This window comes from Shewanella sp. TC10 (genome assembly GCF_009663145.1).
In the GTDB taxonomy this organism is placed as follows: domain Bacteria; phylum Pseudomonadota; class Gammaproteobacteria; order Enterobacterales; family Shewanellaceae; genus Shewanella.
In genome coordinates, this window is sequence record NZ_VKHR01000045.1 from 1 (window position 1) to 45090 (window position 45090).

Here is a 45090-nt window from a genome sequence, read left to right on the forward strand (position 1 = left end):
CAACCTTGCCTCTTGGCTTTCAAATCAAAAACAACGAAATTATCGCATCATTACCCATTACTCTTGTTTGCCTGAGTTTATTAATTTCAGTCGTTTTATTCGCGGTAGGYAGGGTGTGTAAGCGTTGTGAGGCGTTGAGCTAACCTGTACTAATGACTCGTGAGGCTTAACCATACAACCCAAATGGGTTTTGATGGCAACATCATGTGTGGTAACTAGATTTATTGCTTACTGTTTAAGTAAGACTTAGTGAAGAAAATAAAGCGCTTAATAAAGTATCGTCATAAAATGCTCCTGCATTGATGACATCAAGTACATCCATGTACTCGAAACTCAAAGAACAGCTTTCCGAATTTAGTTAATTGCGACAGCGATTAACACCCGAATTTGCTTGGTGACAATAGCATTGTGGTCCCACCTGATCCCATCCCGAACTCAGTAGTGAAACGCAATAGCGCCGATGATAGTGTGGGGTCTCCCCATGTGAAAGTAGGTCATTGCCAAGCGCCTAATACTGATAAAGCCCTAACACAATGTGTTAGGGCTTTTTCTTTGCCTAAAAAAAGTTCAACCGCAGGTTTAGACACATCAACAGTTGATAGTGTGAGCGATATGCCCATGTAAAAATAGGTCATTGCCAGCGCCAAATTTCTCTTAATCGAGAATGACGAAGCCCGCTACGATATAGCGGGCTTTTTTGTGTTTGTAATTTGAGGAAGCTATCTGATCTAGCAGCTTGTTGAAACAGATAGAATAGACGATATGCCCATGTGCCTTTATGAAAATTAATAACTAGGTCTTGTCCAAGCTGCTAATTTCTCTTTTAAGAGAGCAGATAGCCCGTTATTGATATAGCGAGAATTTTTGTGTCTTGAATTTAGCTACAACCTGAGCTGTTGACGTTTTTAAAAGATTGTTAGGTAATAAATTCATATCTAATTAACTAGTATTAATCTAATCCTTTCAATGTTTTAAGAATTCGGTCGCTTTATTTATAATAATTAATGGCTTGCAAATTATATTGGCCTCAGTTTCATTTAAAAGCACAGTAAGCTTCAAATTTATTTCGTTTTCTTTCAAGAATTTTGTGTTGTAAGTTTTTTGTTGGGCTTGTTATTTTTGTGACGGTTTCTGTGTCGTCAATGTGGTATGGTTTTTAACGGTAAACTGATCTAGTAGGCATATACGGTATTTGATTATTCTTTTTATCAATTTTGATTATATAATCTGACACTTGTTAACTGCCAGCTTGGTGGAGATAAGATTTATAATGCAAAAACTGACTCAAACGATAATACAACGTTGGCAATACAACATTGATTTAACAGCTGAGGCGTTAAAATCAAATGTATATATCTATTCTATGGGGGATAGCAATCTCCTTGAATTGTCAGTAAGTAGTGAAAGCTTGAGTAAGCCATCAGGTGAAATTCTACATGATAAAATATATCGTTTAGTCAGTAAGTTACCTTTACCACAAATTGATTCAGATAAAATTAGCTTACAATTTCAAGATCAAAATTATTTCTTATATTTAAAAGTCATCTCAGATGATGATAACACTCCAATAGCTATTTTAGCGCTACTGACTAATTCACTAGTTAACAATTCTTTATCAGCTCTTTTATCTTTAACAGTAGAAAACTTATCGCTAAGTTATAATCAGCTGTTAAGTCAAACTTCAGCTTTGCCTGAATTAACGATCCCTGCCGCAATGAATCTTCAAAATTTCATCAATTCTTTCGAAGAACACATTTGGATAAAAAATCTTCATGGCCAATATGTTGTATGTAATGAGAGTGTCGGCCTTGCTTGGAACAAAACTCATTCAGAAATTATTGGTAAGTACGATGAAGAATTATTTGATGCTACGACTGCAGAGTTATTTAAAAGTGGTGATTATCAAGCTATTAATGCAAATGAACCCATTGTCGTTGGTGAGTGTGAACGAATTGATCAGCAACAGAAAAGACATTGGTTAGAAACAACAAAAGCGCCGTTATTAGATACCAATAATGAATTAGTTGGCGTGATAGGAATTACCCGTAATATTGGTCGGCATAAAGAAGCGCAAACTCAACTTATGTTAGCGGAAAGTGTTTTTGAAAATACTGTTGAAGGAGTGTTGGTTACTGATAGAGATGGCGAGATCAAAGAAGTAAATGCGGCATTCAGCAAAATAACTGGGTTCAGTCGTGAAGAAGCTGTTGGTCAAAACCCGCGTATTTTAAACTCTGGAAAACATGACGATTTATTTTTTGCGCAAATGTGGAATACCTTATTAGTTAAAGGTAAATGGCATGGGGAGATCTGGAATAAACGTAAAACAGGAGAAGTGTTTCCTCAATCAGTCACAATTAATGCTGTATACGGTCAACAGGATCAAATAAATTTCTTTGTCGCAGTATTTGCGGATATTTCCGCCCAGAAGAGAAATGAAGAAAAGTTAGCTAATCTTTCGTATTACGACACACTAACCAAGTTACCCAATCGAGTCTTATTTCGCTCTAAGCTACAAGAACAAGTCGATCGGGCTTTTAAACAACAAACTCAACTCGCTGTAGTATTTTTCGATATCGATTTCTTCAAACATATCAATGATAGCTTAGGTCATGAAGTGGGTGATTTGCTGCTTATTGAAGTGGGGCAAAGGTTATCTGAGCTAAGTAATGAGCACTGTGTTGTTGGTCGATTAAGCAGTGATGAGTTCGTTATTTTACTCTCAGATATTACGCAAAATGAAATGGCAATCAGCCATATCAACAAGTTAAAAAGTCTAATCGAACAGCCTTTCAAATTGGCAGATAACCCATTGATTAGAGTGACATTGAGCATGGGGGTTTCAATATTCCCTAATGACTCTTTAAACAGTGAACATTTATTACAAAACACTGATACAGCACTGCATATTGCTAAACAAAATGGCCGTAACAACATTACGTTCTATGATTCAACAATGACGATGAATTCAGTAGAGCACGTTAAAATTCAAAGTGCACTGCACGAGGCTATACAAGAACAGCAATTTCACTTAGTTTATCAGCCTAAACTCTCCTTAGTGACGGGTAAATTAGTTGGACTTGAATCACTAATACGTTGGGAACATCCTCAATATGGATTAATTTCTCCTGCTGAGTTTATTCCAATCGCAGAGAAAACTGGCCTTATTCATGAAATTGGTTTGCAAGTATTAACAATGGCATGTAAGCAAGGTAGAGAGTGGCTTGATGCTGGTTATCGTTTTGGACATTTAGCTGTGAATGTTGCGAGCATACAATTTCAGCGTACTAGCTTCATTGACAATGTTGAGCGCATTCTGCTTGAAACTAACTTTCCTGCAGAATTGCTCGAATTAGAGATGACAGAAAGTTGCATGATGTACGAACCTGAACGAGTAATATTGGATTTAAAAAGGTTAGGGAACCTGGGTATTCAATTATCAGTTGACGATTTTGGTACAGGCTATTCTTCACTGAGTTATCTGAAGAAATTACCCATCAATGTGCTTAAAATTGATCAGTCATTTGTGTGTGATATTCCGTTTGACAGTAACAATACAGCTATAGCGAAAGCCATTATTGTTTTGGGTCATGCATTAAAGTTAACTGTTATTGCGGAAGGTGTTGAAACCAAGGAACAGGCTGCTTTTTTATTAGAAAACGGCTGCGATCAAGCGCAAGGATATTATTTTAGTAAACCACAAGTGGCGACTCTATTAACCGAACAATTACCTTCAATTTAATATGCAGCGTATTGTCATAATTTGAATAGGTAACTTCTTAGTCATAGGTTCATATAAACCTCATTAAAAAAGCGATAATGAAAATTATCGCTTTTTTAATGAGGTTTATATGAACCTATGACTAAGAWGTTACCTATTCAAATTATGACAATACGCTGCATATTAAATTGAAGGTAATTGTTCGGTTAATAGAGACGCCACTTATGGTTTACTAAAATAATATCCTTGCGCTTGATCGCAGCCGTTTTCTAATAAAAAAGCAGCCTGTTCCTTGGTTTCAACACCTTCCGCAATAACAGTTAACTTTAATGCATGACCCAAAACAATAATGGCTTTCGCTATAGCTGTATTGTTACTGTCAAACGGAATATCACACACAAATGACTGTATCGTGGCTCCTTTTGGTGACGAGAAGGTCATCATTCAACAGGTTGTTCAGTCAGCTAGAGCAAATGAAGATGCATACGCTGCTCAACTAGCGTATCGCTTTGCACCGAGTTCTGCACTCAAAGGAGTAAGCGCATACTTAAATTATGCTAGCTACGAAGTCGATGGTGATGCAAGCAAAGACATCGACGAAACTGACATATCTGTACGTTACGATATGAACGAATATGTGGAAGGTTTGAGCCTGCGTGCTCGTCACGCCATTGTTAATTATGCGACTGGCGATGACCTCACGGACACACGTTTTTACGTCTACTACAAGTTCGAAATCTAAACCCCAATTTCATCATCATATATCCCCATAGCAAAGGGCCGTCTCCCTGCGGCCCTTTTTTTAATCTAATAATAGGAGTTTCTTATGAAGAAGAAACTAAGCACTATTGCGCTTTCAATTGCGGTGTCACTTTCTATCAGCGGTTGTAATAGTAGTGATAACGATACGACAAGTTTACCCATACTTGGAGAGGCGCAACCAGCTGAATTGCTAGATTGCAGCGAACTCGTTGAACAGTTTTCTTTTACAGATACAGTCATAACTTCCGCCGAGCTTGTCGAAGCCGGAGAAATTGATTATGACGGTCGCGGTGAAATGTTTAAGTCGCCTGCTCACTGTATCTTGACAGGAAAAATGGAAGAACGTTTAGGTAAAGGCCTTCAAGGAATTGAGACACAAGAATATGCAATTAATTTTGAAGTACGTTTGCCAGCCGACTGGAATGGTCGCTTTTTGTATCAAGCTAATGGTGGCCTAGACGGTCGTGTGAACAAAGCTGTTGGCCGCTTTATGAATACAGTTTCTTACGACGCAAGTGCCTTAAATAAAGGATTTGCAGTTATCAGTTCTGATGCTGGTCATGAAGGTTATGGTGAACAATATTTTGGCTTAGACCATCAAGCGCGCATTAACTATGGCTATGGTGCAGTAGAAAAGCTGACCCCAATGGCTAAGTCATTAATTTTAAATGCCTACGGCAAAGAGCCCGATCGCTCATACTTCGCAGGTTGCTCAAATGGAGGGCGCCACTCTATGGTAGCAGCAACCCGCTTTCCAGAAATGTATGATGGTTTTTTAGTCGGTGATCCTGGAAATGACCTACCACAAGCTGCGGTGGCGCAACTATATGGAGTTCAGCAATTTGAGACTTTAATTCCAACGAATACACCTTTAACAACTGCAGATGAAATCACTGCTGCAATTGAAGAAACCGTATCAGCAGAAGAATATGATTTATTAGCTGCCAGCATTACGCAACAATGCGATGCCTTAGACGGTTTGGAAGATGGCATCATCAGTGACTTAGTCGGCTGCCAACTTGCTTTTGATATGGAACGCGATGTAGCTCTTTGCTCAGATAAACGCGATGGCAGTTGCTTAACGTCTGTGCAAAAAATGGCTTTAAGCAATATTATGGCAGGACCTCAAACCTCAGCAGGAACGGCACTTTACACCAACTTTCCATACGACTCAGGTATTGGTGGAAGTGGATGGGCAAGCTGGGAAATGTCAGCCGCTTTTAGTAGAGATTCAGGAACCGTTGCAACTGTATTTTCTACGCCACCAACTGAGTTTGATGATTACAACACACGCGGGGATGCAGGCTTGATAGAAGCTTACAATTACGCTGTAGGACTTGATATGGATGAGGCTGAAAAGTTAATTAATGCAACAACCAGTGACTTCCCTGAATCTTCAATGTCTTTTATGGCTCTAGGTGGCGAAACTCACTACACCGTCCTGCGTGAACGTGGCGCAAAAATGATTTTGCTTCATGGCTCTGCCGATCCCGTATTTTCAGTTCAAAATTCCATTGATTGGTATAAAGCGGTTGATGATGCCAATGGTGGCAAGGCTGATGAATTCGCTAAATTGTATTTGATCCCTGGTATGAATCATTGTGGGAGTGGCCCTTCTACAGACCAAGTAAATACAATTCTTGATGATATTGTTGCTTGGGTTGAAACTGGAACTGCGCCAGAATCTATAATAGCTAATGCCCGTGAAGCCAATAGTGAATTACCTGAAAATTGGGCTAAAGATCGCTCACGCCCTCTTTGTCCTTTTCCACAAGTTTCTACCTACGATGGCAGCGGTGATATCGACAGTGCCGAAAGCTTCAGCTGTAAATAACCCTAAAGCTAGTTTTTAAACCATCATCAATATTTAACTTTTAAACGTTTATAAAGCTCTGTTTATCCAATAGAGCTTTCTAAAGCAATCTCATTCACTTAACCAAAATAATGTATTAAGACGCTGAGATAAATTTTGCTAATGGCTACTGTTCTTAAAATACTTATTATTAAAAATTAATCATCACTATCAAACACTATTAAGAGTTACCAAACGTTAATATAAACTCACAGTTAGCTCATTATCCCCTTCTTAATTGAGTATCAATGAACGTTAATTAAGATATTCATCGCTTGTTATCCGTGCTTATACGATTAAGCCTCCTTGCACTCTAGGATCAGATGCCATTGAACTGATATACTGCCCGCTTGATTTTTGGGAGGACCAATGGACGTATCATCATTATTAGATGGCTTAAACGAAATGCAACGCGAAGCAGTAGGTGCGCCTCTGTCGAGCATGCTGGTTTTGGCTGGCGCAGGCAGTGGTAAAACTCGGGTATTAACCCATCGTATTGCTTGGCTAATGCAGGTTGAACAACAAAGTCCATACTCCATTCTAGCGGTAACCTTTACCAATAAAGCGGCGGCAGAAATGCGCGAACGTGTGGAAAAGGTTGTTGGCACAAACATGGGCCGTATGTGGATTGGTACCTTCCATGGCTTAGCTCACCGCTTATTACGTACCCATTATCAAGATGCGAATTTACCGCAAAGTTTTCAGATCATTGATTCAGACGATCAATTGCGTTTACTGAAACGTATTCTTAAAAGCCTCAATTTAGATGAAAAGCAATATCCGCCGCGTCAGTGCCAAGGTTACATTAACGGCAAAAAAGACCAAGGATTACGCCCTAAGCATATTGATGCGGGCAACTTTCCTATTGAGCAAAACTTATTAAACATCTACAAAATTTACCAAGAATCGTGTGATCGTGCAGGTCTTGTTGATTTTGCGGAAATATTATTGCGTGCACACGAGTTGTGGCTCAATAAGCCCCATGTGTTAGCCCACTACCAAGAGCGCTTTAAGCACATTTTGGTGGACGAATTCCAAGATACCAACGCCATTCAATATGCGTGGATCCGAGTGTTAGCGGGTAAGTCAGCCAATGTGATGATTGTGGGTGATGACGATCAGTCGATTTATGGCTGGCGCGGCGCTCAAGTTGAAAACTTACATCGTTTTTTAACTGATTTCCCAGGCTCAAATACCGTCAGACTTGAGCAAAACTATCGCTCTACGGCGAATATTTTGAATGCCTCAAATGAATTGATTGCCAATAACCCTGAACGTTTAGGCAAAAAGCTGTGGACTGAAGATAAGGCGGGTGAGCCTATTTCTGTGTACTGCGCCTTTAACGAAATGGATGAAGCGCGTTTTATTGTCGGTAAGATGGCTGAGTGGCATGCCAAAGGCGGCAACTTAGCGGATTGCGCCATTTTATATCGCTCCAACGCCCAGTCTCGTGTACTGGAAGAAGCGCTTTTACATAAAGGCTTAGCATATCGAATTTATGGCGGCTTACGCTTCTTCGAGCGCCAAGAAATTAAAGATGCCATGGGATATATGCGTCTTATCAATAACAAAGATGACGATGCGGCCTTTGAGCGTGTAGTTAACACGCCAACCCGTGGCATTGGTAACCGTACATTAGAGATCATTCGCTCCACAGCGCGTCAGCAAGAAATGACTATGTGGCAAGCCAGTGTCAGATTGATAGAAGAAAAAGTATTAACGGGTCGTGCGGCGAATGCTGTAAATGGCTTTATGGATTTAGTGATTGGTATGCGAACCGACACCGATGACATGAGCTTATATAGTATGACCGATACCGTGATCCAGCGTTCTGGTTTGCGCGCCATGTACGAGGCAGAAAAGGGCGAAAAAGCCCAATCTCGCGTAGAGAACTTAAACGAATTAGTCACCGCTGCACGCAGTTTTGAGATGCCAGAAGAGCTGGAAGATATGGGCGAGCTAAATGCGTTTTTGTCCCATGCAGCTCTTGAGGCGGGTGAAGGCCAAGCGGATAAATTTACCGATGCGGTGCAGTTAATGACATTGCACTCAGCCAAAGGGCTTGAGTTCCCAGTGGTATTTATGGCGGGCGTTGAAGAAGGGATCTTCCCAAGTAAAATGGCATTGGATGAAGGCGATCGCTTAGATGAAGAGCGCCGCTTATGTTATGTGGGCATGACCCGAGCAATGCAAAAGCTGTATATCAGTTACGCTGAGTCACGCCGCATTTATGGCCGTGAAGATTACGCCAGTCCTTCACGCTTTATTGGTGAAATCCCATCGGAATACGTCGAAGAAATACGCATGAAAGCCTCGGTGTCAGCTCCAGCAATGAGCAGCCGCTTTAATGTACCGCGTCAATCAATTGCTAATGACAGTGGTTTTAAAGTAGGCCAAAAAGTGAAGCACTTTAAATTTGGTCAAGGCATAGTGACTGACTTTGAAGGCACTGCAGATAAAGCCCGAGTTCAGGTTAACTTTACTGATTTCGGCAGTAAGTGGTTACTGGTGTCACTGGCAAAATTAGAAGCCTGTTAATGGTGTTTGTTATCGCCGCAGCTAACAAAAGTTTGAAATCGATTAAATGATCGTCAATAGCGATTTTTAGAGATAAACAAGTGTTTTAAAATTGCGATAGCGTGTTAAATTATTCATTTGGCCAACACACATAAATAACGCCAATTAACGCGGCGAATAAGAAGTAATAGAGCTTCAAAGAGTGGGAGTGAGTTAGCCATGGCAGTATCCTCATGGACGCTAAAACAAAAGATTTCGGTCTATCAACGCCTCACGCGATTAGACAGACCCATTGGAACTTTGCTGTTAATGTGGCCTTGCCTAATGGCATTGGTACTAGCAGCGGGTGGCATGCCTGATGTAAAGGTACTGGTTATCTTTGTATTTGGTGTGTTTATCATGCGTGCTTGTGGCTGTGTGATTAACGACTTTGCCGACCGAAAGCTCGATGCCCATGTTGAGCGAACTAAAAACCGTCCATTAGCTTCAGGTGAAGTGAGCAGTAAAGAAGCCCTGATGCTGTTCGTGGTGATGGCTTTAATCGCTTTTAGCTTGGTGCTATTTTTGAATCCGCTGGTGGTCAAGCTCTCTGTAGTGGGGATCATTCTCACCATCATGTACCCGTTTATGAAACGGGTCACCAATATGCCACAGATGTTTTTAGGCATTGTTTGGAGCTGGTCAATCCCCATGGCCTATGCGGCTCAGCTTGGTTATGTGCCCATTGAAGCGTGGTGGCTATTTGCAGCCAACTGGTGCTGGACAGTGGCATACGACACTATGTACGCCATGGTTGATAGAGACGATGATTTAAAGGTCGGTATTAAATCGACAGCAATTTTATTCGGTCGCTACGATAGACAATGGATTGGTTTGTTTCAATTAGCGGCTTTGGGCTGCTTTATCATGGCAGGCTGGTCGGCGGATCGAGGCTTGTTATTCGGTCTTGGTATCGCGACTTTTATTGGGTTTAGCAGTTATCAGCAATATCTGATTTATGGCCGCGAACGTGCACCTTGTTTCAAAGCATTTTTAAATAATAACTGGGCAGGATTTGCCTTGTTCGCGGCACTCGCTGCTGATTATTTACTGCTCTACTAATTTAGTGTGAAAACGGTACAATAGCCTGAATAATAGCTGGGTCAATCAGAGCTCAGCTTTAATCAATAGCGCTAAAACAACATCAACAAGGATAGCTGATGCACACTTTTTTATTGCTGGTTGTGGCGGTAATGGGGTTATGTTTATCAACCTTACCAACACCAGCAAAGGCAAATGATGCCTTTTCCATTCCTAATACAAGCTCCATTACGCTAGAAGACTCAGACCGAAGCTATAAGGTGTTTATTAAGCTGCCTAATAGCTATCAAGAAAACGATCCCGCTCAGTATTACCCTGTGGTCTATATGACTGATGCCATGTACAACTTTCAAGTGGTTTCAGGAGTGACTCGGCTGCCGATGAATATGCGCAATATGCAGCAAGCGATTTTAGTGGGGGTCGATTGGCAAGAGGGCATGAGCCCAGCTGCAAGTCGTATTCGTGATTACACCCCAAGTTCAGATGAAAGCTGGAAACGTAAAACCGGTGAAGCCGAGCGTCATTTACACTTTATTGCGAATAAGTTGATGCCTCACATCAACAAAACCTACCGCACTATTCCTAGCCAAAATACCTTAGTGGGTCATTCATTAGGCGGGTTATTTGGCGCCTATAGCTTACTGACTCAGCCGGAGTTATTTAGTCATTACCTACTGAGTAGCCCTTCATTATGGTTTAACGATAAACAACTGATGAAGCAATTTCGCAGCAGTGACTTTATGCTTAAAAGTATCAATGCCAAGGTGTTTATTGCTATTGGCGAGTATGAAACGGCTGAGTTGACAGATTTCGGTCATGATATGGTTAATGATGCGAAGGAATTTAAAGCCATTTTAGAGCAAAAAAATAGGTTGTCGGCGACCCAGGGGATTAATATCAAATTACAGGTCATTGCTGAGGCGGATCACAGCATGGCATTTCCAACCGCTGCAATTCAGGGCTTAAGTTGGTTTTTGCCTCAACAAAATAGTTTGGCTTTGCACTAAGCTGCTAGCTCAAGGTTTATCCATGCAAGGAGTGTATTTTGAAACGTTCGCTTAAGTTTCGTTTAGGTTTTTTAGCGCTAGCCATTATCAGTTATGTCATCGGTTTTCAGGTGATGCCTGAGCAGCTTAATAGCACTTATGAAATGACGGTTGTGACAGGCATTTCCGTGCTTTATTTTCTGGTTTTACCGATACTTTATTGGATTGCAATTATCAATATAGGTAAGCAAAAACCATGGAAAATATTGATGATACTCAGCTTAAGTGCCTTGATGGCCCGTTTGAGCTTTCCTTCTGAAATCGCAAGTTATTTTGAGTTTATGATGTGGATAAAATACCCCGTATTAGTGGTCATTATCTTACTGGAAATGTATTTACTCATCAGTGTGGTTAAAGGCTTGTGGCAAGCACGAAAGCTAAAAGGCGACCCACGAATAAAAGCGCTGAATATTAGTGACGATGAGAAAAGCCAAATGGTGGGCATGATCATGGCGGGGGAAGCGGCCAATTGGTTTTACAGTATTCCTAAGTTTAGTGCTAATCACCCCAAAGCAATAACCAATATTAAACTATTGAGTGCCAAAGCTTGGTTCATGTGGCTAATGATTGGCTTATGCTTTATTGGATCGACTATCGCGTATTTATTGTTAGTGGACTGGAGTGAAATTGCGGCAATTCTGGTGTCGGCTATTGTCGGTTATGGTTTTCTCACCTTTATCGCGAACTACAGAATATCTCGGCATTATTCATTGTATGTTCATGATGACAAACTGGTGATTAACAATAGTATTTGGGGCTTGTTGATGGTGAATATCGCTGACATTAAAGCGGTGACCATCACTGAAACAACCAAAACCAAGGATGAAGATATTTTGTTTGTTGGCCGTGGTGATGTCGCCAATGTGACGGTCGATTTTAACCAAACTCAGCGTTATTTTGGCGCCATGGGGCAATTACCAGAGCCAATTGAGCAGCTATTGTTAGTGGTGGATGAACCGCAAAAGCTACAACAATCCATTGAGTTTGCTCAATCCAACACGGCAGACTCTATGTCGTAAAGGTGATAAAAGCTCGCCGATAAGACAGCTTATTATTTACCTTACTCATTATCCTATTCATTACCTTACTCATTATCCTAGTCACTATGCCACTCATAGAGTGGCATTTTTTTGTTTCAGGCATGAGTTAGTCCAAAGGGGTATATCAATCAGGCGGGTTTCAATAGACATCAATATGATGATTCACCACAATTACCGAAATTTTAAAACGGTTAAAAGCTATTTAAATCAACAGCTTTGTAATCAAATTGTTTCATGAATACTGGTAAATGTTATAGCTATGAATAACAAGCAAGCTCTGTTTGGCCTCATCGTACTTATTGTGACTCTCGCTGCAGGGAGCACTTTACTTAGTTCTGATGGGTTGTTTCTTCGGTTACTACTAGGGTTAAGTTTAGGTTTTGCCCTTGCGAAAGGCTCTATTGGTTTTGCTGGAAGTATTAATCGTGCCTATCGACGTGGCTCAACGCAACTTTTACAAACCTTGATGTTTATGTTTGTTATTACGGCCTTTATCAATGCAGGCCTGTTGATGAATACTGGATACAGTCAGTTTGATCTATGGATTAATCCAATCAACTTGGGTTTGTTGCTAGGCGGGGTGTTGTTTGGTGCTGGGATGAGTTTATCAAGTTGCTGCGCCACAGGCATGATGGTTGAATTTGTCAGTGATATTCCACGGGCCGCGACCACGTTAGTTTTTTTTGGTGCAGGGGTATTTTTTGGCTTTCCATTACAAAGCGGCCAGGAGTGGATAACTGATACTTGGATTTCTTCCCAAAGCTTTGACGGTAAAGGAGTATTTTTACCTGACTTATTCGCTAATACGCCATTGAATGGCTACTTTATGGCGATGGTCATGACCTTTTTATTGGCACTCATTGTCGTGGTGCTTGCTAAAAAATATGAGAGCCACCGTCGCCAGAGTGGATCGTATTTAGGTGTCGATGGCGAACTTGCCCGCCAACAGTTAGCTCAGCAAGAAGACAAACCCTTTAAGTTGTGGAGTGTGGAAACATATAGAGCATGGTTCGCCAGCTTATGGCAAATGCGCACCACAGCGTTAGTGATTGCAATTATATTTGGCATCATGATGGCTAGTACGGGTGCAGGCTGGGGCGCTTCAACGCCATTTGGTATTTGGTTTGCCAAAGGACTGATGTTTTTGGGTGTCGAACTAGAAACGATTACTGCGATGACTGATCGCCCGGAAGGCATGTTTACTACGGCATTTTTTGACCATGAAATATCAGTACAAAACATGGCGATATTTTTAGGTGCGTTAATTGCGGTATTGTTTATGGGTAAGTTCCGATTTTCATTCCGCTTAAATCATTCTTATAAACAGTTTACTTTATTTGCCTTGGGCGGGCTGTTGATGGGCTTTGGCACTCGCTTTGCCAATGGTTGTAATGTGGGTGCTTTATTTACTCCAATCGCTAATTTTTCACTTTCGGGTTGGGTGTATTTGGTGGTGCTGATATTAGGCGGGATTATTGGTAATCGTTTTCAGCGCTGGGCGGTTTCTTAAAAATTATTAATAGAATGGCTTAACAATTGGTTAATCAATCTCTTAGTCAATGTTTTAATCTAAGCTGATAGGTGCAGTAATTCAGTGTTCACTTAGTGATTAGTGATTATTCGTCATAAAAAAAGCGCTCATAAGAGCGCTTTTTAGTCTTAATTATTAATCTCAAATGAGATTAGCTTTTCACTAATTTTTCCAAATCAGCTGGGCGGTAATAAACTGATTTTAATACCTTACCTTGGCGAACGACTTTACCTGCCATTTCCACATCTTTAGCGCATTTGGCTATAATGAATTCACCTTTAGTGCTGCCAACAATTTCAACGCCTTGTTTAGCGTAATGAGCAATGGTTTCAGTGAGTTCTTGTTCATTGCGGCACACTTTACTCATGTTGCTTGAGTGAACTTCATCCCAGCATTCAATGAAGTTAATTTCGCGGTTTTTAGCAACACACAGTAATAAATCAACTAGGTAACTGATTTCCAAACGGTCGCTCATTGTAGCTGCACCAAGGTGCACTAAACGGCCCATAAGCACGTAAACAGAATCAACGATGGCATCAGCTTGTTCAACGCGGCAATCTGCCTCAGCAAGTTCTGTGAGCTCTTCAATAATCAATGAAGTGTGTAAGGTATCTGCTTTGTCATCTAGGCTTGCAGCATTCTCGATAGGTAAATCAAAGGTGCTACGGAATTGTTTGATATCACGGTATAGGTGGTCAAATGTCGCTTGGTCTAAAACAGATAACTTCATGGTTCAATAAGCCTAGAAAATAGAAATAGGCGATTATGGTAATGAATTGAAATAGCTTCTACAAGAACAACGGCGACCCATAGGTTAAATTGGCCGCCGTCTTTAGGAATAAAAAGAACCGCCCAAGAAAATCAGGGATAGGGCGGAGGTTGAATACTAACCTTTTGTGATGATGAAACTGTTAAATCAGGCTGTTGTTACTTGTTAGCATATTTGGCAATCAAGCCATCTAAATAAGGCTGAATACCGTCGTCTGTCCAATCAATGTAGCCTCGCACAAAACCAACTAAGTTGCCTTGGCCATCTAAGATGAAACTGGCAGGTAATAAGTCTGCTGGCATGATGTAATCAATGTTCTTTTCGGGATCGATCCAGGTGGCATAATCTTCAAAACCATGCTCTTTGAAAAACGGCTTTATATTGTTTGGGTCTTCGTCGATGGAAATAGGCACTAAGGCAAAATCCTTATCTTGATTTCGATCTTTAATAGCCTGCATTGCGGGGATTTCTTTAATGCATGGTGCACACCAAGTTGCCCATAGGTTAACCATGACTAACTTGCCTTGATATTGCTTTAGGTTGACTGGGTTTTGTTGTTGATCTTTAAAATCAATACTCTTAATTTTTCGAGCATTACGAAGTTCAACAAAACGCGACATAACCATAGGTTTTGTCACGGGCTCACCTGTTTCATAAACTTTGACATCATTCGGTGAAGCCACAGCATTCAAGTGAAGACTGCCTGTGAGTAGTAGCATGGTCAGCGGGAGTAATTTATTCATAATGGTTCTCGTAGGATGTGGTTTCAGTCGTGGCTTGTTGTTTTCTAATCCAAGCAATGCCACCGACGGCAGCCAACAGGATTAAGCCAAATGGAATGACCCATAATGCTAATGTGCCTGAATGAAGACTTGGTGTGTAGCGGATCCGTTCGCCAAAACGCGCGACCATAAAATCAATGATTTGTTGTTTAGATTGACCTTGATCGAGCTTTTTAAAGATATGCCCTTTAAGTTCGTTAGCTATTTGGGTTTCAGAATCAAATAAGTTGCGATTATCAGATGCTGGGCAGCGCAGCTCTTGGGCTATTTCAAACCCTAACTGGCGTTTCTCATCAGCAGAATAGTGTCGGTGAGATAGTGCTTCTGAAGCCGAGACATTTTGTACGCTGAATACCAATAACACGGTTAATATGGCCACCGATATAGGGCTGAACATGCTGTTAATCATTCGATAGAAAAGATTCATGAAGTTGCCTCCTCTAATCGAGCTGTTTTTTGAGCATGAGTGCGACATGGTGAGTGTTTTAGTGCATTGCTGTCACGGCAGGCTATGACAACCCATAAGCCTGCTAGCATCATTAACAATGCGCCAATCCATAACCAATTCACCATAGGCTTATAGCTAATACGGATAAGGTATTCTGTGTCGTTAAGCTGATTACCCATCGAGACATATAAATCCTTGCCCATGGTTGAGTAGACACCTGCCGCTGACATTTGCATACCATTGGTTTTGAATGTTTGACGCTGTGGATAGGCATAGCCAACTGTTTTGTCATCCTCATTCATGATTCGAATGTTGGCTTGTAATGCGTCATAACTGTGTGTGGAAACTTGCTGGGTATTCTCAAACACGAAGGTATAGCCAGCAAGCTCACGTCCTTGATTTGGCCCCATGCTTAATACTTCTTCTTGTTCAAGATTTGATACCACAGTGCCTGCAAAAATAGCCACAGCGACACCAAAGTGGGCCATGCACATGGCATAAAAACGACGAGTTTTAATCAATGAGCAGGCATGTAATTGATGTTGGATAATGGCGATTATGAGTGTTAGCACTAACCAAGTTACCGACATTAATCCAATGAAAAACCATGCATTGGCTTGTTCAAATGAGCTGTTGATGATGGCCGCTAATATGATTGAGATCCCAAATAAAAATGCAGGTATTTTTAGATTTTCTTGTTTATCTTGCTGCCACCTAAGTAGAGGACCTAGGCCCATCAATAAGCTGAGTAATACTAATATAGGAACAAATATACTGTTGAAATACGGTGCGCCGACAGAGATAGTGACCCCAGTAATTACACGATAAATGATCGGGTAGTAACTTCCGAGTAATACAGATAAAGCTGCAACAACTAGTAATAAATTCCCCATCAAAACTAAGCTATTTCGTGATAACAGCGCAAACTGGTCGACGGATTTAATGTGATGAATACGGGTGGCAAACAGTGCCAGTGCGCTTCCTGAAAAAGTGATAAGCATAAGTAAGATAGACATGCCTCGGGTAGGATCAGCGGCAAAAGCATGCACAGATTGCACAACACCTGAGCGAACGATAAAAGTCCCTAACAAGCTTAGCGAGAAAGCTAAAATAGCTAAAAATAGAGTGAGCTTTTTACATTGGCCGAATCGTTCAGTAACCACGACGGAATGAACTAAAGCGGTAGACACAAGCCATGGAATAAATGATGCATTTTCTACAGGATCCCAAAACCACCAACCACCCCAACCGAGCTCGTTATAGGCCCACCACGATCCAAAGGCATTACCACCGGTTAGAAATACCCAAGCCATAATGGCCCAAGGGCGTAAATAGCGTGCATGTTGCTGGGTAAATTGTTTGCCGAGTAACGCCGATACCGAAGCCGCAAAACACACTGTTAAGCCTACATAGCCTAGGAACAGTAATGGTGGATGAATTATCAAGCCAATATTTTGCAAGATAGGGTTGAGATCGCGTCCTTCAATAGGGAAGTTTGGCAGTATGCGCACAAATGGATTTGAGGTGAAAATGATGAATAAACTGAACCCAAAAATCACTAACGCTAGAATTGACACCGTGCGGATAAAGAAGGCGTGATTATCATTTTTATGTCTATTAGAAATAAAGACTGTCCATAGCGCGATAGCTGTCACCCAAAATAACATTGAGCCTTCATGACTACCCCATATAGCAGCAATTTTATAAAAGGTAGCTAATTGGGTATTGGAATGGTCAGCAACATAAGCAACAGAAAAATCATTGCTAATAAAGCTCAACCCTAAACAAATAATTGCACCTATAAACGCACTTACCATCATATTACTAATAGGGCGATAATAGCTTACTAAATATTGGTTGTTTTTAGCTAAACCTATCATGGGGATAATAGCTAATAATAATGACAATCCCGTTGCTATTATTAAAAGTAAATGTCCAATTTCTGGGATCATATTATTACCTATATATTCGATTGATATTTATTAATTGAATCTGACATATCTAATTTATGATGCTATTGATATTTACTCAGTGTTAATTAATGGTGGCTAAATAATAAAGCGTTTATTTTATTGTTTAAATATAAGCTAACCTGGAGGTTAACTACCTTGTGTAAGTTTTTCTGTGAGGTTGATCTTATAAATTTAGCTATTTTAAATAATGAGATATTTTTATTATGTAAAAGCAGGATTTATTATTTTTTACAGATAAAAAAATAACCTTTTTATATAAAAAATAAAATAAAAGTGAATTTAAGTCACTGTTTAATTTGGTTAATATTGGTTTTATCTTTTGTTAGCTCTGAGGCGTTTTGTGGTGTGATCTAGCTCAATATCTCTCTGGTTTTATTCTCTAAACTTACTCTTGCTCAAATTAATTATATCGTTCGCTGAACTGCCAGGTTCGTCGACAGAAATATAAAATAATGATGATTAGGAGTGGGACAATGAAACAGGCTAAATACAAGATAGCTGCACTCAGTGTGCTAGTTTGTCTTGGCATTGTTGGCAATGCGAATGCAGCTGGTAAATACGATAGCATACCAGCAATGGGTAAGTCGGCTCAGAAAGTAATATCTAATTCAAATGGTGATGAAGAATCTAAAGGTGTTAAAACACTGCAAGATTATATCGTTCAAGAAAAAGAACTTTTTGATTATTTATTCCAGAACCATCCTTTATTTAAATATCACGAAGAAGGTAACTTAGTGGGTGATTACCACATCAGTGACCGTGGTGAAGAATATTTAGATACTGGTAATAGCCAAAAATACAGTAAACGTGTTGGTCGCCCAAGTGCAGTTCAATATCGTTTAGGTGCCAAATCAATTCTTGATTACCCAAACAAGTTTGTCGGACCTGAAAAATGTGGTGAATGTCATGCGGTGCAATACGAAGCATGGAGCCGTTCTCGCCACGCCAAAACAATTCGTTTTCCTGGCGAACACGAAGAAGTTGATAATGATTTAAACAAAACCATGTACAACACCAAAGATACCTCAATCCTAGCTGATGGTATTACCCCTGATGCAATCTATGCCACGGTTGGTACTCCGCGTACCAAGTATGGCTTCATTGATGCGTGGATGGTACGTGGTACTTACCATATCCGTGACGGTTTACTAGAAGACGGTACCGGTAAAATGGTTGCTGGCGGTAACCAGTTCTCACGTGGTTGGGCTGAATGGTTAACCCCTGAAATGGCAGCAAAAATTAATGCTGTTATCCCTGATTTCCCAGCTACAAACGAAGGTAAAGCATTTGGTTTAAGTGGTTCTCACCAAGTGGGTATGAGCTCATATGGTGCTAAATACGAAAAAGAAATGCTGTTCCAACCTGCGAGTTCCTACTGTGAAGTTTGTCATAGCTTTAAGTTCGACTTCCAAAGCAAAGATGAATACTTAGCTGCCCTAGGTGACCCAGAAAAACTACGTGAGCATACCATTTCTAAAGGTATTGCTTGTGAAGAATGTCACGGTGCTGGCGGTCACTTAGACGGTGGTAATGGTGGCGGAATGCCATCTAACTGTGAACGTTGTCACCAACGCTTTAATTATGTTGATGAGTTAGCTGAAGCTGAAGAAGGTGAAGGCAAACTAGAGTACGCATTTAACGTGAAAATGAAGTCTGCATGTCCTTCTTGTGGTACTGAGGGTTCGCAAATGTTTGCTTCTAAGCATTACGAAAAAGGCATGCGTTGTGCGACTTGTCATGATCCGCATGAAGTCACAAGTAACGATTGGAAGTCTGGTTATACCAAACCGAAAATGAAGAAAGAGTGTACTGATTGTCACGCAGCGCAAGCTGAAATAGCAAACAACACTAAGACTCATAGTGACCAAAGCTGTACAAGTTGTCACATGCCTAACATGGGCAGCTGTGAAAACTTCACCGCAATGCAGTTCCCTGACCAAGCTGGTTTCGATGCCGTTCGTAAGTCACATATGTGGAAAATCGAAATTGACCCAACTCAGAAGACACTGAACCCACCTGAAGGTGAGCCGCGTGAAGCGACCACTAAAGGTTGGACTGTTGCTAAGAACGCTGATGGTAATAACTACTTAGATTTAATGTGGTCTTGTGCACGTACTGCTATCTCTGACGACAACGTCGTTAACGGTAAAGGTTGTCACAGTCAGTTCCAATCAGAACTTGACCCAAGCCTACATTACGAAGATCAACAAGAGATCTACGGTGAAGTCATGAAGTTCCAGACGCCGATCAAAGATGCCTACGCTCAAGTCGTCGGTGCGCTTGAAGCTATCGATCAGTTATTAGAAGTGACTAAGTTATCTGTTGAAGATAAAGCACAGGTTCTTCTATTGGCTGATAAAGCTCAAGATGCAGTGACACTGCTTGAAAAAGATGGTTCTTGGGGTGTCCATGGTGCACGTTATACCCAAAAACGTATTGATGCAGCTTTGGTTTATGTGACTCAAGCTCAAGCCATCATTAATGGTAAAAAAATGTAAAACCTTAATGGCTACTAACACCTGTTAGTGGCCATTTTTTAATAGCTCGGCATCAGCCGATGCCGAGATATTTAGAGAGAAGCACATGAAAAAACTACTTAGCAAAATGTTGATTTCAGTATCGCTGTTCGTCGCTGTGCAAGCGCAAGTTTTTGCCGGAGCGGGTGGAGATCTTATTCCTATTCCTATTAATGACATTCAGCTAAATCCGATTTCAATGCGCGAAGCTGAGTTTTTAGTAGGCAATGAAGATGTTTATTTTTTTGATGTAAACACGTTGGAGTTATGGGCTGAAGGATTTATCCCAGGAGCTGTGTATTTCAACGTTAAAAACTGGAAAGAGTTACTTCCAAAAAATAAGGATGCGGTGATGGTGTTCTACTGTGCAAATACCTTGTGCAGCTCAAGTGCGATGGCTGCACGAGAAACTGTAAAGCTAGGTTACACAGGTGTTAGACATATGGCCGATGGAATTTATGGCTGGAGATTGTCAGGAAGAGTAACAGAATTACCTTAACCATTTTATTACCGATTTAACCCCTGGTGATGTGCATCAACAGGTTAGCCTTTTTAAAAGAGAGAGTGCCAAATGAAATTATTAAAGAAAAGTACCTTAGCCATTGCAACGTGTATGACATTGGTTTTATCAGCAGGCAGTTTTGCTGCTCAAAATGTAGAAAGCGATGTTGAAAAACAGTCTTACAGCATGGGCGCTTCTATTGGTAATTACCTATCAAGCCAAATTTATAACCAAACAGAACTTGGCGCTCAAATTAATGTTCAATTGGTGATTGACGGTGTGATTGACGCGCTTAAAAACCAGCAAAAAATGTCAGATGAAGAAGTACTGACTTACTTGAATGAGCGCAGTGAATTACTGAACTTATTAAACGAACAAAAAGTAAAGCAAATCGCCCTTGAAAGTAAAAAAGCCAGTGAAGCATTCTTAGCTCAGAACAAAAATAAAGCTGGCGTGACCATTACCGAAACCGGTCTGCAGTACGAAGTGATCAAAATGGGTGAAGGGGTTAAACCACAACCTGAAGATGTGGTGACGGTGAAGTACAAAGGCACCTTAGTTGACGGTACTGTTTTTGATGAAACAACAGACCCTGTTCGTTTTGCATTATTAACAGCTATTCCTGGTTGGGAAGAGGGTCTTCGTCTTATGCCTGCTGGGTCAACTTTCCGTTTTGCTATCCCTTCTGAGCTGGCTTATGGCGAAGAAGGCGCAGGTCAAATTCCTGGTGATACCGCATTGATTTTTGAAGTTGAATTAGTCAAGTCAGAAAAGCCAAGTGAGAACGCAAAAGGTATGGGCCTTAGTGGTATGGGCATGGATGGCATGATGGGCGCTCACTAGGCGTTTAAACAGAGGGTGGTCGCTGATAATTCAGATATTACCCATTAATTAATTTAAGAAAGAAGAGACACTTATGAATATTCTGGCCTTAGGTATAGCAGTATGTCTGAGTATATTTATCGGACTCTTCTGGATTCATCACAGTGTATATAACCGTAATTTGAGCAGCGCTGTGATGAAACAATCCAATAGAGTGACCGAAGGCAGCCAAGTTGAGCATGATGAGCTCAACACCGCTGGTTCTTACCAATATCCATTATGGATGTCGGTTGCTGTATTGATCTTTTCGTTATCTATATATGCCAGTGGAGGACATTTCCAAGGTTGGGATGAAGGTCAGGCAGATGATTCAGTCGATTACTTGATTGCAGCCCAAATTACTAAAGGTCGCGATCAAGTTCAGCAGCAACCACAAAATGAAATGGCACTAGTGGCGCTTGCGCAATCTTATGCAGAGGGCGGTTTGTATGGCGACTCTGTTGATACGTTAGCCCAGGTCATCGAGTTAGGTGGTGCTGATGCCAGGATATTAGGCATGCAAGCTACATCAATGTACTACCGTGATGGTCGCAGGTTTACCCCTGAGGCGCAGAAGGTGATTGATACCGCGCTGAATTTACAACGTGATGAGCTTAATACCCGGATGCTATTAGCAACAGATGCTTATTTGAATGGTCAGTTTACGACTGCCATTGAGCATTGGCGCATTGTACTGACCAACCAAACTCAACCTTTTAATAGACAATCTATTAATAACGCAATTATGAAAGCCGAATTTAAATTGGATGAATTGAATCGTTAATTTCGTCATTTGAATTTGCAGCGAACCAATAAAAACCAGTCAGCCACGGCTGAACTAGGGAGGATGTTGTGAGTGAAAATATAGAAAGACGGAGGTTTCTAAAAGGCATTGGAGCTGCTTCTTTAATTTTGGGCCCTATGGGTTGTACCTCAGTTGAAGATGACAGTAAAAATGCTAACAAGCCTCATTACGTCATGGTGTTTGATCAAAATAAATGTGTCGGTTGTGGTGATTGTAAAGCGGCATGTAATGTCGCTAACAACTTACCTGACGGCAAGTCGAAACTGTTGATGGAACATCAGTCTGGCGGCGTAGAAGGACAAGCATGTCCTCATTGTGGAAAAGAGAAATGTAATTGCGAACGTAAGTTTGTACGTGTCTCTTGTCAGCAATGTAAAAACGCCCCATGTGTCAGTGTATGTCCTACGGGAGCTGCACATAAAGATCCTGAAACTGGGATCGTTACTATGGACGCGAGTAAGTGTGCAGGTTGTAAATATTGTATTGGCGCCTGCCCATACAATGCACGTTTCATCAATGAAGAAACTGATGTAGCCGATAACTGCGATTTCTGTTTGAACAGCAAGTTATCAAAAGGTGAGTTACCTGCTTGTGTACAACAGTGTAAATATGATGCTTTGGTCTTTGGTGATGCTAATGATCCGAACTCATACGTTAATAAATTATTAGCGGTAAAAGACTCTGTTCGCATGAAGCCACAGTTTGGTACTGAGCCAAGCCTTCGTTACATTCCAGTTGTTAAGTTGGGGGTATAAGATGGACGGTTCAATGGAATTTACCATGGGCTTATCTGAAGGTGTTGCTTGGCCTTGGCCAATTGCGGTTTACCTTTTTTTAGCTGGTATTTCGGGTGGTTCTTTAGTGGTGGCGCTAGCTATTCGCTTCTTTAAAGGGCAAACCGGTAATACACCTCTGTACAAGGCAGCGAGTTTAATCTCATTCGTGACGATTGCATTAGGTATGTTATGTCTGGTTTTAGATTTAACTAACCCATTGTTCTTCTGGCGTATCTTGGTGTTTTACAACTTCACTTCAGTGATGTCTGTTGGGGTTATTGCACTGTGTGTGTATATCCCGCTGACCGCTGTGCTGTGTTTGTATGCCTTTGAAGATGAAATCAAGTCAATCCCTGCACTGAGCATTTTATTGCCAATAATTAACATGCTTAAGCCAATTCGCAAGCCTTGCGAAGTGACGGTGTTAATTCTTGCTGCTGCAGTGTGTGCTTATACCGGTTTCTTGATTTCTGCGCTAATCCGTTTCCCGTTAATCAATACGGCAGTATTACCTGCACTATTTATTGCATCGGGTGTATCAGCGGGTGCTGCAGCGTCAAAAATGTTGTCTGTTTTCTTGTTTAAAGAAGACATTCATAGCAGTGAACTTAAAATCCTTCATGGGGCTGAATGGCCAATCATGATCGCGGAGATTTTGTTTATTTGTATGATTGCGATGTCTCTTGCGACAGGGAATGCAGGTGCACAATCTGCGTTTGCAGCGTTTACATCTGGCGTGTGGGCTAACTTGTTCTGGATTGGTGTTGTGGGTATTGGGTTCTTAGGACCTATCTTACTCAACTTTGCTACGGGTAAAACATTTAGTCATTCGGCTAAAGCCTTTTACCTTTCAGGCGTGTGTGCCATTAGCGGCATGATGTGTTTACGTCTGTTTATCCTATATGCAGGACAAACATACGCAATTTAAGTTTGCCAGAATCACCCTTAAGCCACATGACTTCCCTTAGTTATTTTTAAGGGTGATTCTTTTTAAAGTTAACGTTTATCCAGTGTGTGAGTTGGAAATTTATATGAAGAAAATACTAGCGCTATTGCTATTACTGCCATTGTTATTTGCTTGTACCCCAGAAAAAGTCGTGGCAGAGCTTGATAGTCACGCCCATGGAATTCATGACCATGATCGCTGCAATATGTGCGGGATGATGATCACCAAATACCCAGGACCTAAGGGTCAATTACAGCTTAATAACGTCGAGGCTAATCCCTCTTTTTGCTCGACTCGCGATATGTTCAGCTTTTTACTGCAACCTGAAAATGCCCGTCAGGTGAACCAAGTGTGGGTACACGATATGGCAGCCACTTCTTGGGAAGATCCTCAAGACGAATTTTTCATTGATGGCAAAACAGCGACTTATGTTTATGGCACAAGCAAAAAAGCGGTAATGGGGCCTGCTGTAGCTTCGTTTAGCACTCCTGAAGCTGCTGAAAAGTTTGCTGAAGAATATGGTGGCGCAGTGCTTGAATTTGACGAGATTACTATTGAATTATTAGGTGAAGGAATGGGACATCATTAATTGATGATTCGATGACTTCGTTTTATTCAGCATTGTTAATGACGGATAAATCGAACACGTTCAACCGGTTTGTTTACGCTTTTTGATTATGCCTATTATTGTAAATATGGTTATAAATCTCATGATCACTTTATGACTAAAAAGGATAAACAATGTGGGCAAAAGTGAGAAATGAGATGAAAAAATATGTTGTTCAATCTTGGCTAATACTGGGCGTTTCTTTAACGTCTTTTGCCTTTGCTGAACCCGTTGTTGAACAGGATATTACGCCACTACAACGTCTCATTAATGATGCCCACCCTCACGATACTATTTTGCTAGAAGATCAAACATACAGTGGCAATGTCGTGATTAAAAAACCACTTACCTTAATAGGGCAACCTGGGACGATTATAGATGCCCAGGGCGTTGGCAGTGCTATTACCATTGCGACTAACCATGTCCATATTGAACAATTGATGATTTTGAATTGGGGAGCTGATCAATATGAGCTGGACTCAGGAGTCTTGCTTAATGATGGCGTGACTGAAGTCACCATATTTAATAACGACCTGATTGGTAACGGCTTTGGGGTTAGAGCTGATAATACTCATCATATTGAAATCTCTCATAACCGCATTCAAGGCAACGCTAACATGTTTGTTTTAGATAGAGGTGATGGCATCTATTTAAAACGCGTTGATCATGCTGTGATGAATGGCAATGTGATTACAGATGTCAGAGACGGTATCTATTTAGAGTCTGGTAAACATAGCTTAGTTAAAAACAATCAATTTTCTGAACAACAATACGGTATTCATTATATGTATACCGAAGGTGATGAAGCTTTCAATAATATTTCAACCAATGTTGATGGTGGTTATGCATTGATGAATTCAAAGCGAATTAATTTACACCATAACCAAGTTGATAATGCGGCGACTTTTGGCGTGTTATTAAACATGACCAATGACTCAGACATACACGCAAATCGAGTCAATAATATCATTAATGCAAACCCTAAAATGCCAACAGGTGACGAAGGTAAAAGCATGTTCATTTATGGCGCTCGTGATAACCGTGTTTATGATAACGAGTTTGCTAATAGCGAAATTGGCATATACATGGCGATGGGCGGAGAAGGGAATCAAATTTTTCGCAATCAGTTTGTTAATAATCAAGCTCAAGTCAAATATGTCGGCGATACCAAGGTTGAATGGAGTCACAACGAACAAGGCAACTACTGGAGTGGTTTTATCGGTTGGGATCGCTCAGGAAACGGTATTAGTGAGCAGCCTTATCAACCTAGTGATCATTTAGATCGTTTGTACTGGCTTTACCCAGAAGCACATTTTTTATTAAAAAGTCCGGTGGCTTCATTGCTTCGTTGGACACAGCAACAGTTTCAAATTATGCCTGAGGTAGGAGTAGTGGATAGTTTCCCTATGATGCAACCTGCGGAAAATCCAAACATTGGTTATGCGGCCGAGTTGGTGGATAACCCTGCGGATATTGCTACAAATAAACGAGCCGTGCGATCAACTTTTTCCTCAACTAAGCCCTTAACTCTTTCAAAACCCCTGTCTCAGCAAAGAGTTTTTGCTCCATCTTCTGAGAAGTCGTTAAGTAAATAGGTTTATGTCTATGAATTCAGTTATTCAGGTTCAAAATCTCGTTAAGCAGTACGGTGATTTTACTGCTGTCGATGATGTTAGTTTGCAGGTTGATGCTGGTGAGACCTTAGCGTTACTGGGCCATAATGGCGCAGGTAAATCTAGTTTGATTAAAATGCTATTAGGCATTATTAAGCCAACCTCTGGTCAAATAACCATGATGGGCAAAACAGTTACCCACGCAAAAGATCGTCGTCAAATCAACTTAGGCTACTTACCAGAAAACATCAGTTTGTATGAGAAGCTAACGGGAAAAGAAGTATTGAGTTATTTTGCAGCCTTAAAGCGGATAGATAAATCAAAAGTCTTGCAAGTGCTGGCTGATTTTGGGCTTGAACATGCTCAGGATAAAGCGGTGAAAAGCTATTCAAAAGGGATGAAGCAACGTTTAGGGTTTGCTCAGGCTATTTTGTCTTCTCCCGATATTTTGTTGCTCGATGAACCCACAGTAGGGCTCGATCCACAAGCTTCATTATTTATGTATCAAAAGATCGCTGATCTTAAGCAGCAAGGTTGTGCAATTGTAGTATGCACCCATGAATTGGCAGTGGTTGAAGATAATATTGACCGAGCTTTTATCATGGCGGATGGCAAAAAGCTGGCAAGCGGCAGTTTAGATACACTTCGTCAATCCACCGATTTGAAGGTGCATTTTAAAGGTGAGGAAATTAATCAAGCCATAGCAAAAGATGAGTTTTTGAATACTTTGTCAGTCAATAATCAGTTAATGATCCATCAGGTTGATAAACCACGAGTGATGGAATATCTCACCAAGCATTGCGGTGTATATAACTTCTCGATAGAAGAGCCTGGTTTAAGTGATATTTATCACCACTGTATGAGCAAAAGTCAGCTTAGCGCTGCTTGAGGAGGTTGGATGTTTACGCCAATTTTAACCATCGCAGCTAAAGAAATTAAAGACAACTTTCGTAATCGTTGGGTTGTGTTTATCGGTTTAATATTAACCAGCTTAGCTTTGTTAATTACATTTTCAGGTTCTGTTGTTACAGGTGAACTAGCGGTGCCAGAGCTGCCAATGCTTATGGCGAGTTTAAGTTCAGTAGGCGTGTTTATTTTACCGCTGACGGCGATATTGCTGAGTTATGACAGTTTTATCGGTGAAGAGGAGTCTGGCACCTTATTGTTGCTATTGTCATACCCATTGAGCCGAAGTCAGATAATTCTCGGTAAGTTTCTCGGACATATTGCTGTTTTAGCTTGCACTATAGTGCTGTCTTTTGGGTTAACTGCTGGGCTTATTCATGTATTTACTGGTACCGAGTTGTCTTTACTATTGCCGCTATTTAGCCATTTAGTTTTCAGTAGTATTTTACTGAGTATGTGTTTTGTTTTAGTGGGTTATGTAGTGAGTTTGCAAGTCGTAGAAAAAGCTAAAGCCATTGCTATTTTACTCTTTATTTGGGTAGTGGTTGTATTGGTTTACGACCTTATTTTGCTCACACTAATGGTGGCAGAAACAGCGCAGCTGTCTAATCAATTATTACAGGTCATGATATTACTTAATCCAAGTGATATTTTCCGCGCATTGATGTTAGTTGTCGCCCCTCAATTGGATAATAGCACTAGTCTATCGTCATTAATTCAATGGCCATTATCCAGCCTATATGGTGCTTTATTGGTTTGGGTAAGTGTGATGATGATGATTTCAATGTGGTTATTTCAACGTAAGCGTTTGTAACAAAGGTTTATCCTTGTTACGGATGAGCTGAGCAGCAGTTCATCTTTGAAATTATGATACTGAAGTTTGTATATTAATATTTCATTAAATAAAGTAAAAGAGCTAAATCATCTAAGTAACTGTATTTTATGGGTTTAAATATCTTAATACTGAGTAGGTAATCACATAATTTTTGTACTGATTAGATTATGATTTTAACAGTTTTCTCATTAGATCATTAGTGCAAATTTAGGTGCAAACAGTGCTCAAAATTACATCATATTTAACACTAGATACTTCAGCCAAGCAGCTGATTAATCATCTTAATGATGAAAAAACCTCACTGACTTTTTCTGAAAATGCTGTGTTGATTAAATTATTAGATAACAGCGAAGAAATTTGGACTAAAGAGCAACTGCTTGCAGAGGGTTGGCCCGATAGAGTTGTCGCGCCTACGTCTTTGACCCAATGCATCAGTACTTTACGTCGTAAGCTAGAACCATTTTCTGAGGTTCATTTAAAAGCCGTTGCAAGGCGCGGTTATCAACTTCATATCAATGAGCGAAGCCATGTCAAAATGGTTTCTTTAAGTGATACCGACACCATTCGAGCTGCTTTTTTAGATGTCAGTGTAATGGTTAAAATAGCCGGTGCATTGGTGGTCATTGGTTTGATTATTTATGCTTGGTATCAGTGCGAATATCATAAAGTCTTAAAGCAAACCTCTTTTTGGAACAGTGATAAACAAGTTGAACTTAATATTGGTGGTATCACCGAAAGTGCGACTTTGCTTTATAAAAACAACACAGATCAATTACATCAATCAAAGTGGCAAAAGCACCTTGCCCCAGAAAGTAATGTTGTTCACGGTTTAAATGGTTTTAGTGCCTTTGCACTCACTAACGGTAATCATTACTCCTTTGCATCTTGCCCTGGTTATGCCTTAGATGATTGTGACGGTAAGGGCATAATTAATATTACCTCTTTATCGCCAGAGCCAGCAGGCTTAAATATGCGTGAGTTTGTTCCTCTCAGTAAGGCGATGGAAGAACGTATTCGATATAACCGAGTATTAATCCCACAAAGTAGTGTCGATAATTTTGATGGTGAAATTATTGAGCATCATTATCATGCTGATGTGTATTTTCCAATGGCAGGTGAAAAACTCATTCGTGGTGACTTTAGTATTTCTTTGGTTTACGAAGGCGATAAAAGCGGAAAAATATACACCACAACCTGTATCACTGATGAAGACTGTATCACCACGCCTATTAAGTGGAAAACAAGGGGTACTTTTAATCAATATAAGCAGCAGATTGGTGAATATGACGTGGATGTTTTTTACACCCAAATCGAGCAAAAAGAGTTTATAAAACCTGATTTTGTTACATCCTCAGCGATGCGGTTTTATCGAGAAATTCGCCGTATGGACATTCAGGTGACTGAATTGGTGTTTTTCAGGGTCCATCAAACTGACAACACTGCAGTGTGGATATTCCCGTTTATGGATAGTTTAGTTGCTTGGTCTAAATACGAGAAAGTACAATTCTAGCCATTAGTTTAGCGTACTGATTAATTGAGTTTTAGTGCGAAGAAAATAATGGGGATAAACAAAAGCCGACTAAAATAGTCGGCTTTTTAATGGGTAAATCAATTAGGCTTATTTGATAAATGCGAAGGCATCACCATATAAGTGAGCTTCATCGACGCCCATTTCACGGAATACTTCACGGGCAGCACCAACCATATCAAAACGGCCTGCGATATAGATGTCATAGCCCACTAAACTGACATAGTCTTGCTTAATTTGCTCAAGCAAATTGGCTTGTTTGCCATTCCAGTTTGCAGGTGCTTCTTCGACAACAGGCACAAACTCTAACCAGTTGTGATCAGCATGCCATTGACGAGCAATCTCTTGATAGTACATGGCATCTTCAGTACGGCAGCCCCAATAGAATTGAGTTGGTACTGATTGTCCGAGCGCAATTTGTTGCTCAATAATGCTTTTAATATAAGAGAAACCTGTTCCGCCAGCTACCATGATACGAGGACGTTGGCTTTCAGCGCGTAAAAAAGCATTACCTGCTGGTGCTTCTATCTCAATGTAATCATTGTTTGTTAAGCGCTCAACAACTTGCATTGGATAGCTTTCAGAAACAGCTGCGCCAATATGAAGCTCAATGATTTCTGCATTAGGAGCCGAGGCAATCGAGAAAGGACGTTTGTCTTTTTCTCCCATCACGATTGATAAGTATTGCCCAGCTTGGAACTCAAAAGCCGCTTCAGGTTTAAGAAATACCTGAAAAACTGCGTCATTAAACGCGGTGACTTTTTCAACTTTACAGCGAATGGTGTTCATCTAACGTCCTTTATGGCCCTTTCTAAGAAGGGTTATTTTCTTTTTATATGTAGGCTCTAGGTTGAGCTAGTGTGATATAGATCACCATTATAGCGTTGGAGCATCGTCAATACCTAATTCTTCCCAAATATGATCAATCTTTTCTTTCACTTTGGGGTCCATCACAATCGGCGTTCCCCATTCTCGGTCGGTTTCACCAGGCCATTTGTTAGTGGCATCTAGACCCATTTTTGAGCCTAATCCAGCAATAGGAGAGGCGAAGTCTAAGTAATCGATAGGGGTGTTATCTACCATAACAGTGTCGCGAGTTGGGTCCATACGGGTAGTGATAGCCCAAATAACATCTTGCCAATCGCGGCAATTTACATCTTCGTCAACAATGATAATGAACTTGGTATACATGAATTGACGTAAGAATGACCAAGCCCCCATCATCACGCGTTTGGCATGACCTGCATATTGTTTACGAATTGAAATCACTGCCATACGATACGAGCAGCCTTCAGGCGGCAAGTAGAAGTCAATTATTTCAGGGTACTGCTTACGTAATATGGGCACGAAGACTTCATTAAGTGCAACGCCTAACATGGCTGGCTCGTCAGGTGGACGGCCTGTATAGGTGCTGTGATAAATCGCATCTTTACGTTGGGTCATATGGGTGACGGTAAAAACTGGGAATTTATCGGTTTCGTTATAGTAACCAGTGTGATCACCGTATGGCCCTTCTTCAGCCATTTCTTCAGGGTCAATATAGCCTTCTAAAATGATTTCGCTGGTGGCGGGTACTTCTAAGTCGCAGCTTAACGCTTTACAGACTTCAGTGCGCTCGCCGCGAAGTAAACCTGCAAAAGCATATTCACTCATTGAGTCTGGCACAGGAGTAACTGCGCCTAAAATAGTCACAGGGTCTGCGCCCAGTGCCACCACAACTGGGTAGCGCTCACCAGGGTGTTTTTCTTTAAAGTCTTTAAAATCTAACGCGCCACCACGATGGTCAAGCCAGCGCATAATAAGTTTGTTTTTCCCCAGCAATTGCTGACGGTAAATACCTAAATTTTGGCGTTTTTGACGTGGACCTTTGGTGATGGTTAATCCCCAAGTCACCAGTGGTGCGACATCTCCAGGCCAACAATGTTGGACAGGTAATTTGGTTAAATCCACATCATCACCGGTAACAACCACTTCCTGACATGGAGGGTTACGCACGGTTTTTGGCGGCATATTGAGTGCTTGCTTGAATTTAGGGATTTTCGCAATAGCATCTTTGAAGCCACTAGGCGGTTCCGGCTCTTTTAGGAATGCGAGTAACTCACCGACTTCACGAAGTGCTAATGGATCTTCTTTACCTAGTGCCATGGCAACTCGCTTTGGAGTGCCAAATAGGTTGACTAACACAGGCATACTGTTGTCTGTTGGGTTTTCGAAAAGTAGGGCTGGACCGCCTGAACGTAATACACGATCGGCAATCTCGGTCATTTCCAAATTGGGATCAACAGGATAACTAATACGTTTCAGTTCACCGTTGGTTTCTAGGTGATCGATGAAGCTACGTAAATCCTTAAAACTCATGGCTTATTCACTCGTTTATTGAAAGCTCTTTGAGGCGCACTATAGCATTTTTATAATATTGGGTTAAGCCAAGATTATTTGTTAACCGCGATTTGAGGTAAACTGATCATTATCGACTTTGGGATATTTTGCTAAGGAGTGATCATATGACAATGCAGACTCAAATGGGCTTTGTTACTTTTAAAGTGACAGCAGTGTGCTGCTTAACTGCCTTAGCTTTTATTCCATCTAGCATCAACGCAGAGTCTTTTAACTCTCACTCTATGAGAACCCTAATGGCTGAAAGTGACAGTAAACGCCATTATTCGAGTGGTGGGGGGCGCTATTCCCGTCATTCAGGTTCATCGGTTAGATGGGGAGTCGGCTATAACAATTACTGGGGACCTAGTGTGGGCATCGGTTGGAGTAATGGCTGGAACAATCGTTGGCATAGCCGCTGGGGCTATAATGGTTGGGGTGGAAGATGGGGGAATGGTTGGCGTTATCCATATCGATACGATTATTACGACCGTCACTATCGCAATCAATATATGAATAATTCAGCCCCGAGATCTAATTATGTTGAGCCAGTTACTCAAGTTGAGCCACCTAAACGGACAACAACCAGTATTCAATATGCTAAAGGGCTGACTCAGTTACCTGACAATGCTCGAGTGATCCAACGTGATGGGCAAACACTTTATCAGTGGGACGGAAAAGAGTATTACTTTGATTGGTCTACAGAGCGGTATTTTGCCCTAGAATCTCAGTCTCAATAAGGCACTTTTAATGGTGCCAGTAAAAGTGCAATGAATATGTCTATTATGACCAAGTTTAAATGTTACAGTAACATTTATGCTTGGTTATTTTTTACAGCAGAATAATTCGATGTAAATTCAAAACTGGGGTATTTAACTAAATTCACTATTTTAGGTATGTAATCGATATATATTTCCGAATAAACACTTATCTCAGATATGCTCTATCAGCATTAAGTCCTGCTTTATTGAATATTTTTATAATTAAATCATTGATTTTTAACTTATGAATTCGTATGCAATGTAGCGACTTTGTTGCTTTTATTGTTTACATGTCTATTATTTCATCATAAGCTGATTCAACTTTAGTTGGATTAATTTATCACTTCAACGTCAATCCACATATAAAGCACACATTATAAAAATAATAATATGAGGCTGAATTGTGGGATTACTCTCTTGCTTACAACGCGCTAAATGGAACCTTGTTGTTAGCGCTATCATTTTTTCTGTTTCGACCGTATCCGCAAAGCCTCTTAATATTCCTGGTAGCCCAGAAGGGGTTTCACTGCCTATTGATTTATTAAATGAAGTCGTAAAGCGTAGTGATATTTATACTTCAATTCACCACCCTTACGGTGAAAAGGGCGACAGCACTTTTACAAAAACGGTTTACGATTTAAATGCAGGGGTATTAGATTTACTTTGGACTGCCACATCGACAGATTATGAGCAGTCACTGCAGGCGATTTATTTTCCTTTATATCGCGGCACTTTAGGGATGCGTTTGGGGATAGTTCGCCAACAGCGATTATCATTGTTTAGCGGTGTAAATAGTTTGGCGGATCTTCGGCAGTTCACAGCGTGCCAAGGAAAAATGTGGGCTGATACACAAGTGCTTGAGTCAAACGGAGTTAAGGTATCTAAAAGCTTAGGGTATTTAAACATTTTTCCTATGCTTGAAGCGGATCGTTGTGACTATTTCCCAAGAGCAATATTTGAACCTTGGGCAGAGGTAAAGCGTGAAGCTGAATATGACTTACATGTAGAACCTAATATTATGCTGCGCTATAAAATGCCATTCTTTTTCTTTGTGAAAGCGGGCAATAACCAATTAGCAGAGCATATCAATACCATTCTATATCAGATGTTTGAGGATGGTGCTTACCAAGCTTTATTCAACAATGATGATGACGTTAAAAATGCCTTAACTTTAGGTCATCTTTCTAACAGAACAATTATCGATTTAGAAAACCCCAATGTCAGTGACAAGGTGAAAGCCATCCCTGAGAAAATCTGGTTTGATCCGATTGCAGGAAATAAATAATGAAAACAATTACTGGGAAAATCACTTCACTGGTTATTTTGATTGTCTTACTGGTGAGCTCTATGTTGGCTGGGATAAATTATTGGAGTAATCGTGATAGCTTGCTTAATGAATATCAACAGCAACAAAACAGCATAACTGAGCAACTAAAAGTTATTTTAAAAGAGCCGGTTTTTGTTTATGACAAAGATGCAATTAATTCAATTATTTCGGCCTTAGTTCATCAGCCATTAATCGCTTCTATTAAGGTCGTTGATCAACGAAACCGTCAAATGGGACAAACAAGTACTGAGCAATCCATTGATGATAATGGCGCCGTAGATATTATTTGGGAAAACAAGAAAATTGGTACTGTTCATATTGGTTTCTCGAAAGAAAGTGTCAATCAAGCCTTGAGTGATATATTGTTTCAAGCCTTGTTCTCAACCTTATTTACTTTAGTTGTCTTAGTCATCCTACTGGTGGTTGTAGTGCGTAAAGTCATGGTTGAGCCGTTACTTGAAGTTAATAATGTTTTAGCTGATATTGCCGGAGTCGGGGGCAACTTAACCGCTAGGATCCCAGTTAAACGAACAGATGAAATTGGTCAATTGGCCACTAACTTCAATAGTTTTATCAGCACAGTACAAGATATTATTACTGATATAGCTGATGCTGAAGAGCAGCTGAAACAAGTTTCAATTGAAGTTAAAAATATTAATCAAAAAGCGATACAAGGTAATGCAAAGCAAAGCGATTTAACCTCAGTTTCCTTATCAAATTTGCATCAACTGGATTTAGCGACTAAAGAAATAGCCACTAATTCTGAATCCACTTCACTTAAAAGTCAGCAGGCCTATAAATTATCGGTAGATAGCCAAAAAGACATTCATGACAATATTGAACAAGTGAAATTATTGGTAGAAAACTTAGATAAAACGGCTTTAGAAGTGACAGAGCTTAAACAGGCCAGTGACAATATTGGTAAAGTGCTTGATGTAATAACTGGCATTGCTGAGCAAACCAATTTATTAGCGCTCAATGCGGCAATTGAAGCTGCAAGAGCAGGAGAGTCAGGTCGAGGCTTTGCGGTTGTTGCTGATGAAGTTAGAGCTCTTGCCAGTAAAACTCATCATTCAACGACAGAGATCCAATCGATTATCAGTCATTTGCAGCAACAAGCTGAGACGTCTTACCAAGCCACTATTACCAGTAAAGACTTAGTTGCGGTCACGATAGAAACGACCCATAAAACCGGCGACTCACTGCAGCAAATCACCGATGAAATGAATAGCATTAATGACATGATCACTATGATTGCGAGTGCTTGTGAAGAGCAGGCGAATGTCACATCTACCGTATCGACTGACATGCAAGTGATTAGTGAGGGGGCACTGTCATTAACTGATGATGCCGAGCAATTAAAGGAAACTACTGCTCATTTGATTGACGTATCTAAGCAAATGGAATCGCAAATTAAGCGTTTTAGCTATTAATTTCAATTTACTGTGAAGTTTTGGCGCTCCGATTCAATTAGTCGCGACAGAATAACAACCTGAACACTAGAAAGGTAAAAGCCCTAATGAATCCATTTCATTAGGGCTTTTGTTGTTGCATTGTCTTCCGACATTTTATCGTTACATATTATTATTTTTATTCCCTGTAACGTACTTCAAAATAGCCGCTGTTGTTCTATGGGGGTAACAACAGCAATTATTAAGAATGAACTGACAAACTTGCCTGTCATTATATTTTTATTATCCCTTCCCAATTGCTTTCGCTGATGAGAAGTCAAGCAAGTTTGTCGTAGCACTTTACGCTGTGAACCTAACCTAAATTACTCTTAGGTTCAGCATAATAAATTGACAAGATATGTTGTTAGTTTTAACTCTCGCTGGGGATCGAAAGCTAAACAACTTATCTTGCCTAAACCGCTAATGATTATTGAGTAACTCGCTTAACTTAGTTGTTCAATAAAACATTATAAAATTGACAAGAAGAGTGACTGTTATTATCTAACCATAACTGCCTAATGTTCGCTGGGGGACGAATATTAAAGCCACTTTTCTTGCCTGAACCGCTAATGATCTCTCGAGACAAATCACTCACCAATCTGCTCAAAATCTCACTGTAAAATTGACAAGTAAGTCGCTATCAATGCCTAACTTGACTGCTTAACTCTCGATGGGGGCCGAAAGCTAAAGCGACTTATCTTGCCTGAACCGCTAATGATGAATTGAGACAAATTAGCTAATTGCTCAAATCATCACTATAAAATTGACAAGTAAGTCGCTATCAATGTCTAACTTGACTGCTTAACTCTCGATGGGGGCGAAAGCTAAAGCGACTTATCTTGCCTGAACCGCTAATGATGAATTGAGACAAACCAGCTAACTGCTCAAATCTTCACTATAAAATTGACAAGAAAGTCGCTATCAATACCTAACTTGACTGCTTAACTCTCGATGGGGGCCGAAAGCTAAAGCGACTTATCTTGCCTGAACCGCTAATGATGAGTTGAGACAAACTAGCTAACTGCTCAAATCGTCACTATAAAATTGACAAGTAAGTCGCTATCAATGTCTAACTTGACTGCTTAACTCTCGATGGGGGCCGAAAGTTAAAGCGACTTATCTTGCCTGAACCGCTAATGATGAGTTGAGACAAACTAGCTAATTGCTCAAATCGTCACTGTAAAATTGACAAGAAAGTCGCTATCAATGTCTAACTTGACTGCTTAACTCTCGATGGGGGCCGAAAGCTAAAGCGACTTATCTTGCCTGAACCGCTAATGATGAATTGAGACAAACTAGCCAACTGCTCAAATCATCACTATAAAATTGACAAGAAAGTCGCTATCAATAATTACTTGATTGTTGAACTTCCGATGGGGGCCGAAAGTTAACACGACTTATCTTGCCTGAACTGCTAACGAACCAATTTGTAAATTTAATTCATTTTTTTATTTCGTTAATTACCATTGATCGCAACGAGTTGCTGGTTAAGCTGAGACAACTTACGTTGTAAATGAGCTATCTCAGAAGTAATGGCACTTTTTTTCATATTAGATACAGGCTTGATATCTTTTTTTCTTACCCATTGGTAAATGGTTTTAGCTGACACACTGTACCGTTTAGCAACATCTGAAATTAAACGATTATCTTGCTGCACTTCTTTGATTACTTGCTGCTTAAGTTCGCTTGAATATACTCTGTTTAATGCTGTCATAACGCTACCTACTGCTCTGCTTATTACTGCTAATATTTGGTTTTTAATTGCTACTTATCTTGGCTAACAATCAAAATCAACTTACAAGGTTATTAAATAAACCAGATGATTAAGAACTACTTTTTATTGATGTTGTTATCAACATCCCAACAGCTATAGCCGAGGTGATTAAAGAAGTTCCATTGATACTGGCATTGCTCAAAAATTACTTTTAAATGATTCATGCTTATCTCCTTCATCATGCTCTTTGCTTTTAATTTGCTGTTATAAAACAGGTCCTATTTACTCAAAATTGGTCAATTATCAATCTACCCCTAAGGTGGTATATATCTATATGGAATACTTGTGCCAATTTTAAAATAAATATTTTAAATATATAAAACAACAACTTATTTTTTTAAAGTGTTAACTCTAAAAAATGACATTGTTCGATAATGGTGCAATGGTTCTTTTTTGGTGCAAATATTAGTTAAATTGGTAAAAGATATTAACCAAAGATTTCGAGCATGATTCTAGCTTAATTGTGTGTCAGAAATTTGAAGGTATATGTAGTCAAACTTAAACGGGCGAAAACAAGTCGTTGTTAATTGAATTGAGTGATTTATTGGAAGGAGTGATTGTCTAACAATTGCTAATTACTGGCGCTAATTACAGGAACTAATTACAGGTGCTAATTACAGGTACTAATTACAGGTACTAATTACAGGTGCTAATTACAGGTGCTAATTACAGGTGCTAATTACAGGTGCTAATTACAGGTGCTAATTACTGGCGCTAATTTCAGGAACTAATTACAGGAACTAATTATAGTTGCTAATTACAGAGACTCATTACGCATGCTCACTACAAATAAAAAATCCATGAACCTTGGTAGGTCATGGATTGTTTAGGGTGTTCTGAGCGGCTGTTTTGAGCGGATTAGGTTAGGAAAACCTGCTTACATAAGGAAAATAGTTGCTAGGCCTAAGAAAGCGAATAATCCTATTACATCAGTCACTGTTGTTAACACCATTCCACCGGCAAGTGCAGGGTCGATGTTGAGTTTTTTAAGTATTAACGGGATGCTTGCACCAGCTAAACCAGCAACTGTCATGTTGATCAGCATAGCCCCGCCAATAAGGCCGCCTAATGCCATGTCATCTTTCCATAACCATACCGCAAAAAATACCAACACAGACCACATGATGCCATTGAGGAAACCAATAGCTAATTCTTTGCCAATAAGCCAACGGGAGTTACTCTGGCCAATATGACCTAACGCAATACCACGAATAACCAAGGCTAAGGTTTGGTTACCTGCGACACCGCCCATGCTAGGGACAATAGTCATTAAGATTGCAATGGTAGCAAACTGCTCTAATGTGCCCTCAAACATATTACTGACTGATGCAGCAAGAAGCGCAGCAAATAAGTTGATGGTCAACCATAGAGAGCGTCTGAAGGTACTTTTCATGACTGGACCGAAGGTGTCTTCGTCATCATCCATACCTGCCATCCCCATCATCGAGTGTTCGGCGTCTTCACGAATAACATCAACAACATCATCAATGGTGATACGGCCTAGCAGTTTTTGCTCTTCGTCAACAACAGGTGCAGAAATCCAGTCATGGCGTTCGAATAATTGTGCTACTTCATTGTCGGGCATATCCACGGGGATACTTTCAAGCTCAGGATCCATGATGGTACGGATAGTTTCGCTTGGATTACAAGTTAACAAGTCAGCTAATCGAACACCACCGAGTACATGGTCGTTTCTATCTACCACATATAAGGTATCTGTGGTGTCAGGTAAATTACCGCGCTGGCGAAGGTAACGAAGTACGACATCAATATTAACGTCAGGTCTGAGTGTAACAGTATCGGTATTCATGATACTGCCAGCGGTGTCGTCTGGGTATGAGAGTGCTTGTTCAACGCGATGACGATCTTGGCTGCTCATTGATTGCAGTACTTTTTTGTATACTGCATCAGGAAGGCTTCTTAAGATATAAGCTAAGTCATCGGTGTCCATGCCTGAAGTTGCTTGAGCCACTTTTTCAGGAGTCATGCCGCTGATGAGTGAATCTTTTAACTCTTCACCTAATTCTTCTAAAATTTCACCGGCTTGTTCTTGGTCGATGAGTTGCCATAACACTTGGCGGGTTTTAGGAGGAGAAGATTCAAGGATGAGGGCGACATCTGATGCCGCCATATCATGTAGCATGTTTCTTACATGGACAAACATACCGCTGCCCAATGCCTGGGTCAGCTGATTTAGGCGTTGTTCGGTAAGCTCGCTGTCGATTACTTCGATACCCATTCGCCACTCCTCAAAAATTCGATTGTTAATATTAACTTAACAGTGTGTAAAGGGAGAAGCAGTTTCTAATACGAGATGATTTACCGTATAAAAAGTAAGCACTTCATTAAGTTAGTGTTGACTTACATAGTATAGTTAACAATTAGGTTTGATGGAGGTGTTTAGCTGAACGGGTCGGAGAATTTGAGTTGCTTGAGTTGCCGATTTACAGAGAGGTTAGCTTTCTTCGTCAAATTTATCATTGATCAATTTACACACAGCATCTAATGCTTGCTGAGCATCAGCGCCTTGTGCTTCTACGGTAATTACTTTACCAATACCGCTTTCTAGCATTAATAAACCTAATACGCTGGCAGCGCTTGCCTGTTTTTCACCTTGGATAAGGGTAATGCTTGCTTCGAACTCAGTGGCTAAAATAGCAAGTTTAGTCGCCGCGCGGGCGTGAAGACCCAGTTTATTACTGATGGTGATATCTTTTGAAAAGCTCAAAGATTGACTCACTTATCAAGTTCCCTATGACGGGCACTGACTTGATGCTTAGTGTTATTGAAGCGTTTGGTCAGTTGATCAGCAATATAAACAGAACGATGCTGACCACCAGTACAACCAATAGCAATGGTTAAGTAGCTGCGGTTGTTGCGTTCAAGGTGAGGCATCCAAGTTTCAAAAAGGTTTTCAATTTGCCAAATGAACTTATTAACTAAAGGTTGTCTGCCTAAAAACTCTTGAACAGGCTTATCAAGCCCTGTTAAAGGTCTTAATTCCATCTCCCAATGCGGGTTTGGCAAAAAGCGCACGTCGAACATGAAATCAGCTTCGGCCGGCATACCATGCTTGAAACCAAAAGATTCAAAGTGGATCACCAGTTCTTTATCGACACTGCCCATTAATATCTGTCTAACTTGATCGCTCAAGTCGTAAATAGTTAATTGAGAGGTATCGATGTAGTGATCGACCATTTTCGCTATCGGTTCAAGTAGTCGACCTTCAAGCTGAATGGCTTCTTGCAGTGAGATTTGATTTTTAGACAGTGGATGTAACCGACGGGTTTCACTGTAGCGTTTAAGCAAAACTTGATCATTTGAGTTTAGAAATAAACTAGTGATGGTCGTATCGTCAGATAGTAAGGCGATTTGCTCTTCAAGCACTTTGCCTTGCTCTTCGATATTACGAACGTCGACACTGATGGCGACAAGCTCGTTATTACCTTTGAGCTGTTCAAGTAAACTACCAATAAGAGGCAGAGGAAGGTTATCAACACAGTAATAACCTAAATCTTCGAGTACCCTTAGTGCAACTGATTTACCTGATCCTGATCGTCCTGATACGATGACAAGTTTCATGCAGTAATAACCTGATAAAGTTCTGTAGCGTCATGACTCTTTCGAAGTCGCTTAAGGATTAATTTATCGCTCAGTTTTTCAGCCATACTCGACAGCGTACTTAAATGCTGTTGGCATTGATCTGAAGGAACAAGCAGCGCAAATAAAATATCCACGGGTTTCTTGTCGATAGCATCAAACTCAATGCCTTCTTCACACTTGATCAAAATTGCTATCGGTTCTTCGATATCAGTTAATCGACCATGCGGAATTGCAATGCCATTTCCTATACCTGTACTACCCATTTTTTCACGGGCTATTAAACTTTCAAAAATAGCCTGTGATGACAAGGTTGGGTATTGGGCAGCCATTAAATTGCTGATGAGTTCCAATACCTTTTTTTTACTGCCCGGCGTGGCGCAGGTAGTACACGCCGGTTGCAGAATTGTGCGAAGTTCCATCGTTAGTGCTTAGTTAACTTCTCTTTGTGTTTAATTACCTGACGATCTAATTTATCTATCAGGGCGTCAATTGCGACATACATATCTGCGTTCTGTGATATGGCAAAAACTTCACCTCCTTTGAGGTGTAATTTTGCTTCAGCAATTTGTTGCAGCTTCTGAACATTGAGCACAACATGAACATTATTGATCTGTTCGAAGTGTCGTTCAAGCTTTGAAAACTTAGTTTGTACGTACTCACGTAATGATTGAGTGATTTCTACATGGTGCCCAGTCAAATTAATTTGCATAGATCATCCTCCAATAACAAAGGCTTACAAGCTTTTTCGTTGGTTTGAGGGAGGGATGAGCATTGCTTCACGATATTTGGCGATCGTACGCCGAGCAACATTAATCCCTTGTTCTGCCAATAGCGTCGCCATTTTACTATCGCTAAGTGGCTTTTGCTGGTTTTCTGCTGCAACTAGCTTTTTAATAAAGGCACGAATTGCAGTAGAAGAACATTCTCCACCATCATCAGTACTAACATGGCTAGAGAAAAAGTATTTTAGTTCAAAAAGTCCGCGAGGGGTGTGCATGTATTTTTGTGTGGTAACACGAGAAATGGTTGATTCATGCATCTCAACGGCTTCAGCAATGTCATTCAGTACCATTGGTTTCATAGCTTCTTCACCAAACTCAAAGAAGCCTTGCTGAAATTGCACAATGCAATTAGCCACTTTTAATAAGGTTTCATTGCGGCTTTCGATACTCTTGATAAACCATTTTGCCTCTTGTAAATGGCCGCGAATAAACTGGCTGTCTGACTGATTAGCAGAGCCTTTCGCCATGGCTGCATATTGCTGATTCACACCAATTTTTGGCATGTTATCTGGATTTAATTCAACGACCCAGCGGCCACTCTTTTTAAACACTGTCACATCAGGAATGACATATTCATCTTTAATAGGAGTGATCTGTAACCCTGGACGCGGGTTAAGGGTTTGAATAAATTGAATCGCTTCGCGTAAATCATCTTCTTTAAGCTTGGTTTTACGCATTAATAATCTAAAGTCGCGGCCAGCAATTAAATCAAGGTGTTCACTGATGAGCAATTTTACATTATCAATACAGGGGATCTCATCAGGGTATTGTCCCAGTTGGATCATCAAGCATTCACTTAAATCTCTCGCTGCAACGCCGACTGGATCAAAATGCTGAACCCGTTTAAGTACGGCTTCAACTTCGTCGAGTTCAATATCTTCAAGACCTAAAGCTTGTAAAATATCTTCGGTGGTTTGAGTTAAATAACCACGCTCATCTACAGCATCGATAATGGCTGTTGCGATGACCAAATCATTTTCTGAAAATGGAGTAAGGTTTTTTTGCCATTCTAGATGTTCGTATAAACCTTCAGTGGTCTCGCCTTGAAAGGGCATATCGTCATCACGAGCAACTGCGCCAGAGCCTGAACTAGGAGAGGCGGTATAAACTTCATCCCATGTGGTGTCCATAGGAAGATCTTCAGGCATTGACTCTTTGGTCAACGATTCTGTGGTATCAACAGTTGAGGTGTCTTTTTCAACGGTAACTTGGCTGTTGTCACTAAAATCAGTATCGGTTTGCTGGGCGTTTTCTTTTACAGGTTCTTTTGCTTTAGCAAACTCATCTTCGAGCTCAAGGAGTGGATTTGAGTCAAGTGCTTGTTGAATTTCTTGCTGGAGCTCCAAAGAGGAAAGTTGCAATAAGCGGATGGCTTGTTGCAACTGAGGGGTCATAGTCAGGTGTTGACCCATTTTAAGTTGGAGTGAGGCTTTCATTTACCGCTTATCCCTAATTGAATTTCATCATCGCGACTAACAATTGTGTGGGTCTAGCACCTTTTTAAACTGCTTCTAGGCTTAAGCTGAACCTTGGCTTAAGTTGAGTCTAGAACATAGCGCTAAAAAGTGGGACTGATACTGGCCGCGAAATGCCATATTGTGCACTAAAGAATGCTAACTATAGCTTGAATTGCTCACCTAAGTATACTGACCTGACTTGCTGATTGTCTAAGATTTCAGCAGGCGTGCCTTCAGCGATTAAATCGCCGTGACTGACAATATACGCGCGCTCACATACATCAAGCGTTTCACGAACATTGTGGTCTGTGATCAATACGCCTAAACCACGACTTTTTAATTGTTGAATAATTTTCTTGATATCTATCACGGAGATAGGATCAACCCCTGCAAATGGTTCATCGAGTAAAATGAACTTAGGGTTAGCCGCTAATGCTCTGGCGATTTCTACGCGTCGACGTTCACCACCTGATAAAGCCATACCTTGGCTATCGCGGATATGAGTAATATTGAACTCTTCTAATAAGTGCTCTAGCTCTTCTATACGCTGTTCAGTCGTTAAGCTTTTACGGGTTTGTAAAACAGCCATGATGTTATCGTGGACGGTCAGTTTACGAAAAATACTGGCTTCTTGTGGTAAATAGCCAATGCCTTTGCGGGCACGAAGATGCATTGGATCTGCAGTGAGATCATCTGAATCAATTAAAATACGGCCTTTATCACTTTTCACTAGCCCTACGACCATGTAAAACGTGGTGGTTTTACCTGCGCCATTAGGACCCAAAAGCCCAACGATTTGACCTGTTTTAACTGTCAAACTAACGTTTTTAACGACTTGGCGGCTCTTGTAGCTTTTCGCCAAGTTTTCAGCAGTTAAGGTAATTTGCGTCATTATTGAGTTTGCTCTAGCGCTGGTGTGACAGGTAATGCATCTGCTGCAGAGTTATTTTCATTCGATACCGGTTCTTCAATGGCAGGCATATCCGCTGGTGTATCTATCACTGCATCTTTAACCGTTTCAGCTTCATCATTGGCAGAAGTAGCTTGATCTTGCATTTGGTTTTCTGACTCTTCTAGTTCAACCTCTGGCACACTAGGCTCGATTTGAGGATTTTCAGTTTGAGTTGAATTGTCTTCAGAGTCATTTAAATCTGGGTAATTTTCTGGCTGAAAAATGGTAATAACACGATCTTGACCATCGCCAGTGCTCTCTGCAATAAGCTGTTGTTTATCAATGTTATAGCTAATTAAATTACCTGTAACTTGGCTACCCGCTTGATCAAGTTTAGCGTTACCTTTTAAGGTTAAAATACTGGTGGCAAGTTCGTATCTAATTTCATTGGCACTGGCTGTACCAATACGGCCATCGTCCAATTCTTGGGAAAAGGTGGCTGGAGTACCTGTTGCCACCATTGTTTTTTGGCCGCCTGATACTTCACTAAATGCACGTAATTGGTCGGCATTAATGTTGATAGTCCCTTGGGTGACATTCACTGGCCCAAAGAAAATAACTTGGTTGTTCTTAATGTCTGCTTTTTGGCTTACAGCTGCGACTTTAAGTTCTTGTTGTAAGTCGCCTTCTTTAGCGTTAACGCTAGTCATTCCAATTAGGCTTATTCCAACTAGACTCATCTTTGCAAGATGATGTAGTGAGTCAGTAAGGTTTTTACTTTGCTTCATACGTTCCTTCTACTTGACTTAAAAGCTCTAATTCTTCGGCATTTAAATCAGCATAAAGGCCTAAGCCTTGTATATTAAAATCTTGACCTGTCACATAAATTTGTCGATCAGATGTCATGATCATGGTGTTCAAATCCAGTGCCAGCATAGTAGTTGTCAAAGATTGTACTGGTTCATTGATGTTTATTGCATCAATAATAACATTATTTTGCAGCACTACTTTGCCAGTCTCTTTATTAAGCTTGCCTAAATCAGCAGTTAATTGCCACTCAGCTTCACCATTTTCTGGATACACCAAATAAACTGGCTCAGTGAATAAGGTTTCATTGGTTTGCTGAAAGTGCTCCATATGCTTTGCTGAAACACGGCTTTGGACTAACCCTTGAGCATTAAATTCGGTGCTACGTAAATCGTTGGCAATAAACTCTGGGCGCGCAGGATCAGGAAGCWACCAAGCTTCCTG

The 45090-nt window shown here is 40.5% G+C and carries 37 protein-coding genes, 1 rRNA gene and 2 pseudogenes; 23 read left to right on the top strand and 17 right to left on the bottom strand.

What is annotated here, in order from left to right; genetic code table 11:
• Positions 1–390 precede the first annotated feature (390 nt).
• Positions 391–506, top strand: a 5S ribosomal RNA gene (gene rrf / locus FNZ24_RS15000).
• Positions 507–1270: 764 nt separating this feature from the next.
• Positions 1271–3742, top strand: a complete 2472-nt coding sequence (locus tag FNZ24_RS15005; RefSeq protein WP_153915547.1) for an EAL domain-containing protein — start codon at positions 1271–1273, stop codon at positions 3740–3742.
• 201 nt (positions 3743–3943) lie between these two features.
• Here the strand turns inward: FNZ24_RS15005 and FNZ24_RS15010 are convergent.
• Positions 3944–4129 (bottom strand): annotated as a pseudogene (locus tag FNZ24_RS15010) (EAL domain-containing protein); the annotation flags it as partial.
• 4 nt (positions 4130–4133) lie between these two features.
• Here FNZ24_RS15010 and FNZ24_RS15015 point away from each other — a divergent pair.
• The 7 genes from FNZ24_RS15015 to FNZ24_RS15045 all read left to right on the top strand — a co-directional run bounded on the left by FNZ24_RS15015 (position 4134) and on the right by FNZ24_RS15045 (position 13528).
• Positions 4134–4463 carry a hypothetical protein gene (locus FNZ24_RS15015; RefSeq protein ID WP_228768508.1) on the top strand — a complete coding sequence of 110 codons (330 nt, stop codon included), beginning with the start codon at positions 4134–4136 and terminating at the stop codon, positions 4461–4463.
• Between the two features lie 84 nt (positions 4464–4547).
• Entirely contained in the window at positions 4548–6317 is a 1770-nt protein-coding gene (locus FNZ24_RS15020) for a tannase/feruloyl esterase family alpha/beta hydrolase (RefSeq protein ID WP_153915548.1), read from the top strand.
• A 387-nt stretch (positions 6318–6704) separates the two neighbouring features.
• Positions 6705–8873: a DNA helicase II gene (uvrD, locus tag FNZ24_RS15025; RefSeq protein ID WP_153915549.1), complete on the top strand. Its 2169-nt coding sequence runs from the start codon at positions 6705–6707 to the stop codon at positions 8871–8873.
• A gap of 198 nt (positions 8874–9071) precedes the next feature.
• A complete protein-coding gene (gene ubiA / locus FNZ24_RS15030) occupies positions 9072–9953 on the top strand; it encodes a 4-hydroxybenzoate octaprenyltransferase (protein ID WP_153915550.1) in 882 nt (293 codons plus the stop codon).
• A gap of 98 nt (positions 9954–10051) precedes the next feature.
• The gene (locus FNZ24_RS15035; RefSeq protein ID WP_153915551.1) at positions 10052–10939 is read left to right on the top strand and encodes an alpha/beta hydrolase; all 888 of its coding nucleotides are present in this window, start codon (positions 10052–10054) and stop codon (positions 10937–10939) included.
• A 38-nt stretch (positions 10940–10977) separates the two neighbouring features.
• Positions 10978–11997 carry a hypothetical protein gene (locus tag FNZ24_RS15040; RefSeq protein WP_153915552.1) on the top strand — a complete coding sequence of 340 codons (1020 nt, stop codon included), beginning with the start codon at positions 10978–10980 and terminating at the stop codon, positions 11995–11997.
• 280 nt (positions 11998–12277) lie between these two features.
• Positions 12278–13528, top strand: a complete 1251-nt coding sequence (locus tag FNZ24_RS15045) for a YeeE/YedE family protein (protein WP_153915553.1) — start codon at positions 12278–12280, stop codon at positions 13526–13528.
• Between the two features lie 172 nt (positions 13529–13700).
• On the opposite strand, the gene FNZ24_RS15050 is transcribed toward FNZ24_RS15045, so the two are convergent.
• From FNZ24_RS15050 to FNZ24_RS15065, 4 genes are all read right to left on the bottom strand, one after another.
• Positions 13701–14279 carry a nucleoside triphosphate pyrophosphohydrolase family protein gene (locus FNZ24_RS15050; protein WP_153915554.1) on the bottom strand — a complete coding sequence of 193 codons (579 nt, stop codon included), beginning with the start codon at positions 14277–14279 and terminating at the stop codon, positions 13701–13703.
• A gap of 197 nt (positions 14280–14476) precedes the next feature.
• Positions 14477–15061, bottom strand: coding sequence for a TlpA family protein disulfide reductase (locus FNZ24_RS15055; protein ID WP_153915555.1), 585 nt, complete (start codon positions 15059–15061; stop codon positions 14477–14479).
• Positions 15054–15527 carry a cytochrome c-type biogenesis protein gene (locus FNZ24_RS15060; RefSeq protein ID WP_228768509.1) on the bottom strand — a complete coding sequence of 158 codons (474 nt, stop codon included), beginning with the start codon at positions 15525–15527 and terminating at the stop codon, positions 15054–15056. The genes FNZ24_RS15055 and FNZ24_RS15060 overlap by 8 nt, the downstream gene beginning before the upstream one ends.
• Positions 15524–17500 carry a heme lyase CcmF/NrfE family subunit gene (locus FNZ24_RS15065; RefSeq protein ID WP_153915556.1) on the bottom strand — a complete coding sequence of 659 codons (1977 nt, stop codon included), beginning with the start codon at positions 17498–17500 and terminating at the stop codon, positions 15524–15526. The genes FNZ24_RS15060 and FNZ24_RS15065 overlap by 4 nt, the downstream gene beginning before the upstream one ends.
• A 494-nt stretch (positions 17501–17994) precedes the next feature.
• On the opposite strand from FNZ24_RS15065, the gene FNZ24_RS15070 reads away from it, so the two are divergent.
• From FNZ24_RS15070 to FNZ24_RS15120, 11 genes are all read left to right on the top strand, one after another.
• Positions 17995–20019, top strand: a complete 2025-nt coding sequence (locus FNZ24_RS15070; RefSeq protein ID WP_153915557.1) for a multiheme c-type cytochrome — start codon at positions 17995–17997, stop codon at positions 20017–20019.
• 85 nt (positions 20020–20104) lie between these two features.
• Positions 20105–20536 carry a rhodanese-like domain-containing protein gene (locus FNZ24_RS15075; protein ID WP_153915558.1) on the top strand — a complete coding sequence of 144 codons (432 nt, stop codon included), beginning with the start codon at positions 20105–20107 and terminating at the stop codon, positions 20534–20536.
• A 72-nt stretch (positions 20537–20608) separates the two neighbouring features.
• The gene (locus tag FNZ24_RS15080; protein WP_153915559.1) at positions 20609–21382 is read left to right on the top strand and encodes an FKBP-type peptidyl-prolyl cis-trans isomerase; all 774 of its coding nucleotides are present in this window, start codon (positions 20609–20611) and stop codon (positions 21380–21382) included.
• A gap of 73 nt (positions 21383–21455) precedes the next feature.
• Positions 21456–22184: a tetratricopeptide repeat protein gene (locus FNZ24_RS15085; protein ID WP_228768510.1), complete on the top strand. Its 729-nt coding sequence runs from the start codon at positions 21456–21458 to the stop codon at positions 22182–22184.
• 68 nt (positions 22185–22252) lie between these two features.
• Positions 22253–22960, top strand: coding sequence for a 4Fe-4S dicluster domain-containing protein (locus tag FNZ24_RS15090; protein WP_153915561.1), 708 nt, complete (start codon positions 22253–22255; stop codon positions 22958–22960).
• A 1-nt stretch (position 22961) separates the two neighbouring features.
• Positions 22962–23909, top strand: coding sequence for an NrfD/PsrC family molybdoenzyme membrane anchor subunit (gene nrfD, locus FNZ24_RS15095; protein ID WP_153915562.1), 948 nt, complete (start codon positions 22962–22964; stop codon positions 23907–23909).
• A gap of 103 nt (positions 23910–24012) precedes the next feature.
• Entirely contained in the window at positions 24013–24516 is a 504-nt protein-coding gene (locus tag FNZ24_RS15100) for a nitrous oxide reductase accessory protein NosL (RefSeq protein ID WP_153915563.1), read from the top strand.
• A gap of 152 nt (positions 24517–24668) precedes the next feature.
• A complete protein-coding gene (gene nosD / locus FNZ24_RS15105; RefSeq protein WP_153915564.1) occupies positions 24669–26129 on the top strand; it encodes a nitrous oxide reductase family maturation protein NosD in 1461 nt (486 codons plus the stop codon).
• A 10-nt stretch (positions 26130–26139) separates the two neighbouring features.
• On the top strand, positions 26140–27036 hold the full coding sequence (locus FNZ24_RS15110; RefSeq protein WP_153915565.1) for an ABC transporter ATP-binding protein: 897 nt from the start codon (positions 26140–26142) through the stop codon (positions 27034–27036).
• 9 nt (positions 27037–27045) lie between these two features.
• Positions 27046–27867 carry an ABC transporter permease gene (locus FNZ24_RS15115; RefSeq protein ID WP_153915566.1) on the top strand — a complete coding sequence of 274 codons (822 nt, stop codon included), beginning with the start codon at positions 27046–27048 and terminating at the stop codon, positions 27865–27867.
• A 241-nt stretch (positions 27868–28108) separates the two neighbouring features.
• Positions 28109–29398, top strand: a complete 1290-nt coding sequence (locus FNZ24_RS15120) for a winged helix-turn-helix domain-containing protein (protein WP_153915567.1) — start codon at positions 28109–28111, stop codon at positions 29396–29398.
• Positions 29399–29506: 108 nt separating this feature from the next.
• On the opposite strand, the gene fre is transcribed toward FNZ24_RS15120, so the two are convergent.
• Both fre and ubiD read right to left on the bottom strand, forming a co-directional pair.
• The gene (gene fre, locus FNZ24_RS15125; RefSeq protein WP_153915568.1) at positions 29507–30205 is read right to left on the bottom strand and encodes an NAD(P)H-flavin reductase; all 699 of its coding nucleotides are present in this window, start codon (positions 30203–30205) and stop codon (positions 29507–29509) included.
• Between the two features lie 87 nt (positions 30206–30292).
• Entirely contained in the window at positions 30293–31774 is a 1482-nt protein-coding gene (gene ubiD, locus FNZ24_RS15130; RefSeq protein WP_153915569.1) for a 4-hydroxy-3-polyprenylbenzoate decarboxylase, read from the bottom strand.
• Positions 31775–31920: 146 nt separating this feature from the next.
• Between ubiD and FNZ24_RS15135 the strand changes: the two genes are divergently transcribed.
• The 3 genes from FNZ24_RS15135 (at position 31921) to FNZ24_RS15145 (ending at position 35313) form a co-directional block, all read left to right on the top strand.
• Positions 31921–32532: a hypothetical protein gene (locus tag FNZ24_RS15135; RefSeq protein WP_153915570.1), complete on the top strand. Its 612-nt coding sequence runs from the start codon at positions 31921–31923 to the stop codon at positions 32530–32532.
• Positions 32533–32956: 424 nt separating this feature from the next.
• Entirely contained in the window at positions 32957–33838 is an 882-nt protein-coding gene (locus tag FNZ24_RS15140) for an ABC transporter substrate-binding protein (protein ID WP_153915571.1), read from the top strand.
• Positions 33838–35313, top strand: coding sequence for a methyl-accepting chemotaxis protein (locus tag FNZ24_RS15145; protein WP_153915572.1), 1476 nt, complete (start codon positions 33838–33840; stop codon positions 35311–35313). The genes FNZ24_RS15140 and FNZ24_RS15145 overlap by 1 nt, the downstream gene beginning before the upstream one ends.
• A 1474-nt stretch (positions 35314–36787) precedes the next feature.
• Here the strand turns inward: FNZ24_RS15145 and FNZ24_RS15150 are convergent.
• The 10 genes and pseudogenes from FNZ24_RS15150 to lptC form a co-directional block, all read right to left on the bottom strand.
• Complete coding sequence (locus FNZ24_RS15150; RefSeq protein ID WP_153915573.1) at positions 36788–37045, bottom strand: transposase; 258 nt, start codon at positions 37043–37045, stop codon at positions 36788–36790.
• 937 nt (positions 37046–37982) lie between these two features.
• Complete coding sequence (gene mgtE, locus FNZ24_RS15155) at positions 37983–39344, bottom strand: magnesium transporter (protein ID WP_153915574.1); 1362 nt, start codon at positions 39342–39344, stop codon at positions 37983–37985.
• 216 nt (positions 39345–39560) lie between these two features.
• Positions 39561–39833, bottom strand: a complete 273-nt coding sequence (locus FNZ24_RS15160) for an HPr family phosphocarrier protein (RefSeq protein ID WP_153915583.1) — start codon at positions 39831–39833, stop codon at positions 39561–39563.
• Positions 39834–39841: 8 nt separating this feature from the next.
• Positions 39842–40687: an RNase adapter RapZ gene (gene rapZ, locus FNZ24_RS15165; RefSeq protein ID WP_153915575.1), complete on the bottom strand. Its 846-nt coding sequence runs from the start codon at positions 40685–40687 to the stop codon at positions 39842–39844.
• The gene (gene ptsN, locus FNZ24_RS15170; RefSeq protein ID WP_153915576.1) at positions 40684–41127 is read right to left on the bottom strand and encodes a PTS IIA-like nitrogen regulatory protein PtsN; all 444 of its coding nucleotides are present in this window, start codon (positions 41125–41127) and stop codon (positions 40684–40686) included. The genes rapZ and ptsN overlap by 4 nt, the downstream gene beginning before the upstream one ends.
• 2 nt (positions 41128–41129) lie before the next feature.
• Positions 41130–41417: a ribosome hibernation promoting factor gene (gene hpf / locus FNZ24_RS15175; protein WP_153915577.1), complete on the bottom strand. Its 288-nt coding sequence runs from the start codon at positions 41415–41417 to the stop codon at positions 41130–41132.
• Positions 41418–41441: 24 nt separating this feature from the next.
• On the bottom strand, positions 41442–42926 hold the full coding sequence (locus FNZ24_RS15180; RefSeq protein WP_153915578.1) for an RNA polymerase factor sigma-54: 1485 nt from the start codon (positions 42924–42926) through the stop codon (positions 41442–41444).
• A gap of 181 nt (positions 42927–43107) precedes the next feature.
• Positions 43108–43839 carry an LPS export ABC transporter ATP-binding protein gene (lptB, locus tag FNZ24_RS15185; RefSeq protein WP_153915579.1) on the bottom strand — a complete coding sequence of 244 codons (732 nt, stop codon included), beginning with the start codon at positions 43837–43839 and terminating at the stop codon, positions 43108–43110.
• A gap of 257 nt (positions 43840–44096) precedes the next feature.
• A pseudogene (gene lptA, locus FNZ24_RS21740) lies at positions 44097–44579 on the bottom strand (lipopolysaccharide transport periplasmic protein LptA); the annotation flags it as partial.
• A 34-nt stretch (positions 44580–44613) separates the two neighbouring features.
• Positions 44614–45090 (bottom strand): LPS export ABC transporter periplasmic protein LptC (gene lptC / locus FNZ24_RS15195; RefSeq protein WP_153915581.1); only part of this gene is annotated, 477 nt, incomplete at its 5' end.

Bases quoted from the DNA above. Each gene is read 5' to 3' on its own strand.
- FNZ24_RS15020 (WP_153915548.1), top strand. From the start codon at position 4,548: ATGAAGAAGAAACTAAGCACTATTGCGCTTTCAATTGCGGTGTCACTT.
- FNZ24_RS15100 (WP_153915563.1), top strand. From the start codon at position 24,013: ATGAAGAAAATACTAGCGCTATTGCTATTACTGCCATTGTTATTTGCT.
- nrfD (WP_153915562.1), top strand. From the start codon at position 22,962: ATGGACGGTTCAATGGAATTTACCATGGGCTTATCTGAAGGTGTTGCT.
- FNZ24_RS15115 (WP_153915566.1), top strand. From the start codon at position 27,046: ATGTTTACGCCAATTTTAACCATCGCAGCTAAAGAAATTAAAGACAAC.
- FNZ24_RS15145 (WP_153915572.1), top strand. From the start codon at position 33,838: ATGAAAACAATTACTGGGAAAATCACTTCACTGGTTATTTTGATTGTC.
- FNZ24_RS15080 (WP_153915559.1), top strand. From the start codon at position 20,609: ATGAAATTATTAAAGAAAAGTACCTTAGCCATTGCAACGTGTATGACA.
- FNZ24_RS15045 (WP_153915553.1), top strand. From the start codon at position 12,278: ATGAATAACAAGCAAGCTCTGTTTGGCCTCATCGTACTTATTGTGACT.
- lptB (WP_153915579.1), bottom strand. From the start codon at position 43,839: ATGACGCAAATTACCTTAACTGCTGAAAACTTGGCGAAAAGCTACAAG.
- uvrD (WP_153915549.1), top strand. From the start codon at position 6,705: ATGGACGTATCATCATTATTAGATGGCTTAAACGAAATGCAACGCGAA.
- FNZ24_RS15035 (WP_153915551.1), top strand. From the start codon at position 10,052: ATGCACACTTTTTTATTGCTGGTTGTGGCGGTAATGGGGTTATGTTTA.
- FNZ24_RS15065 (WP_153915556.1), bottom strand. From the start codon at position 17,500: ATGATCCCAGAAATTGGACATTTACTTTTAATAATAGCAACGGGATTG.
- hpf (WP_153915577.1), bottom strand. From the start codon at position 41,417: ATGCAAATTAATTTGACTGGGCACCATGTAGAAATCACTCAATCATTA.
- FNZ24_RS15050 (WP_153915554.1), bottom strand. From the start codon at position 14,279: ATGAAGTTATCTGTTTTAGACCAAGCGACATTTGACCACCTATACCGT.
- FNZ24_RS15070 (WP_153915557.1), top strand. From the start codon at position 17,995: ATGAAACAGGCTAAATACAAGATAGCTGCACTCAGTGTGCTAGTTTGT.
- FNZ24_RS15180 (WP_153915578.1), bottom strand. From the start codon at position 42,926: ATGAAAGCCTCACTCCAACTTAAAATGGGTCAACACCTGACTATGACC.
- FNZ24_RS15005 (WP_153915547.1), top strand. From the start codon at position 1,271: ATGCAAAAACTGACTCAAACGATAATACAACGTTGGCAATACAACATT.
- FNZ24_RS15135 (WP_153915570.1), top strand. From the start codon at position 31,921: ATGACAATGCAGACTCAAATGGGCTTTGTTACTTTTAAAGTGACAGCA.
- nosD (WP_153915564.1), top strand. From the start codon at position 24,669: ATGTGGGCAAAAGTGAGAAATGAGATGAAAAAATATGTTGTTCAATCT.
- FNZ24_RS15060 (WP_228768509.1), bottom strand. From the start codon at position 15,527: ATGAATCTTTTCTATCGAATGATTAACAGCATGTTCAGCCCTATATCG.
- ubiD (WP_153915569.1), bottom strand. From the start codon at position 31,774: ATGAGTTTTAAGGATTTACGTAGCTTCATCGATCACCTAGAAACCAAC.
- ptsN (WP_153915576.1), bottom strand. From the start codon at position 41,127: ATGGAACTTCGCACAATTCTGCAACCGGCGTGTACTACCTGCGCCACG.
- rapZ (WP_153915575.1), bottom strand. From the start codon at position 40,687: ATGAAACTTGTCATCGTATCAGGACGATCAGGATCAGGTAAATCAGTT.
- FNZ24_RS15110 (WP_153915565.1), top strand. From the start codon at position 26,140: ATGAATTCAGTTATTCAGGTTCAAAATCTCGTTAAGCAGTACGGTGAT.
- FNZ24_RS15075 (WP_153915558.1), top strand. From the start codon at position 20,105: ATGAAAAAACTACTTAGCAAAATGTTGATTTCAGTATCGCTGTTCGTC.
- ubiA (WP_153915550.1), top strand. From the start codon at position 9,072: ATGGCAGTATCCTCATGGACGCTAAAACAAAAGATTTCGGTCTATCAA.
- FNZ24_RS15150 (WP_153915573.1), bottom strand. From the start codon at position 37,045: ATGACAGCATTAAACAGAGTATATTCAAGCGAACTTAAGCAGCAAGTA.
- FNZ24_RS15085 (WP_228768510.1), top strand. From the start codon at position 21,456: ATGAATATTCTGGCCTTAGGTATAGCAGTATGTCTGAGTATATTTATC.
- fre (WP_153915568.1), bottom strand. From the start codon at position 30,205: ATGAACACCATTCGCTGTAAAGTTGAAAAAGTCACCGCGTTTAATGAC.
- FNZ24_RS15055 (WP_153915555.1), bottom strand. From the start codon at position 15,061: ATGAATAAATTACTCCCGCTGACCATGCTACTACTCACAGGCAGTCTT.
- mgtE (WP_153915574.1), bottom strand. From the start codon at position 39,344: ATGGGTATCGAAGTAATCGACAGCGAGCTTACCGAACAACGCCTAAAT.